Source organism: Klebsiella sp. K-Nf6 (assembly GCF_002806655.1).
Lineage (GTDB): Bacteria > Pseudomonadota > Gammaproteobacteria > Enterobacterales > Enterobacteriaceae > Klebsiella > Klebsiella variicola.
The window spans coordinates 793,930-850,717 of record NZ_PIBN01000001.1 but is presented as its reverse complement, the minus strand read 5'-3'; the positions used below and the strand labels follow the sequence as shown (position 1 = coordinate 850,717).

Here is a 56,788-nt window from a genome sequence, read left to right as displayed (position 1 = left end):
GCTTCTTCGGCAAGACCGCTCAGCATCCTGCTACGCTGTTGGTAATCGCTCAGGGTTTGGGTAAACAGATCTTCCAGCGAGGTACACTCGGGATTACAGGCGTGGTCGGGATTCACTATCGGCCAGCTGCCGGCTTTTTTCAGATAATCAAACACGCGCATGGTGAGGGTGATGCTGCTTTGCGCGCGGGTGCGCAAAAATGTTGCGGCGCCGTCGAACCGATGCCGGGCGCACCACTCGCTTAAATTCAGGTAAACGTTAGAGGCGTGAAACTCAAGGTTCATTTGGGTGTTTAGCTTTTGTGCCATTCCTGGAACTGCCATAAAAATATCCTTATTAACCTGGAAGGGGTTACTGATGCGTGTCAACGGATCCTGCGGATAACCGCAAGATAAAATAGTGACACGCTGCACTGTTGCAGAATAATAAAACTCTACACATTCCATATGGTCGGGTAATTTTTCCCGTTTGCCGACGATTTAAGAATACTCGCTGAATGGAATTAAGAAAACTCTCAAGTGCGGTAATTTACGTTTTGTTACACCATTATTTGTGAGTAGCGTCAGGATTGAGATTATGCGCCGTTGGCGGGGCTTGCTGGCATCGGGCTAGTGATAAGTTATAGATATTTGACTACGAAATTTTTCTTAGAACAGAGCGAAATAACTTATTTCAACAGTAATGTTTCAGGCTAATGAAAATTATTTTTATTTTTTGTTGCAGGCTTTTTTTGAAGAGGAATATATTTTTTTCAATTCGGAATAAATTACGCAAAAGATCCGTTTTTTCGCGATATTAAGTGGGCCACGTAGCCCAGCCGTGTGAGGCTGCTTGTCACAGGAAAAAGTGAAAACGCGATCGGCCTTCACGACGCCGTCAACCTCCGGTGATAACAGCGTTGTAACCCTCCGTTAAACACCCTCTGACATCACAAGGATAAGTCTGCTGGTGGTATAGATGATCCTGCTATATGTCGCTAAAATTGTATGACAATTATGTCTTTTTTTATGTCATTTTTTGCTAAATGTATGTACGCAATTACTGTAATTCCGCGATGTGATAATGCTCTCGTATGGAGAAATAATTTCCGGGTATTACTACTCTAACAACGGCAGTGGGGAATGCGATTTTTCTAATGCCTTGTTTTGATGCCGATAAAATTGTTAATTCCGATTTTTCCCTACATGAAAGCGAATTAAAGCTGGAGTTTACCATGCACAAATTTACTAAAGCGCTGGCGGCCATTGGTCTCGCTGCGGTTATGTCACAATCAGCTATGGCGGAAAATTTAAAACTGGGTTTTCTGGTGAAACAACCGGAAGAGCCATGGTTCCAGACTGAGTGGAAATTTGCTGATAAAGCAGGAAAAGATTTAGGGTTTGACGTCATTAAGATTGCGGTTCCGGATGGTGAGAAAACCCTCAACGCGATCGATAGCCTGGCGGCCAGCGGCGCGAAAGGTTTTGTCATCTGTACCCCCGATCCCAAGCTCGGGTCGGCGATTGTCGCCAAAGCGCGCGGCTATGACATGAAGGTCATTACCGTCGATGACCAGTTCGTCAACGCCAAAGGTAAACCGATGGAGAGCGTGCCGCTGGTGATGATGGCGGCCAGCGAAATCGGCGCCCGCCAGGGGCAGGAGCTGTATAAAGAGATGCAGAAACGCGGCTGGGATGTCAAAGACACTGCGGTAATGGCTATCACCGCCGATGAGCTGGACACCGCCCGTCGTCGCACCACCGGCTCCATTGATGCCCTGAAGGCAGCCGGCTTCCCGGACGCGCAAATCTACCGCGTGCCGACAAAATCTAACGATATCCCGGGGGCGTTTGACGCCGGTAACTCAATGCTGGTCCAGCACCCGCAGGTGAAACACTGGCTGATCGTTGGGATGAACGATAACACCGTGCTCGGCGGCGTGCGTGCCACTGAAGGCCAGGGCTTTAAAGCACCGGATGTGATTGGCATCGGCATCAACGGTGTGGATGCGGTCAACGAACTGTCGAAGGCGCAACCGACCGGCTTCTATGGTTCCCTGCTGCCAAGCCCGGATATTCATGGCTATAAAACCAGCGAAATGCTCTACAACTGGGTCACCAAAGGCGTTGAACCGCCGAAGTTTACGGCGGTGACCGATGTGGTGCTGATTACCCGCGATAACTTCAAAGAAGAGCTGGCGAAAAAAGGGCTGTAACAGCCCGGTTGAACTGGCCCCCGCCGCGGCGGGGGCTGAGTGCTGAAGAGCGGAGTCGTTATGCAACAGTCTACCCCTTATCTCTCATTTCGCGGCATCACCATGACGTTCCCTGGCGTAAAGGCCTTGTCCGATATCAGTTTTGACTGCTACCCAGGACAGATCCACGCGCTGATGGGCGAAAATGGCGCAGGCAAATCGACGCTGCTGAAAATTCTCAGCGGTAACTACATCCCGACCGCCGGTCACCTGCAGATCGGCGGCCAGCAGATGGCGTTCAGCAATACCATGGCGGCGCTGAACGCTGGCGTGGCGATTATCTACCAGGAGCTGCATCTGATCCCGGAGATGACCGTCGCCGAAAATATCTATCTTGGCCAGCTGCCGCACAGAGGCGGTATCGTCAACCGATCGTTGCTCAATTATGAGGCCCGCCTGCAGCTGGAGCATCTGGGGCTGGATATCGACCCGGAGACGCCGCTGAAATATCTCTCCATTGGCCAGTGGCAGATGGTGGAGATTGCCAAAGCGCTGGCGCGCAACGCCAAGATCATCGCGTTCGATGAACCGACCAGTTCGCTCTCCGCCCGCGAGATAGACAACCTGTTTCGCGTTATCCGCGAACTGCGGGAGGAGGGGCGGGTCATCATCTATGTTTCGCACCGGATGGAAGAAATTTTCGCCCTCAGCGATGCCATCACCGTCTTTAAGGATGGCCGCTATGTTTGCACCTTTGACGATATGCCGAGCGTCAGTCATGACGCGCTGGTCCAGGCAATGGTGGGACGCAATCTGGGGGATATTTACGGCTGGAAGCCTCGCCCCTATGGCGAAGAGCGGCTGCGCCTGGAGGAGGTCAAAGCGCCGGGCGTGCGTACGCCGGTCAGCCTCTCGGTACGCAGTGGTGAAATTGTCGGCCTGTTCGGGCTGGTGGGCGCCGGTCGCAGCGAACTGATGAAAGGCTTATTTGGCGGGACGCGGATCACCGGCGGTCAGGTGTATATCGATGGCCAGCCCGTCGACATTCGTAAACCGGCCCAGGCCATTCGGGCCGGCATGATGCTGTGCCCGGAAGATCGCAAGGCGGAGGGGATTATTCCGGTTCACTCCGTGCGCGACAACATCAATATCAGCGCCCGGCGCAAGCATATTCACGCTGGCTGCCTGATCAACAACGCCTGGGAGGCGGACAACGCCGATCAGCATATCCAGTCGCTGAACATTAAAACGCCGGGCCCGGAACAGCTGATCATGAACCTGTCTGGCGGTAACCAGCAGAAAGCGATCCTTGGCCGCTGGCTGTCGGAAGAGATGAAGGTGATCCTGCTCGATGAGCCCACCCGCGGCATCGACGTCGGCGCCAAACATGAAATTTACAACGTGATATATGGCCTCGCCGCCTCAGGTGTTGCCGTGGTGTTTGCCTCCAGCGACCTGCCGGAAGTGCTGGGCGTCGCTGACCGCATCGTGGTGATGCGCGAAGGACAAATCGCCGGCGAACTGCTGCATGAAGAAGCCAATGAACAGCAGGCGTTAAGCCTTGCGATGCCAAAAGTGAGTCAGGCTGTCGCCTGAGTAAGGAGTAAATGATGTCATCAGTGACTACGTCCGGCGCTACCCGCTCTGCCTTTAGCTTTGCCCGCATTTGGGATCAGTTTGGCATGCTGGTGGTGTTTGCTGTGCTGTTTATCGGCTGCGTTATTTTTGTGCCCAACTTTGCCTCATTCGTCAATATGAAGGGGCTGGGGCTGGCGATCTCGATGTCCGGGATGGTGGCTTGCGGCATGCTCTTCTGCCTGGCCTCCGGCGATTTTGACCTGTCGGTGGCGTCGGTTATCGCCTGCGCCGGGGTGACCACCGCGGTGGTGATTAATCTCAGCGAAAGCCTGTGGCTGGGGATTGCCGCCGGCCTGCTGCTGGGCGCGGTCAGTGGCCTGGTCAACGGCTTTGTCATTGCGCGCCTGAAGATTAACGCCCTGATCACCACCCTCGCGACGATGCAAATCGTCCGGGGCCTGGCCTACATTATCTCCGACGGTAAAGCGGTGGGGATCGAAGATGAGCGTTTCTTCACCCTCGGCTATGCCAACTGGTTTGGTCTGCCGGCGCCAATCTGGCTGACGGTCGCCTGCCTGGTGGTTTTCGGATTATTACTAAACAAAACCACCTTTGGTCGTAATACGCTGGCTATTGGCGGCAATGAAGAGGCGGCGCGCCTGGCCGGGGTCCCGGTGGTGCGCACCAAGATTATTATCTTTGTTCTCTCCGGTCTGGTATCGGCCGCCGCGGGGATCATTCTGGCGTCGCGGATGACCAGCGGCCAGCCGATGACCTCGATTGGCTATGAGCTGATTGTTATTTCAGCCTGCGTGCTGGGCGGGGTATCGCTGAAGGGCGGGATCGGCAAGATCTCCTACGTGGTCGCCGGGATCCTGATCCTCGGGACCGTGGAGAACGCGATGAACCTGCTGAACATCTCGCCATTCTCACAATACGTCGTGCGCGGTGTGATCCTGCTGGCGGCGGTGATCTTTGACCGCTACAAACAAAAAGCCAAACGTGCGGCCTGATTTTAGGCCGAACTTTTAAGTCTACAGAGTAATTACCGCCAGCGCCCGTTTCGCTGGCGGTAATTATCAAAAATGGCGAGGTTGGTCACACTGTCTATACTTACATGGCTAACATATAATTAACAACCAGCTTCGGCTGGCCATGATAAGGAGGAAACAGGGTGGATAACCAGATATCTGTACCGCCTGCGCTAACCGGAAACTACGCTTTTTTCTTTGACCTCGACGGTACTCTTGCCGATATCCAACCGCACCCCGATCAGGTGGTGATACCCGACAACACGCTGCAGGCGCTCAACGCGCTGGCCCAGCAGCAGGGTGGGGCGGTGGCATTGATTTCAGGGCGCTCAATGGCTGAACTTGACGCGCTAACCCATCCCTGGCGGCTACCGCTGGCCGGTGTTCACGGGGCAGAACGCCGTGATATCAATGGTAAAACCTATATCGTATCTCTGCCGTCGGCGCTGCGCGATGAAATCGCGGCTGAACTGACCTCGGCGCTGCAGGCGCTTCCCGGCTGCGAGCTGGAGAGTAAAGAGATGGCCTTCGCGCTGCACTACCGTCAGGCTCCGCAGCAGCAGAGCGCGGTGCTGGAGCTGGCTCAGCGCATCGTTCAGCGCTACCCGCTGCTGGCACTGCAGCTGGGCAAGTGCGTGGTGGAGATTAAACCCCGCGGAGTGAACAAAGGGGAGGCGATCAGCGCCTTCATGCAGGAGGCGCCGTTTGCCGGTCGCGAACCGGTTTTTGTCGGCGATGATTTGACCGACGAGGCGGGATTCAGCGTGGTTAATCAACTGCAGGGGATGTCGGTAAAAGTCGGCGCAGGGGAAACTCAGGCGCACTGGCGGTTGGCGGATGCCGCCGCTGTAAGGACGTGGGTGCAACATCTGGCGTATGACGCGCAAATCGAAAGGAGGGATGACCATGAGTCGTTTAGTCGTAGTCTCTAACCGTATCGCCTTACCGGACGATAAAAAATCGAGTGCTGGCGGTCTGGCCGTCGGCATCCTGGGGGCACTGAAAGCGGCGGGGGGTCTGTGGTTTGGCTGGAGCGGCGAAATTGGCGATGACCAGCAGCCGCTGAAGCAGGTCTCCCGCGGAAATATCTCCTGGGCGTCGTTCAACCTGAATGAACGGGACCATGATGAATATTACAACCAGTTTTCCAACGCCGTGCTGTGGCCGGCCTTCCACTATCGTCTTGACCTGGTCAGCTTCCAGCGCGAAGCCTGGGAGGGGTATCTGCGGGTTAACGCGATGTTGGCGGACAAGCTTCTGCCGCTGATCGAGCCAGACGATACGCTGTGGATCCATGATTACCATCTGCTGCCTTTCGCCAGTGAACTGCGTAAGCGCGGAGTGAACAACCGGATCGGCTTCTTTTTGCATATTCCATTCCCGACGCCGGAGATTTTTAACGCGCTACCGCCACATGCCGAGCTGCTGGAGCAACTGTGCGATTACGATCTGCTGGGCTTCCAGACCGAAAGCGACAGAACCGCCTTTCTTGACAGCATTGCCATGCAGACCCGACTCTCCGATCTCGGGGACAAACGCTATCAGGCATGGGGTAAGGCGTTCAGTACCGAGGTTTATCCGATTGGGATCGATCCGGACGAAATTACGCGCAACGCCAAAGGCCCGCTGCCGCCGAAGCTGGCCCAGCTGAAGAATGAGCTGAAAAATGTGAAGAATATTTTCTCCGTGGAGCGCCTTGACTACTCGAAAGGATTGCCGGAGCGATTCCTTGCCTATGAGACGCTGCTTGAGAAGTACCCTCAGCATCATGGCAAGATCCGTTATACCCAGATTGCGCCCACTTCCCGTGGCGATGTGCAGGCCTATCAGGATATCCGTCACCAGCTGGAAACGGCATCCGGACGCATCAATGGCCAGTTTGGCCAGCTTGGCTGGACCCCGCTCTACTACCTGAACCAGCATTTTGACCGTAAGCTGCTGATGAAGGTCTTCCGCTACTCTGACGTCGGGCTGGTGACGCCGCTGCGTGATGGCATGAACCTGGTGGCGAAAGAGTATGTCGCGGCGCAGGATCCGGATAACCCCGGGGTGCTGGTCCTGTCGCAGTTTGCCGGGGCGGCGCAGGAGCTGACCAGCGCGCTGATCGTCAACCCTTACGATCGCGATGAGGTGGCCACCGCGCTGGATCGTGCTCTCAGCATGCCGCTGGCGGAACGTATCGCCCGTCATTCGGCGATGCTGGAGGTGATCAGAGAGAATGATATTCATAACTGGCAGGCGCGCTTTGTCGACGATCTGCAGCATATTTCGCCGCGCAGCGAGGAGAGCCGCCTGCGGGGGAAGATAGCCACCTTCCCTAAACTGGCCTAGTTCAGGAAAAGGGCTAACCGGCGTTAGCCCTTTTCAAGGGAAACCAGCAGGACATCGACGCCGCTACTGCCGACGATATTTTTCGCCGAGCAGGTGGCGCGCGAGAAAAGCGAGTGGTTGTGATTGCCGCAGATCACCAGATCGACCTTGTGCGACTGGCAAAAGTCTTTGACATGGTGACCCAGTTCGCCGCAGGCGATGGTCATTTTTTCTATCGGGTAGTCCGCCTGACGTGCCAGCTCATTGAGAAACTCCCGCGTTTCTTCCTGCATCAGCTCACGCAGATTTTCCATCATCGGTGCGGCGAACTGGTTATACATCTCCGGGTCCGTGGCGAAGGTGATAAAGCTCACTTTCGCGTTAACGGGGCGGGCAATCGACACCGCTTTTTTAATTAATATCTGACTCTCCGGCGTTGGCGCGACGGCAACCAGCAGATGTGTATAAGGCATCAGGCCTCCTTGAGATACGCGGAATAACCCTTTCTTCCATTCTTTACTCCTGTTTCCCCAGCGGCGCAAGGGCTGCTCCCGTGATTTGCGACGCTCTTCGCCAGTCCGTGTTTTCTCCACAAGATCACATAAATGAACCCATCTTTTTATTTAAAAGAAATGCTGTTTTATAAATGAGTGAAGTGGAGGCATCGTCTCTTTGTCCTTTTGCCACCGGCGGTTGTTCCGTGGCAAAAACACAAAGGTAACGTCGTTTCACTGCTTTTAGTGTAGCCAGGTACCCACTCCCTTCCGGTGGCAAATCCGGAACGATTGTCGGCGTTCTTTTAATAAAAGACACAGGATCACGGCGATGAAAACACGAAAAATTGGACTGGCTAACTACCTGGCCTACGGCGCGGGCGATTTCCTCGGCGCCGGCACGACGGCGCTAACCGCCGCATGGCTGCTCTACTTTTACACCACCTTCTGCGGACTCTCCCCAATAGAGGCCACGCTTATATTTGCTTCTGCCCGCGTGCTGGATGCGGTGGTGAGCCCGCTGATGGGCTTTCTCACCGATAACTTCGGCACCACCTGGCTCGGCAAGCGCTTCGGCCGCAGAAAATTCTTTATTCTGCTCGGTATCCCGTGCGTATTCAGCTATTCAGCGATGTGGGTCGGCGAGATGGGCTTCTGGTACTACCTCGTCACCTATCTGCTGTTTGATATGGTTTACACCATGATTCTGGTGCCCTACGAAACGCTGGTGCCGGAGATGACCGATGATTTTAAACAGAAAACCAAATTTTCCGGCGCACGCATCTCGATGGCGCAAATGTCGGCGATTTTAGCCTCCTTTCTGCCGGGGATCCTCCTCACCTGGCTCGGTAAAGACAATGCCAGTTCATTCTTTTATGCCAGTCTGGTGTTCTCGATCCTGTGCGCGGTGATGCTGACCTTCGTCTGGTGCTTCACGTGGGAACGGCCGCGTGAGGCGTGGTCAGAGGCGGCGCTGCGGGCGGAAGCGGAAAAACAAAACTTAACCCTCGCCCAGAGCCTCAATCGCCTGGTGATTGAGCTAAGCTCCACGCTGCGGATAAAAATTTTCCGCCAGCACCTCGGCATGTATCTGGGGGGCTATATCGCCCAGGACGTCTTCAATGCCGTGTTTACCTATTACGTGGTCTTTGTCCTGATGCAGGAAGCCTCTGTCGCCTCGAATCTGCTGGGGACGATGGCCATCTTCCAGTTTATCGCGGTGATCGCCATGATCCCGCTGTGCATTCGCTTTGGCCCCGCGCCGTCCTACCGCATGGTGGTGGTCCTGTTTGGCCTGAGCTCGCTCTCGTATGCGCTGCTCTATTACGCCGGACTGAGCGACGTCTATTCCTTATTGCTGCTCATCTCTGCTGTCGCCGGACTGGGACGCGGCGGGATTAATTACGTGCCGTGGAATACCTATACCTATATTGCCGACGTCGACGAGGCGATCACCGGCCAGCGCCGCGAAGGGATTTTTGCCGGCATCATGACGCTGACTCGCAAAGCCTCGCAGGCGGGGGCGGTCATGCTGGTGGGCATCATCATGCAACTGTCGGGGTTTGTTTCCGGGCAAAAAATACAACCGCCAGGCGTGAGCCATACCATTTTACTGATCCTCAGCGTCGGCACCCTGGTGGTGTTAGCCTGCGGCTTCCTCGTCTCGCTACGCTTCAAGCTCAACCTGCACACCCATAGCATCCTGCGCAGTGAAACCCTCAGAATGCGCGATCTCGGCTGTGCCCAGCCGGAACAGACCCGTGCGGAACACCGCGCGGTGGTCGAGATGCTGGCGGGGATGCCTTACGACTGCCTGTGGGGCAATAACAATATTGGCTATCTGAATCGTCATAAACCTGCTGCCCCGGGGCTCACCCAGGGCGGCGCTTTGAATTCGACATACACCCGAGGTTAACAACATGAAAGTTTGGCCGGTCAAACATAGCCCATTACTGTGTCAGCCTGAGCGTTTTATCGCCCGCAGCGAACTGCAGGCACTGATCCGCAACGTGACGCAAAACCTGGTGAATATTAAGGATGAGAGCGGGCAATTTTTACTGCGCCTGGATGACGGGCGCGTGATCGATACCAAAGGCTGGGCCGGCTGGGAGTGGACCCACGGCGTTGGGCTGTACGGCATCTATCAGTATTACCAGCAAACCGGCGATATCGAGATGTGCGATATCATCGATCGCTGGTTTGCCGACCGCTTCGCCGAGGGGGCAACGACCAAAAACGTCAATACGATGGCCCCGTTTCTGACCCTGGCTTACCGCTTTGAAGAGACCGGCCGTATGGCATATCTGCCGTGGCTCGAGAGCTGGGCGGAGTGGGCGATGCATGAGATGCCGCGAACGGAGCAGGGCGGCATGCAGCACATGACCCTGGCGGAGGAGAACCATCAGCAAATGTGGGATGACACGCTGATGATGACCGTGTTGCCGTTAGCCAAAATTGGCAAGCTGCTTAATCGCCCGCAGTATGTGGAGGAGGCGACCTATCAGTTCCTGCTCCATGTGCAGAACCTGATGGACCGGGAGACCGGGCTGTGGTTTCACGGCTGGAGCTATGAGGGGCGGCACAACTTTGCCCGAGCGCGCTGGGCGCGGGGCAACAGCTGGCTCACCATGGTGATCCCGGATTTTCTGGAGCTGGTGGATCTCCCCGAGGGGAACGCGGTACGGCGTTATCTGATGACGGTACTCGACGCACAGATTGCCGCCTTAGCAAAATGCCAGGACGACAGCGGCCTGTGGCATACCCTGCTGGACGATCCGCACTCTTATCTTGAGGCCTCCGCGACCGCCGGCTTTGCCTACGGCATTCTCAAAGCGGTGCGCAAGCGTTACGTCGGGCAGCACTATGCCGGGGTGGCTGAAAAAGCGATTCGCGGGATTGTGCAGAATATTTCGCCGCAGGGGGAGTTGCTGCAGACCTCGTTTGGCACCGGAATGGGGTCAGACCTTGATTTTTATCGCCAGATCCCGCTTACCTCGATGCCCTATGGCCAGGCGATGGCGATCCTTTGTCTGACCGAGTATCTGCGTAAATATTTCTGAGCAGAGCGCCCCGCTGGCGGGGCGCCGAATAAAACTAACCCGGCTTTCGCCGGGTTACTGGTTACATACGCTCTACGGTTTCGATACCCAGAGTATCGAGACCCAGCTTGAGGGTTTTCGCTGTCAGCAGCGCCAGCTTCAGGCGGCTGTTGCGGATCTCCTCGCTTTCCGCGCTGAGGATCGGGCAGTGCTCGTAGAAGCCGGAGAACAGCCCCGCCAGATCGTACAGGTAGGCGCACATCACGTGCGGCGTCCCTTCGCGAGCGACCACGGAGAGGGTCTCTTCAAACTGCAGCAGGCGCGCGGCCAACTGGGCTTCGCGATCTTCGGCGATGACCACCGGCGCATCGTTCATCGCGTTTTCGTCGATGCCGGCTTTACGGAAGACGGAGAGCACGCGGGTATAGGCATACTGCATATACGGCGCGGTGTTGCCTTCGAACGCCAGCATATTATCCCAGTCAAAAACGTAATCGGTGGTGCGGTTTTTCGACAGATCGGCATATTTCACCGCGCCGATACCGACCACTTTCGCCAGATTTTCCAGCTCGTCAGCCGACATGTCCGGGTTCTTCTCCGCGACCAGGCGACGGGCGCGCTCCAGCGCTTCGTCCAGCAGATCGGCCAGCTTCACGGTACCGCCGGCGCGGGTTTTAAACGGCTTGCCGTCTTTCCCCAGCATCATACCGAACATATGGTGCTCCAGCGGCACAGAGTCCGGCACGTAGCCTGCTTTACGCACGATGGTCCACGCCTGCATCAGGTGCTGGTGCTGACGGGAGTCGATGTAATAGAGCACGCGGTCGGCGTGCAGCGTTTCATAGCGATACTTCGCGCAGGCGATATCGGTGGTGGTATAGAGGTAGCCGCCATCCTTTTTCTGGATGATGACGCCCATCGGTTCGCCTTCCTTGTTTTTGTACTCATCAAGGAACACCACGGTGGCGCCTTCGCTCTCGACGGCCAGCCCTTTGGCTTTCAGATCGGCGACGATCCCCGGCAGCATCGGGTTATACAGGCTTTCACCCATCACGTCATCGCGGGTCAGCGTCACATTCAGGCGATCGTAGGTGATTTGGTTTTGCGACATGGTGATGTCGACCAGCTTACGCCACATCTGCAGGAAGTACTGATCGCCGCCCTGCAGTTTAACCACGTAGCTACGTGCGCGCTCGGCAAAGGCTTCGTCTTCATCGTAGTGCTTTTTCGCTTCGCGATAGAAACCTTCGAGGTCGGCCAGGGCCATTTCACCGGCGTTTTCCTGCTGCTGTTTTTCCAGATACGCGATCAGCATGCCAAACTGGGTGCCCCAGTCGCCGACGTGGTTGGCGCGGATCACCTTATGACCCAGGAACTCCAGGGTACGGACTGAAGCATCACCAATGATGGTCGAACGCAGATGGCCGACGTGCATCTCTTTCGCCACGTTGGGGGCCGAGTAGTCGACGACGATAGTCTGCGCCTGCGGTTTCGTGACGCCCAGGCGCTCAGACTGCAGCGCGCGGTTGACGTTGTCCGCCAGAAACGCGGGATCGAGGAAAATATTGATAAAGCCCGGCCCGGCGATTTCAACCTTATTGGCAATGCCGTTGAGGTCAAGATGAGACAGTACCTGCTCTGCAAGTTGTCGCGGCGCCATGCCCAGTTTTTTGGCGACAGCCATCACGCCGTTGGCCTGATAGTCACCGAACTGAACTTTTGCTGACTGGCGGACCTGAGGTTCGCAATCGGCAGGCGCGCCTGCCGCGATCAGGGCCTGGCTGACTTTTTCTGAGAGAAGAGCCTGAATATTCACCGGAATACCTTACGTGTAATGCGCCTGCCCCCGAGGGAGGCGGCGCCATAATGTGGACAAATTAGGGCGGGAGTATACTGCATTTGTCCCCGTCCGTCAGCATTGCGCGCGGCGCGGCGGCGTGCGCAATCCATCGCCGTTCGGTTGCCCGTCAGCAGGGCGGCGGTTGGTCCGCAGGCCGAAACACGGTAAATTACCTTTTCATTACTGACGAGCATCATTGACGAGTAAACCCATGGCAAACTGGCAGCAAATTGAACAACTGGCCGATATTACGGCTGATCTCCCGCGATTTTCCGATGCGCTTCAGCGCTTCACTGCGCGACTGGGGCTGGAGATAGCCGGACTTGATGCCGACCATATCTCCCTGCGCTGTCATCAGAATACCACGGCGGAACGCTGGCGCCGCGGTCTGGAACAGTGCGGAACCCTGCTGTCGGAGAATATGATCAACGGCCGGCCCATTTGCCTGTTCAAACTGGCGGAGCCGGTCTGCGTGGCGCACTGGCGCTTCCATATCATTGAGCTGCCGTGGCCGGGTGAAAAGCGTTATCCCCATGAAGGCTGGGAGCATATTGAAATTGTCCTGCCTGGCGATCCGGCAACCTTAAATGCCCGTGCTCTGGCGCTGCTGGCCGATGACGGACTCAGCCAGCCGGGGATCGTCGTCAAAACCAGTTCGCCGAAAGGGCAGCATGAGCGTCTGCCGAACCCCACTCTGGCGGTGACCGACGGTAGCGTGACGGTGAAATTTCATCCGTGGTCTATTGAACAAATCGTCGCCAGCGAGCAAGCTGATACATAACAGTGTGAAGCGGCGCGGCGTCTGTGGCGCGAAATCGTGACATGCTTGAAGGATGGTCTGGATCAGGGAGAGGGAAATGGCGGTACTGGAAGTCTGTTGCTATAGCGCGGCGTGCGCCCGGGAGGCTGAGCGCTGCGGTGCCGATCGCATCGAGCTCTGCGCCGCGCCGCAGGAAGGGGGATTAACGCCCTCTTATGGGGTGCTGGTCTCGGTCCACGAGGCGATGACCATTCCGGTGCATCCGATTATTCGCCCCCGCGGTGGCGATTTCTGCTACACCGAGGCGGAGTTCGCCTCGATGCTTGCCGATGTTCAGATGGTACGTGAGCTGGGGTTCCCTGGTCTGGTGACCGGTGTGCTGGATGCTGATGGCCATGTGGATATTCCGCGGATGAAAAAAATAATGGCCGCGGCCGGGCCGCTGGCGGTGACCTTTCATCGCGCGTTCGATCTGTGTGCCGACCCGCGTCAGGCCTGGAATACACTGGGTGAGCTGGGGATTAAACGTATCCTGACTTCCGGTCAGCAACCCTCAGCGGAGAAAGGTATTTCATTAATTACGGAACTTATTGCCGCAGGGGATACTCCAATCATTATGGCCGGTGCGGGAGTCCGCGCCGCGAACCTGCCGCTGTTTCTGCAGGCGGGGGTGAAAGAGGTTCATAGCTCTGCAGGCCAGTGGTTGCCATCGGAAATGCGCTTTCGTCATCCAGGCGTTTCGATGTCAGCCGATCCTGATGCGGACGAATACAGGCGCTACGCCGTTAATGGCGAAGCGGTGGCGGAGATGAAAAGGATTATCTCCGCCTGGAGAAGTTAAACGGTTTTTTGCTGCACATCATGTCGCCCAATATGATGATTGCCCGTACCAGGCCCCTGCCCATTAAACAGGGGCCTTTTTTTATCTCGCTTTTTTCGCCAGCGACTGCTGCGTTTCCGGTTTGGTGGCGATAATCACCGCGCGCAGCGGAGCCGGATAGCCTTCCACGGTTTTGCGCTGATCCTGCGGGTCGAGGAAATCGGCCAGTGATTCACTGGTCATCCATTCGGTGCGCCGCTGCTCCTCAGTCGAGGTGACGCAGGCATCGACGATGCGCACATCGATAAACCCGCACTTCTCCAGCCACATTTTCAGGGCCGCCGCCGAGGGGATAAAATAGACGTTGCGCATCTGCGCATAGCGTTCGCCCGGAACCAGCACCGTATTTTCATCCCCTTCGACCACCAGCGTCTCCAGCACCAGCTCGCCTCCCGGCGCTAGCTGATCTTTCAACTGCCACAGGTGGTCCAGCGGCGAGCGGCGATGGTAAAGCACGCCCATCGAGAACACGGTGTCAAAAGCTTCCAGCGCCGGCAGCTGTTCGATACCCAGCGGCAGCAGATGCGCCCGCTGATCGTTACCGAGCAGCTTACGGACCGCTTCAAACTGGCACAGGAACAGCTGGGTGGGATCGATGCCGACCGCCAGATGTGCGCCGGCGCCGATCATTCGCCACATGTGATAGCCGCTGCCGCAGCCCACATCGAGGATAGTCCGCCCGGTGAGATCGGACAGGTGCGGCAGGACACGCTCCCACTTCCAGTCAGAGCGCCATTCGGTATCAATGTTAATGCCGTACAGCGAATAAGGCCCTTTGCGCCATGGCATCAGGTTTTTTAGCAGATTTTCTACCCGCAGCTGATGGCCTTCGCTAAGCGGCGTTTCGCTCTCGGCGGTGACGCTGTGCAGGAGGTCCAGACGCCAGGGCGTTAATTCAGGGAGAAACTCAACGGCACGCTCCCATTCGCGAAACTTGCCGTGCAGGGCTTCGCGCTGCCAGGCGGCTACCTGAGCTGGCAAGGTTTCCAGCCAGTGAGACAGCGGGCTTTTGGCGATCAGCTGATAGAAATTACTGAAGTCGATCATGCCTGCTCCCCGGATTTTACTGCCACCAGCGAGCCAAAGTTAAAGCACTGGAACCATAGTTCGGCATGTTCAAACCCAGCCTGACGCAGGCGGGCTTTATGGGTTTCCACGGAGTCCGTCAGCATCACGTTTTCCAGCATGCTGCGTTTCTGGCTGATCTCCAGCTCGCTGTAGCCGTTCGCGCGTTTAAAATCATGATGCATATTGAACAGCAGCTCGCCGACGTGGGCGTCTTCGAAGCTGAATTTCTCCGAGAGCACCAGCGCGCCGCCGGGGTTGAGCCCCTGATAGACTTTATTCAGGATCGCCTGGCGATCGCCTGGCTCGAGGAACTGAATGGTAAAGTTCAGGATAACCAGCGAGGCGTTTTCAATGGCCACCGCACGGATATCCCCTTCAATCACCTCGACCGGCGTCGGGGCTTTATAGGCGTCAATATGACGGCGGCAGCGTTCCACCATCGCCGGGGAGTTATCGATGGCGATAATGCGACATCCTGGATGGCTAATACTGCGGCGCACGGAAAGGGTGGCGGCGCCCAGCGAACAGCCAAGATCGTAAACCTGGGTGTTGGGCTGAACGAAGCGCTCGGCCAGCATGCCGATCATCGAGATGATATTGGAATAGCCGGGCACAGAACGCTGGATCATATCGGGGAAGACTTCAGCAACCCGTTCATCAAAGGTCCAGTCGCCGAGGCTGGCAATCGGCGCGGAAAAAAGCGTATCGCGGTGAGACATAACGTTAAACCCGAAAAAACGAAAACGGCGTATTGTGCGCTAACGGAGGGAGAAAACCAACTCCCAGGGCATATACCAGAGATTGGCCAGCACCATCAGCAACAACGCGCACCAGGTCGCGCTCATGCCGGAGCGGCGCCAGTGGTAGACGCGGTGATGAAAACCCCAGGAGTGCATCAGTCGCCCGACAATCAATAAAATGCCGCAAACGTGCACCATCCAGGTCTGGGCGCCATTCATCTCCATAAATAGCAGCAAAATGAGGCCAATCGGCACATATTCGACGGCATTACCGTGAACGCGGATGGCAACCTGCAGCTCGCTAAAGCCGCCGTCACCGTAGCCCACATGGTACTGGGTGCGTAAACGCACCACGTCGAAAGAAAACTTCACTAACAATAACGCACCTAAAACGGCATACAGCGCGCTGACCATACGAAAACTCCCTTTAACTCTGGCAGATGGCTCCGATTATGATAGCAGGATATCAGAAAAGGGAGGATTGCTGCGGAATCGACGGCGCATTTCCTGCCGCCGGCAGGGCGGTGTGCAGATCGCTCCACAGCGTATCCACCAGTGTTGGCGCGTAAGCAATGTCAGGGGTATGCAGGAACAGCCACGGGGTGCCAGACTGATGCCACTTCGGCAGGGTCTGCAGCCAGACGCGAAACAGTTCCCGGTTGTGGGCCATGTCGTCACCGCCGATAAAGCGCACCATCGGCTGCCGGGCGGTCATCACCGCATGTACCGGCACTTTGGGTTTCTTTTTCTGCGCGTCGATCATTGCCGGGCTGGTGGCCGCGGCGCTGTGGACCGGGCGGCTGTCGAGGATCACGCGGTTAACGTTGCGCTCGTGCAGCCCTCGATTGAGCTGCTGTTCCGCTTCGCCTTTGGCGAAGAATTCGGGGTGACGAACCTCGACGCCGTAGGTGAAATCCGTCGGCAGCCCGTCGAGAAATTGCCATAACGCGGGGAGATCGCGAGGACCGAAGGTCGCCGGCAGCTGCAGCCAGTACTGGCCGATGCGCGAGGCCAGCGGCGCCAGGCGGGCAAAAAATTCACTGCTTAACTCGTCGCAATGACGCAGGGCGGCCTGGTGCGAGATGGTGGCCGGGAATTTGAAGCAGAAGCGGAAGTCATCGTGGGTCTGTTCATACCAGCGGGTGACTATCTCCGGCTTCGGCAGCGCATACAGGGTAGTGTTGCCCTCCACGCAGTTAAAGTGGCGGGCGTACTCTTCAAGGCTGGTGATGCCAAGGCGCACCCATTTCGGGTGCGACCACTGGGGAAGCCCAATATAAATCATAGCGCGGCGAGGATCTCCTCGGTGCTGCGCACCCGACCGATGCGCGGGAAAATATGCGTCATGCTGCCCTGATGCTGCTCGGCGGAGGCGGCGCTGCAGGCATCTTCAGCGATGACCAGGTTAAAACCCAGCTCCCAGGCGTTGCGGGCGGTGGATTCGACGCCGATATTGGTGGAGATGCCGCAGAGAATAATGGTGTCGATACCGCGGCGGCGCAGCTGAAGCTCAAGGTCGGTGCCATAGAACGCGCCCCACTGGCGTTTGGTCACTTCGATATCGCTCTCCTGCTTACCGAGCGTGGCCGGGTAGGTCCACCAGTTTTCAGGCAGCGTATGCGCCCCGGCCTGAGCGTCGACAGGCTGTTTCAGCGCTTCAGCGAAATCGGCCGACCAGCCGACGCGGACCATGATGACCGGTGAACCCTGTTGTCGACACTGGTCTGCCAGGCGAGCGGCACGCGCCACCACCTCGTCAGCCCGATGTGGTCCGCCGGCGAAAGGCAGAATGCCTTCCTGCAGATCGATCACCACCAGCGCCGTTTTTTTTGCATTGAGTTCTAACATGGTATCCCCGTATCTTGTTCTGTTGTCAGGCGGCTACAATACCTGCGCGGCTTCTGCAAAAGGGTAACAAATATTGTTAATTTATGTGAGTGTAGACGTTAAGCGCGCAGCAAAGCAGCGTACATCGTGCGTCGGACTTATCGAACGACAGAATTTCCAGTATAATAGCCGCCTTTTTTCATTCAGTTGTGACATCAGCTAAAGCTGCGACCTCGTCGCCTGCAGGGCAGACGACAATCCGCCGACGGCTAAGTTAAGGGATATCTCATGCGTACAGAATATTGCGGACAGCTTCGACAGTCCCACGTTGGGCAGCAGGTGACTCTGTGTGGTTGGGTCAACCGCCGTCGCGATCTCGGTAGCCTCATTTTTATCGACATGCGCGACCGCGAAGGCATCGTTCAGGTGTTTTTCGACCCGGATCGTGCGGATGCGTTGAAATTAGCCTCTGAACTGCGTAATGAGTTCTGCATTCAGGTCACTGGCACCGTCCGCGCGCGTGAAGAGAAAAACATCAACGCGGACATGGCCACCGGCGCCATCGAAGTGCTGGCCTCCGATCTGACGATCATTAACCGCTCAGAATCGCTGCCGCTGGACTCCAATCACGTCAACACCGAAGAAGCGCGTCTGAAATACCGCTACCTCGACCTGCGTCGTCCGGAAATGGCGCAGCGTCTGAAAACCCGCGCGAAAATCACCAGCTTTGTGCGTCGCTTTATGGATGACCATGGCTTCCTCGACATCGAAACCCCGATGTTGACTAAAGCCACCCCGGAAGGCGCTCGCGATTACCTCGTGCCTTCCCGCGTGCATAAAGGCAAATTCTACGCGCTGCCGCAGTCCCCGCAGCTGTTCAAACAGCTGCTGATGATGTCCGGGTTCGATCGCTATTATCAGATCGTTAAATGCTTCCGCGATGAAGACCTGCGTGCCGACCGTCAGCCTGAATTTACCCAGATCGACGTGGAAACCTCCTTTATGACCGCGCCGCAGGTGCGTGAGATCATGGAAGCGATGGTGCGTCAGCTGTGGCTGGAAATTAAAGGCGTCGACCTGGGCGATTTCCCGATCATGACCTTCGCCGAAGCCGAACGTCGTTACGGCTCCGATAAACCAGATCTGCGTAACCCGATGGAGCTGGTGGACGTCGCCGACCTGCTGAAGTCCGTGGAGTTCGCGGTCTTTGCCGGCCCGGCCAACGATCCGAAAGGACGTGTGGCGGCGCTGCGCGTCCCGGGCGGTGCCTCTCTGACCCGCAAGCTGATTGACGAATACGGCAACTTTGTGAAGATCTACGGCGCGAAGGGGCTGGCCTATATTAAAGTGACCGAGCGTGCGAAAGGCATGGACGGGATCAACAGCCCGGTGGCGAAGTTCCTGACCGCTGAGATCGTGGAAGCCATCCTCGAGCGCACCGGCGCGCAGGACGGCGATATGATCTTCTTCGGCGCCGACAACAAGAAAGTGGTGGCTGACGCGCTGGGCGCGCTGCGTCTGAAGCTCGGTAAAGACCTGAGCCTGACTGACGAAAGCAAATGGGCGCCGCTGTGGGTGATCGACTTCCCGATGTTCGAAGACGACGGCGAAGGCGGCCTGACGGCGATGCACCATCCGTTCACCTCGCCAAAAGATATGACGGCGGACGAGCTGAAAGCCGCGCCGGAAGAGGCTGTAGCCAACGCCTACGATATGGTCATTAATGGGTATGAAGTCGGCGGCGGTTCTGTGCGTATCCACCGCGGCGACATGCAGCAAACTGTATTTGGCATCCTGGGCATTAACGAGCAAGAGCAGCGTGAAAAATTCGGCTTCCTTCTGGATGCGCTGAAATACGGTACGCCGCCGCATGCGGGCCTGGCGTTCGGTCTTGACCGCCTGACTATGCTGCTGACCGGTACCGATAACATCCGCGACGTTATCGCCTTCCCGAAAACCACCGCGGCGGCCTGTCTGATGACCGAAGCGCCAAGCTTCGCGAATCCTGCCTCACTTGGTGAACTGGGTATTCAGGTTGTGGAGAAAGAGACAAAAGCGTCTCTGGAGAACAAGTAATATGTCATTTAAGCTGCCCGTTTCGGTGCTGGTGGTGATTTACGCCAAAGATACGAAACGGGTGCTGATGTTACAGCGGCGCGACGATCCCGCGTTCTGGCAGTCGGTGACCGGCAGCCTAGAAGCAGGAGAGACCGCGCTGCAGGCCGCCGCGCGTGAAGTAAAGGAAGAGGTCGCCATTGATGTTGCCTGCGAGCAACTGACCTTAATTGACTGTCAGCGCACGGTGGAGTTCGAGATATTTTCTCATTTGCGTCATCGCTATGCGCCGGGTGTAGAGCGCAATACAGAATTCTGGTTCTGTCTTGCGCTGCCTCATGAGCGGGAGATTACCTTCACCGAACATCTGGCCTACCGCTGGGTCAGCGCGACGGAAGCCGCTGCGCTGACCAAGTCGTGGAGCAACCGGCAGGCGATTGAAGAATTTGTAATTAACGCCGCCTGAAAGGGCGCGCTTTTTGGAGAGTTTTTTATGGCAGGTCATAGTAAATGGGCCAACACCAAACACCGCAAAGCGGCACAGGATGCTAAACGCGGTAAAATCTTTACGAAAATCATTCGCGAGCTGGTGACTGCGGCGCGTCTGGGCGGCGGCGACGCGGCTTCCAACCCGCGTCTGCGTGCAGCCGTTGATAAAGCGTTGTCTAACAACATGACGCGCGACACCCTGAACCGCGCCATCGCGCGCGGCGTCGGCGGTGATGAAGACGCGAACATGGAAACCATCATTTACGAAGGCTATGGCCCTGGCGGTACCGCGGTAATGGTGGAATGTCTGTCCGACAACCGTAACCGTACCGTTGCGGAAGTGCGTCACGCCTTCACCAAAACCGGTGGTAACCTCGGTACCGACGGCTCCGTGTCCTATCTGTTCAGTAAGAAAGGCGTCATCTCCTTCGAGAAAGGCGATGAAGACACCATCATGGAAGCGGCGCTGGAAGCCGGCGCAGAAGACGTGGTGACCTATGACGACGGCGCCATCGACGTCTACACCGCGTGGGAAGAGATGGGCGCCGTGCGCGACGCGCTGGAAGCCGCTGGCCTGAAAGCCGACGCTGCCGAAGTCTCGATGATCCCGTCCACCAAAGCGGATATGGATGCCGAGACGGCGCCGAAGCTGCTGCGTCTGATCGATATGCTCGAAGACTGCGACGACGTGCAGGAAGTGTACCATAACGGCGAGATCTCCGACGAGGTCGCAGCCACCCTGTGATGCAGTCGCATCCACGGTTAACTGGAGGCGCGTGATGGCTATTATTCTCGGCATTGACCCGGGGTCGCGCGTCACCGGTTATGGCGTGATCCGTCAGGTCGGACGGCAGTTGAGCTACCTTGGCAGCGGATGCATCCGCACCAAAGTGGACGATCTGCCGTCGCGGCTGAAGCTGATTTACGCTGGGGTGACGGAGATCATCACCCAGTTCCAGCCCGACTATTTCGCCATTGAGCAGGTCTTTATGGCGAAGAACGCCGATTCGGCGTTAAAGCTCGGCCAGGCGCGGGGAGTGGCGATTGTTGCAGCGACCAATCAGTCGCTGCCGGTGTTTGAATACGCCGCCCGCCAGGTCAAGCAGACCGTTGTCGGGATCGGCAGTGCCGAAAAGAGCCAGGTCCAGCACATGGTGCGTACCTTGCTCAAGCTGCCTGCCAATCCGCAGGCGGATGCGGCGGATGCGCTGGCGATTGCCATCACCCACTGCCATGTTAGCCAGAATGCCGCTCAGATTAGTGAGACCCGGCTCAATCTGGCGCGAGGGCGCTTACGATAATCGCAAATCAGGCTGGATATCTATCCAGCCTTTTTTTATGATACCGCCAGATACTTAGACCATAACGCAGGAGCCCCATGTGATAGGCAGACTCAGAGGCATCATTCTCGAAAAACAACCCCCGCTGGTGTTGCTGGAAACAGCGGGCGTCGGCTATGAAGTGCATATGCCAATGACCTGCTTCTATGAGCTGCCGGAGGCCGGTCAGGAGGCGATAGTCTTTACCCACTTTGTGGTGCGTGAAGATGCCCAGCTGCTGTATGGTTTTAACAACAAACAGGAACGTACGCTGTTTAAAGAGCTGATTAAAACCAACGGCGTGGGGCCAAAGCTGGCGCTGGCGATCCTCTCCGGCATGTCGGCGCAGCAGTTCGTCAACGCCGTTGAGAGGGAAGAAGTCGCCTCGCTGGTGAAGCTGCCGGGGATTGGCAAAAAAACCGCTGAACGCCTGATCGTCGAGATGAAAGACCGCTTCAAAGGGCTGCACGGCGACCTGTTCACTCCGGCGGCCGATCTGGTGCTGACTTCACCGGCAGGCCCGACGGCAGATGATGCCGAACAGGAAGCGGTTGCCGCGCTGGTCGCGCTGGGCTATAAACCGCAGGAGGCCAGCCGGATGGTAAGCAAGATCGCGCGTCCGGACGCCAATAGTGAAACGCTAATCCGCGAAGCGCTGCGCGCCGCGTTGTGAGGTAAGGGATGATTGAAGCAGACCGGCTGATCTCGGCAGACAGCAGCGGCGCAGAAGAGGCCGTTGACCGCGCCATCCGCCCAAAATTGCTGGCAGAGTATGTCGGCCAGCCGCAGGTGCGCTCGCAGATGGAGATCTTTATCCAGGCGGCGAAACTGCGCGGCGACGCCCTCGATCACCTGCTGATTTTTGGCCCGCCTGGGTTGGGGAAAACCACCCTGGCGAACATTGTCGCCAATGAGATGGGGGTGAATCTGCGCACCACCTCCGGCCCGGTGCTGGAGAAAGCAGGCGATCTCGCCGCGATGCTCACCAACCTCGAACCGCACGACGTGCTGTTTATCGATGAGATCCATCGCCTCTCGCCGGTGGTGGAAGAGGTGCTCTACCCGGCGATGGAAGACTATCAGCTGGATATTATGATTGGCGAAGGTCCGGCGGCGCGCTCCATCAAAATCGATCTGCCGCCGTTTACCCTGATCGGCGCCACCACCCGGGCCGGTTCATTGACCTCGCCGCTGCGCGACCGCTTTGGCATCGTGCAGCGTCTGGAGTTCTATCAGATACCCGATCTACAGCATATTGTCAGCCGCAGCGCCCGCCATATGGGGCTGGAGATGAGCGACGAAGGCGCGCTGGAAGTGGCCCGTCGTTCACGCGGCACGCCGCGTATCGCCAACCGTCTGCTACGTCGGGTGCGCGACTTCGCGGAAGTGCGCCATGACGGCACCATCTCTGCCGACATTGCCGCCCAGGCGCTGGATATGCTGAATGTCGATGCGGAAGGGTTCGACTATATGGACCGCAAACTGCTGCTGGCGGTGATAGATAAATTCTTTGGTGGGCCGGTGGGGCTGGATAACCTTGCCGCCGCGATCGGCGAAGAGCGGGAAACCATTGAAGATGTGCTGGAGCCTTATTTAATTCAGCAGGGTTTTCTGCAGCGTACGCCGCGGGGAAGAATGGCGACGGTGCGCGCCTGGAATCATTTCGGCATTACGCCGCCGGAAATGCCATAGTGCGTTGCGGCAGAGCAGTGCGTGTGGAGGCCCGGTCAACAGCATGACCGGGCTTTTTCATTTTCAGCTGGCGGCTTTTTTCGTCATGCTGAGGATAAACAGCGCGGCGGCGCACAGCACCACCGATGGCCCTGCGGGGGTATCGTAGAAGGCCGATAGGGTTAGCCCCCCGGTGACCGCCAACATGCCCACGCCAACTGCCACGGCGGCCATCTGCTCCGGCGTGCGGGCAAAACGGCGGGCGGTGGCTGCCGGGATAATCAGCAGGGAAGTGATGATCAGCGCGCCGACGAACTTCATCGCCACGCCGATAGTCAGGGCGGTGACCAGCATCAACAGCAACTTCACGCGCTGCAGCTTCACGCCATCGACAAACGCCAGATCCGGACTGATGGTCATCGCCAGCAGAGGTCGCCACTGCCAGAGCAGGATACCAATCACAATCACTACGCCAATGGCGATGGCAATCAAATCCTGCGGCGTCACTGCCAGCAGATCGCCGAACAGGTATGCCATCAGATCTACGCGGACGTTAGACATCAGACTGACCACCACCAGCCCCAGCGACAGTGCGCTGTGCGCCATGATGCCCAGCAGGGTATCGATCGCCAGATGGGGGCGTTTCTCCAGCCACACCAGCCCGCCGGCCAGCAGCAGGGTCACGGCGATCACCGCATAAAACGGATTGATGTTAAGCAGTAAGCCGAAAGCGACGCCGAGCAGCGACGCATGCGCCAGCGTATCGCCAAAATAGGACATGCGGCGCCAAACCACAAAGGAGCCCAGCGGACCGGCGGCGCAGGCCAGCATCATCCCGGCAAGCCAGCCAGGTAACAGAAGTTCAATCATTAGCGGCTGTTTCCCCGACGCAGTACAATTCGCCCCTGAAGGTCGTGGCGGTGATTATGGTGGTGGCGGTAAATCCCCAGCTGTTCCGCGCCGCGCGGGCCGAACATGGAGATAAACTCCGGATGCATGGAGACCACCTCCGGCGCGCCGGAGCAGCAGATATGCTGGTTCAGGCACAGGACTTCGTCGGTTTTGGCCATCACCAGATGCAGGTCGTGCGATACCATCAGCACTGCGCAGTCCAGTTCATGGCGCAACTGGTCGATAAGATCGTAAAGCGCCACCTGGCCATTGACGTCAACCCCCTGGGTCGGTTCATCCAGCACCAGCAGCTGTGGGCGGTTGAGCAGGGCGCGGGCCAGCAGTACGCGCTGGGTTTCGCCGCCGGAGAGTTTTTGCATCGGCGCGTCGATCAGATGCCCGGCCTGCACACGTTTCAGTGCCGGCAGGATGTCGTCTTTGCGGGTACCCGGGCGTAAACGCAGGAAGCGGCTGACGGTCAGCGGCAGTGTGGCGTCAAGATGCAGCTTCTGCGGCACATAGCCGATCCGCAGGCGTTCTTCCCGCTTGATGACACCTTCTGTCGGTGCTACCAGCCCCAGAACCACCCGCACAAGGGTCGATTTACCGGCGCCGTTCGGGCCCAGTAGCGTTAATATTTTGCCTGGCGTGAGTACCAGCGAGATGTCAGACAGCACGCGGCGTTGGCCAAAGGCCACCGACACATTTTCCAGCGTAACAAGGTTTGTCATAGTAATTTAGGGTTGCACAAGCTAGTGAATGTTATAATATCACATCACATTCACTCGTTTCGATGACTAGACGCATTATGTTACATAAAAATACGCTTCTTTGCGCTGGACTTAGCGCTGTTTTTTTGTTCGCGCAGGTTCCGCTGGCCAGCGCCGCCGTAGTGACTTCCATGAAACCGCTGGGCTTTATTGCAGCCGCTATCGCCGATGGGGTGACAGATACTCAGGTGCTATTGCCCGACGGCGCCTCAGAGCATGACTATTCACTGCGGCCTTCTGATGTAAAACGCTTACAGAACGCAGACTTAGTGGTATGGATTGGTCCGGAAATGGAAGCCTTTATGGATAAGTCGACGCAAAGCATTGCGGCGAATAAAAAGGTGACCATCGCGGAGCTGGATGGGGTGAAGCCGCTGCTGATGACCGGCGCTGACGACGATGACGATCATCATGGTCATGACCACGGCGCAGCAGAAAAAAGTGACGGCGATCACCATCACGGTATTTACAATATGCATCTGTGGTTATCCCCAGAGATAGCGCGGCTTTCGGCGGTTGCAATCCACGATAAATTATTGGAACTTATGCCGCAGAGTCGAGCCAAACTCGACAGCAACCTGCAGCAGTTCGAGGCCGCGCTGGCGGCAACTGACAAGCAGGTTAGCAATGAGCTGGCACCGCTGAAAGGGAAGGGCTATTTCGTTTTTCATGACGCCTACGGTTACTTTGAAAAACACTACGGTTTGACCTCACTGGGGCACTTTACCGTCAACCCTGAAATACAGCCTGGTGCGCAGCGTTTACACGAAATCAGAACACAACTGGTTGAGCAGAAGGCCACGTGCGTTTTTGCTGAGCCACAGTTCAGGCCAGCGGTTATCGAAGCTGTTGCCCGGGGCACTTCTGTGCGCATGGGAACCCTGGATCCGCTGGGTACTGGAATTACGTTGGGTAAAGCGAGTTACCCACAATTCCTGACCCAGCTGGCGAATCAGTATTCGAGCTGCCTGAAAGGAGATTAACGAGGAAGTGAATACGTGCAACAGATAGCCCGCGCTGTCACTCAGGCATTCAACAATCTGCCACGACCTCATCGCGTCATGTTGGGGTCGCTTAGCGTTCTTACCTTAGCGGTCGCCGTCTGGCGACCCTACATTTACCACCCGGAATCCGCCCCCATCGTCAGAACCATTGAACTGGAAAAAAGCGAGATCCGTTCCCTGCTGCCGGAAGCCTCCGAGCCGATCGACCAGGCCCCGCAGGAAGAAGAAGCCATTCCTCAGGATGAGCTCGACGAGAAGGCCGATACCGATGCCGGCGGTCACGAATATGTGGTGTCGACCGGCGATACGCTCAGCAGCATCCTGAACCAGTACGGTATCGATATGGGTGATATCGCCCAGCTTTCCTCCGCCGATAAAGAGCTGCGTAATCTGAAGATTGGCCAGCAGCTCTCCTGGACTCTGACCGCGGACGGCGATCTGCAGAGTCTGACCTGGGAGATGTCCCGCCGCGAAACCCGCACTTATACCCGTGTGGACAACGGTTTTAAAATGAGCAGCGAGCTGCAGAAAGGCGACTGGGTCAACAATGTACTGAAGGGCACCGTCGGCGCCAGCTTTGTCTCCAGCGCACGCGACGCCGGGCTGACCAGTACCGAAATCAGCGCGGTGATCAAGGCCATGCAGTGGCAGATGGATTTCCGTAAGCTGAAAAAAGGCGACGAGTTCTCGGTATTGATGTCGCGTGAAATGCTCGACGGTAAGCGCGAGCAAAGTCAGCTGCTGGGCGTGCGTTTGCGCTCCGATGGTAAAGACTACTTTGCTATCCGTGCCGAAGACGGCAAATTCTACGATCGTAACGGGACGGGGCTGGCGAAAGGCTTTATGCGCTTCCCAACGGCGCGTCAGTTCCGCGTCTCCTCTAACTTTAACCCGCGTCGTCTGAACCCGGTCACCGGGCGCGTCGCGCCGCACCGTGGCGTCGATTTCGCGATGCCGCAGGGGACGCCGGTGCTGGCAGTCGGCGATGGCGAAGTGGTGGTGGCCAAGCGCAGCGGCGCTGCCGGGTATTATGTTGCTATCCGCCATGGTCGCACCTATACCACCCGCTATATGCACTTGCGTAAGCTGCTGGTGAAACCGGGGCAGAAAGTGAAGCGCGGCGATCGTATCGCGCTGTCGGGGAATACCGGCCGCTCTACCGGACCGCATCTGCACTACGAAGTGTGGATCAACCAGCAGGCGGTCAACCCGCTGACGGCTAAGCTGCCGCGTACCGAAGGGCTGAGCGGTTCCGACCGTACCGATTACCTGGCGCAGGTCAAAGAGGTCGTCCCGCAGCTGCGGTTTGACTAACTACCGGTCAGTGGAAAGCCGGTGCCCCAGGGCGCCGGCTTTTTCTTTTGTAGGTTACCCAACGTCTCGCTACACTATCCCATTATCTTGATTAAGCAGTCGACCTGCGGATTGGGCATGGAAACGAAAAAAAATAATATTGAGTTTATCCCTAAGTTTGAGAAATCCTTTTTACTGCCGCGCTACTGGGGCGCGTGGCTGGGCGTCTTTGCCTTCGCTGGCATCGCGCTGACGCCGCCTTCCTTTCGCGATCCGATCCTCGGCAAACTCGGCCGCTTCGTAGGGCGTTTGGCGAAAAGCTCGCGGCGCCGGGCGCAGATTAATTTGCTGTACTGTTTTCCGGAAAAAAGCGAGCACGAACGGGAAGCGATCATCGACGCCATGTATGCCTCGGCGCCGCAGGCGATGGTGATGATGGCCGAGCTGGGCCTGCGCGATCCGCAGAAAATCCTTGCCCGCGTCGACTGGCAGGGGAAAGAGATCATCGACGAGATGCAGCGTAATAACGAGAAAGTGATTTTCCTCGTTCCGCATGCCTGGGGCGTGGATATCCCGGCGATGCTGATGGCCTCCGGTGGGCAGAAGATGGCGGCGATGTTCCACAACCAGGGTAACCCGGTCTTTGATTACGTGTGGAATACCGTGCGCCGTCGTTTTGGCGGGCGTATGCACGCGCGCAACGATGGGATCAAACCGTTTATTCAGTCGGTGCGCCAGGGCTACTGGGGCTACTATCTGCCCGACCAGGATCACGGCGCTGAGCACAGTGAATTTGTGGATTTCTTTGCCACCTACAAGGCGACGCTGCCCGCGATTGGCCGTTTAATGAAGGTATGCCGCGCCCGCGTCGTACCGCTGTTCCCGGTCTATGATGGCCAAACGCATCGCCTGACGGTGCTGGTCCGCCCGCCGATGGACGATCTGCTGGACGCTGACGATACGACGATCGCCCGGCGGATGAACGAAGAAGTGGAAGTGTTTGTTAAGCCGCACACCGAGCAGTACACCTGGATCCTGAAGCTGCTGAAAACGCGCAAACCGGGTGAAATCGAGCCTTATAAACGCAAAGAGCTGTTCCCAAAGAAGTAGTCTAAAAGAGAGCCAGTGGGCGTTCCCGGCTCACTGGCTATATTGCGTCAGTAACATCACGTTCTCGACGACAAGCCGGTAGCGATACTCCGGGCGGCCAGTGATACCGTAGTGATTGGTCGTGAAGAGCACGTTTATCTGCTCCAGCCAAATCAGGTATTTGCGGCATGACACCCTGGATATCTGCAGCGCCGCCGCCAGCTCGTTGGTCGAAAAATCGCGCGCCTGATGGGCGTCAATCCACTGGCACACGAGGCGAAGGGTTTGTGGAGTCAGCCCTTTCGGCAAGCGGCGGGCGCTTTCCTGTTGCGGGATCCCGCGACGCAGCAGGGTGTCGATATCCGCCTGGGCGTAACAGGATTTCGCCTGCTTCACCTCACGCTTGTTGCGCCATGTCTGCAGGGCTTCCTCAAAGCGCGGAAACTGAAACGGTTTAATCAGGTAATCCACCACCCCATAGTGCAGCGCCGTTTGTAGCGTGAGCGCATCGGCGGCAGATGTCATCATGATGACGTCAATATTCCGCGCATCTGCGCGAAGCGAGGGCAGCAGGTCAAGGCCATTCTCCTGTTGCATATAGACATCCAGTAGCAGCAGATCGACCTGCGCCAGATGGCTCAGCATCGCTTTGGCGCCGCCGATCGTCGCCGCCACCCCGCAGCAGTGAAAATCAGCCACCCGGCTGATAAACAGCCGGTTCAGTTCGGCTACCATGGGATCATCATCGACGATCAGCACATTGAACATGCGTGGTTCCCCGGTGTGGCGGGAAGCCAGCCGGCTTCCCGCAAGATGAGTTGAGGAATGGCGATCAGAATGACGATCGTTTATAGGCGGTGTAGCGCGCTCGCCAGAAGGTTTTATCGATATTCGCCGCCAGCTGTGCCTCGTCAATCTGCGGCGCGACGCCGTCCCGCTGCGCGGCGCGAGCAACCTCTGCGGCAATAGCCCGGGAAATCATTTCAATCTCTTCAACCGGCGGCAGTAAAGCACCGGTTTCACGGGTCGCCAAAGGCGAGTGGGCTGCGAGGGTTTTACTGCAGGTGATCAGCATCGCTTCGGTGACGCGCTGCGCTTTACTGGCGAGGATCCCCAGCCCCAGACCGGGGAAAATATAGGCGTTGTTGCACTGAGCGATATCGTAGGTTTTGCCGTCGTAGAAGACGAGTTCGAACGGGCTACCGGTGGCGATCAGCGCGCTTCCCCGGGTCCACTCCAGCAAATCCTTCGGCTGGGCCTCGGCCCGGGAGGTGGGGTTAGACAGCGGCATAATAATCGGACGCGGGCAGTGCCGATGCATCTCTTTCACAATCTCCTCGCTAAACAACCCCGGCTGGCCTGACACGCCAATCAGTACGGTAGGGTGGACGTTGCGTACGACATCCATCAGCGACAGCTGGGCGGACTCGGTATCCCAGTGGGCAATACTGGCTCGCGGCGTGACGAGGTTGCGTTGAAAATCGAGCAGATTGGGCATCTCATCCGTCAGCAGGCCAAAGCGGTCAACCATAAAGATGCGGCGGCGCGCTTCCTCCTCCGAGAGACCATCATCCACCATCAGCGCAATGATTTTTTCCGCAATGCCGCATCCGGCCGAACCGCCACCGAGGAAAACTACCCGCTGGTCGCGGATCGGCGTCCCGGCCGCGGCCGCGGCGGCGATCAGCGTCCCTGAGGTCACGGCGGCGGTACCCTGGATATCATCGTTAAAACAGCACAGCTGGTGACGATAGCGGTTGAGCAGTCGCGTGGCATTCTTTTGGGCAAAATCTTCAAACTGAAGTAATACATTCGGCCAACGTTGCTGAATGGCATGGACAAACATGTCCATAAACTCAAGGTACTGCTCGTCGCTGATGCGCGGATGGCGCCAGCCCATATACAGTGGATCCTCCAGATGCTGCGGGTTATTGGTACCCACATCTAACATAATGGGCAGCGTGGATGCCGGGTGAATACCCCCGCAGGCGGTATATAACGAGAGTTTACCAATGGGGATCCCCATGCCACCAATCCCCTGGTCGCCCAGCCCCAGAATGCGCTCGCCATCGGTCACGACAATGACTTTGATATCATTGCGGGAAAACCCCTGCAGCATTTCGTCAATCTGGTGACGGTTAGGCCAGGAAATAAATAAACCGCGTCCCCGGCGATATATTTCTGAAAAATGTTCGCACGCTTCTCCCACCGTCGGGGTATAGATCACCGGCAACGTTTCTTTCATATGGCTGCGCAGCAGGTTATAGAATAATGTCTCGTTAGTATCCTGAATATTCCTGAGATAGATATGGCGTGAAATACTCTTTTTGAACTGGCAAAACTGGCCCCATGCGCGCTCGGTTTGTTCTTCAATGGTTTCAACATTATGGGGTAACAGTCCCTGAAGATTAAATGCTGTGCGTTCACTTTCGGTAAATGCAAGGCCTTTATTTAATAACGGATTTTCCAGCAGGACGGCACCGTTATAGGGAGTGTATAAGGTTTCTGTGGCTAACATTGGATGACTCCTGAATATCATAGTAAATAATGACCGGGATGCTTAAGGGTTTTCGTTCCGTGTTCACGAAATTAAATAAATCATAATGCCTTCGGTGACGACGCCGATGGCGGTACCCAGCAAAATAGAGGATGAGGCCGGCTCAATATAGGTATCGCTGCGCAGAGCAAACATCCCTGCGGCGATGGCGGAAGGCGTCGCGCCGATGATAATAACCTGTTGCATTAAGGTATGACTGAGCCCGAAGGCCAGTCCGGCCAGCGCCATCATTGCCGGTTGGATCAGATTTTTGATACTGATATTGGTACAGGTTTGAATATTGACCGTCGGGCGTTCGCCGTAAAACAGCAGCCCCAGGGCGAACAGTGACAGACCGCCGGCGATTTTACCCACCATTTCAATAGGCATACTGAGCATATGCGGCAACTGGACCCCTGCCAGGCTGAGCAACACGCCGGAAATCGGGATCCAGACGATGGGGTTTCTCACGGCTTTCAGCAGGTTTTGCAGGATCAGCTGTCCGGCATGAAGCTGGGGTTCATCCGCGCTTCCGTGCTTGTCTCCCATGCGAATCAGGATGATAGTCAGAGGGATCATCAATACGCTGGTCACCAGGTTTCCGATAAGCACGCCGAGAAAACCCTCCGGGCCTATTAGCACTGCCAGAACGGGCGCACCAAAGTAGGCCATATCGGGGAAGGCGCAAACCAGCGACTGAATCGCGCTGGTTTTAATATCATGACGGAAAACATAGCGTGAGATCAGCAGCGTGAGAAAATAGGATCCCATCAGGCCAATGACTAACACCGCCATAAAGGTGAAGTTTTTAATTTTATCGGGATTGGTATTTAACGCGCCGATAAAAAGATGGAACGGAAGCGCAAAGCGGATCACCACCGTGGCAAGAACGGAGGCATCCTCGCGCCGGGTATAGCCTAGTTTACCGCTAAGCCATCCCAGCAGCATGATAAATACCAATGGGAAAAGGGATTGTAAGAGTAGTGAAGGCATAAGATGTCCTGACATATTTTATTGGGTTGTTGTGTCGCCAATCTAGCGATCCCGTAATATTTAAAAGGTGATAGTCATCACAGTCGCCTGCCTTTAAATAATTTCGCCTCGGATACTTTACTTACAAATGGGTAAATCAGGGTTAAATCAGGGAGTTGCTTGAATGAGATGCAAATATTATCGATGATGCTAACTTTAGCTTTATGACGATAAATTAAATTACTTAAAATAAACTTTATGGTTTAGTCACAAAGCCGACAGCGGAAAACCGTTTGTCATTTTTTGTTTTAAACGCCTGTGCTACCGTTTTGAGTGTATTTTGTTGAGCCGGTGTTTAGTGCTATTTCGTTTATGTTGCTACGCAAATTTTAATATTGCGTTACTACCCTACGCTACCTCCTTATCATTCAGGTAAAAATATGGAAAATAATTCACTCAACCACCCGATAGATAAAACCCAACCGAACGGGCAATCGACACGACTTTTATCCAATATCGACGTTGGTGCCGTACCGTTAACGCTCTTTATTGGTATCGCTGCGATCGTCGCGCTCTCAGCGAGTGCGGGTCTGCTACCGAAAAATATGATTGGCGGACTGGCGGTCATTATGACCCTGGGATTCGCGCTGGCTAAGATTGGCCGCATGGTGCCAGTATTAAAAGACATTGGCGGGCCGGCTATCTTGTGCCTGATGATGCCCTCAGTGTTGGTCTACTTTGGCGTGTTTGAAGCTCATACGCTCGATACTGTGCACTTGCTGATGAAAGAGGCCAATCTCCTCTATTTCGTCATCGCCTGTCTGGTCGTCGGGAGTATTCTGGGAATGAATCGCACTATTCTGATCCAGGGGATGGTGCGTATGTTTGTCCCGTTGGTGGTGGGGACCGGGGCGGCAATATTAACCGGCCTGCTGGTGGGCAGCTTATTTGGCTACAGTATTTACCACACCTTCTTTTTTATTATCGTGCCAATTATCGGCGGCGGCATCGGCGAAGGGATCCTGCCTTTGTCGCTGGCTTATTCGGCCATTCTCGGGCAAACGCCTGATGTCTATGTTGCCCAGCTGGCGCCGGCCGCGGTGGTTGGGAATATTTTCGCCATTATCTGCGCTGGTTTTCTGGCGCGCATGGGCGCACGTCGTCCGGCGCTATCCGGCAATGGGATGCTGATCCGTAGCCATGACGATAATAGCGTCTTTGCGCAACATCAGAGTACCCAACCCACCGATTTTCAGCTCATGGGTGCCGGGTTGCTGATGATTTGCGCGTTTTTCATCGTCGGTGGTCTGCTGGAGAAGGTGGTGCATATTCCGGGGCCGGTGCTGATGATTCTGGCGGCCGTCTTCTGCAAATATACCAAAGTTATCCCGGCGGCGATGGAGCTGGGGGCGCATAGCTGCTACAAGTTTGTCTCCGCCGCGCTGGTGTGGCCGCTGATGATCGGCCTGGGCATGCTGTATGTGCCGCTGGAGAGCGTGGTCTCGGTGTTCTCCGTTGGCTACGTCGTGGTTTGCGGCTCCATCGTTATTGCCATGGCGCTGAGCGGTTTCTTTATCGCTGCTCGCCTGAATATGTATCCGGTGGAAGCCGCCATTGTGACCAGCTGCCATAGCGGCCTTGGAGGAACCGGAGATGTGGCCATCCTCTCGGCGTCAAACAGAATGGGGTTGATGCCGTTTGCCCAGATTGCGACGCGGATCGGCGGGGCGTCAACGGTGATCGCCGCGACGCTGTTGTTGAGCTGGATGGTGTAGTCTGCCAGATATTGAGCAAAAAAAACCTGCCAGCCGCATCGCTGGCAGGTCGACACCGAGGCTTACTCGACGGTGAGGATACGGGTGGTGTTGGTGCTGCCGATGGTGCTCATCACATCACCCTGGGTCACGACCACGAGGTCACCGGAGACGAGATAGCCTTTATCCCGCAGCAGATTGACGGCATCGTGCGCAGCGGCTACCCCGTCATTCTGGCTGTCGAAGAACACCGGGGTCACCCCGCGGTAGAGGGCGGTCAGGTTCAGGGTGCGCTCGTGGCGGGAAAGGGCGAAAATCGGCAGACCGGAACTGATGCGCGAGGTCATCAGCGCGGTGCGGCCCGATTCAGTCATGGTGATGATGGCCGTGATGCCTTTCAGGTGGTTGGCGGCATACATCGCCGACATGGCAATCGCTTCTTCCACGTTGTCGAACTGGACGTCCAGACGGTGTTTGGAGACGTTGAGGCTCGGGATTTTTTCGGCGCCCAGACACACGCGCGCCATTGCGGCCACGGTTTCTGACGGGTACTGACCGGCAGCGGTTTCCGCGGAGAGCATCACCGCATCGGTACCATCCAGCACGGCGTTGGCCACGTCCATCACTTCCGCGCGAGTCGGCATCGGGTTGGTGATCATCGACTCCATCATCTGGGTGGCGGTAATGACGGAACGGTTCAGCTGACGGGCACGACGAATCAGCGCTTTCTGGATACCCACCAGCTCTGGATCGCCGATTTCGACGCCGAGGTCGCCGCGCGCAACCATGACCACATCGGAGGCGAGGATCACGTCGTCCATCGCATCCTGATCGCAGACTGCTTCCGCACGCTCAACTTTGGCGACGATTTTTGCATCGCAGCCGGCATCGCGCGCCAGGCGACGGGCGTAGTTCAGGTCTTCGCCGCAGCGCGGGAAAGAGACCGCCAGGTAGTCGACGCCGATTTTGGCGGCGGTGACGATATCAGCTTTGTCTTTGTCGGTCAGCGCTTCGGCAGACAGGCCGCCGCCCAGCTTGTTGATCCCTTTGTTGTTAGATAACGGACCGCCGACGGTCACTTCAGTAAACACTTTCATCCCCTGAACTTCGAGGACTTTCAGCTGTACGCGACCATCGTCGAGCAGCAGGATATCGCCCGGCACGACGTCCGCCGGCAGGCCTTTGTAATCGATCCCGACTTTCTCTTTGTCGCCTTCACCTTTGCCGAGGTTAGCGTCGAGCAGGAATTTGTCGCCGATATTGAGGAAAATTTTGCCTTCTTTGAAGGTCGATACGCGAATTTTTGGTCCCTGGAGGTCGCCGAGGATAGCAACGTGACGGCCCAGTTTCGCCGCAATCTCACGCACTTTGTCGGCACGGAGCTGATGATCTTCCGGGGTGCCGTGAGAGAAGTTCATACGCACTACGTTTGCGCCCGCGGCGATAACTTTTTCCAGGTTGTTATCACGGTCAGTTGCTGGGCCTAAGGTAGTAACGATTTTGGTTCTGCGAAGCCTTCTGGACATGTAATACTCCGTTGACTGATACAACTTTGGTGTTGCGTGAACATGGATTCGGTAGCGCCAGCCTGCAACGTCGCACAGCCGGATCGTTATCGAAGGTGTAATGGGTTACTGCTTGTTATCAACTTTTATTGATTATCACTGGGTACGAACTGTTCTTTATCAAAACGCGATTCCTTCAGCGCTTCCTTGACCCTCTTCAAGTTATCTCTGAATTTTGCCCCCCGACGCAGCGTAAAACCCGTCGCCAGCACGTCGATGACGGTCAACTGGGCCAGACGGGAGACCATCGGCATATAGATGTCGGTATCTTCCGGCACATCGAGGGTGATGGCGAGCGTGGCTTCCCGGGCCAGGGGGGTGCCGGCGGAGGTGAGGGCGATCACCATGGCATCGTTTTCACGGGCCAGCTGCGCTAGCTCCACCAGGCTCTTGGTTCTTCCGGTATGTGAGATAATCACCACCACATCATCGTCATCGCAATTCATACAGCTCATGCGTTGCAGGACAATGTCGTCGGAATAGATGACCGGCACGTTAAAGCGGAAAAATTTGTTCATCGCATCATGGGCGACCGCCGCCGAGGAACCGAGGCCGAAAAAGGCGATTTTTTTGGCCTGAGTCAGCAGATCCACCGCGCGATTCACCGCCGACATGTCGAGAGAATGGTGGACCTGATCTAAACTCGCCATGGCCGATTCGAATATTTTTCCCGTGTATGACTCAACGCTGTCGTCTTCATCAACATTCCGGTTAACATAGAGCGTACCGTGCGCGAGGCTCTGGGCAAGGTGCAGTTTAAAATCAGGAAACCCGCGGGTTTCGAGGCTGCGGCAGAAGCGATTGACGGTCGGTTCGCTCACCCCGGCCTCAAGGGCGAGGGCGGCGATGCTCGAATGAATGGCCTGCGCGGGGGTGGCGAGGATCACTTCCGCCACTTTGCGTTCAGATTTGCTAAGGTGTTCCAGTCGGGACTGGATTTTTTCCAGCATGTTCATTAGTAACAGGGCGCTCATCAATGGAAACGATTTCATTAATGGGTGAAATCATCGGGCGTTTTAGCAAGAATATACCCCTCCGCAAGCGCAAGCGGTGAGGAATGACGTGAAATAATGTTGTTTTTTTTCATTACATGATCAGAGTCGTATTTTACTGACCTGAAACAGGTACAAACAACGAACAATATCAGCCAGATGCCCAAATCATCGCCGAATGTTTTCACCCTGTGCGGTTTTACCGCCGCAAACGAAGGGGAAGGCTTTCGGGAAATACGTAAACACAGTACAGTGCAGTGTAAGAAAATTACAAATATAGCCTGGCAGAAGCACCAGACTATCAACTGAGGAGAATGACATGGCGGTAACGCAAACGGCCCAGGCATGCGACCTGGTCATTTTCGGCGCGAAGGGCGACCTGGCGCGACGTAAATTGTTGCCTTCCCTGTATCAGCTTGAAAAAGCGGGCCAGATCCACGCCGACACCCGCATCATTGGCGTCGGCCGTGCCGATTGGGATAAAGCGGCTTACACCAAAGTCGTGCGCGAAGCGCTGGAAACCTTCATGAAGGAAAAAATTGATGAAGGTTTGTGGGATTCCCTGAGCGGACGCCTGGAGTTCTGTAATCTTGACGTTAATGACACCAGCGGCTTCACGCGTCTGGGTGAGATGCTGGATCAACAGAACCGTGTCACCATCAACTATTTCGCCATGCCGCCGAGCACCTTTGGCGCGATCTGCAAAGGTCTGGGCGAAGCGAAGCTCAATGCCAAGCCTGCGCGCGTGGTGATGGAAAAACCGCTGGGTACCTCGCTGGAAACCTCGCGTGAAATCAACGACCAGGTCGGCGAGTTTTTTGAAGAGTGCCAGGTCTACCGTATCGACCACTACCTCGGTAAAGAGACGGTCCTCAACCTGCTGGCGCTGCGCTTTGCCAACTCCCTGTTCGTCAATAACTGGGACTGCCGCACTATCGATCATGTCGAAATCACCGTCGCGGAAGAGGTGGGTATTGAAGGGCGCTGGGGTTACTTCGACCAGGCCGGGCAGATGCGCGACATGATCCAGAACCACCTGCTGCAGATCCTGTGCATGATTGCCATGTCGCCGCCGTCCGATCTCAGCGCCGACAGCATCCGTGATGAAAAGGTCAAGGTCCTGAAATCCCTGCGTCGCATTGATCGCTCCAACGTGCGTGAGAAAACCGTTCGCGGCCAGTACACCGCCGGCTTTGCCCAGGGCAAAAAAGTGCCGGGCTACCTGGAAGAAGAGGGCGCCAACAAAACCAGTAACACCGAAACCTTCGTGGCGATCCGCGTCGATATCGATAACTGGCGCTGGGCCGGCGTACCGTTCTATCTGCGCACCGGCAAACGTCTGCCGACCAAATGCTCTGAGGTAGTGGTTTACTTCAAAACCCCGGAGCTGAACTTGTTTAAAGAGACCTGGCAGGAGCTGCCGCAGAACAAGCTGACTATTCGTCTGCAGCCGGACGAAGGGGTGGATATCCAGGTGCTGAACAAAGTGCCGGGCCTCGACCATAAGCATAATCTGCAGATCACCAAGCTGGATCTGAGCTACTCCGAGACCTTTAATCAGACGCACCTGGCCGATGCTTATGAGCGTCTGTTGCTGGAGACCATGCGCGGTATCCAGGCGCTGTTTGTGCGCCGTGATGAAGTCGAAGAGGCGTGGAAATGGGTGGATTCCATCACCGAAGCCTGGGCTGCCGACCGCGATGCGCCGAAACCGTATCAGGCAGGGACCTGGGGACCGGTTGCGTCGGTGGCGATGATCACCCGTGACGGCCGTTCGTGGAACGAGTTCGAGTAAGCTCGCCGCCTAATCCGTCAGGGTTATTTTACCGGTAACATGATCTGACGCAGAAAGTCGCACGCTTTTTAATCTTTTAAGCCCCGTGAGGATTCACCCACGGGGCTTTTTTTATTACACTGCTTTCAGACATTTTGCCCCTGAGCGCTGGTGTTGGTGGCCTTTAGCACAAAAATACGTCATCACGCAGCGGCCGGACAGATACAAATTTGAGGAGCCTTTATGAATTCGACAATGTTACGGGTAACAAATCGCATTATCGAACGGTCGCGTGACACCCGCGCGGCTTACCTCGCAAGGATTAACCAGGCCAAAACCGACACCGTGCATCGTGCGCAACTGGCCTGCGGCAATCTGGCTCACGGTTTCGCGGCCTGTCAGGCTGACGACAAAGCCTCTCTGAAAAGCATGTTGCGCAACAACATCGCCATCATCACCTCCTACAACGATATGTTGTCCGCTCACCAGCCCTATGAACACTATCCGGACATCATCCGTAAAGCGCTGCATAGCGCCAATGCGGTCGGCCAGGTGGCCGGCGGCGTGCCGGCAATGTGCGACGGCGTAACCCAGGGGCAGGACGGTATGGAGCTCTCATTGCTGAGCCGCGAAGTGATCGCCATGTCCGCCGCTATCGGCCTGTCGCATAACATGTTCGATGGCGCGCTATACCTCGGCGTGTGCGATAAAATTGTCCCCGGCCTGACCATGGCAGCGCTCTCTTTCGGCCATCTGCCGTCGGTCTTTATTCCGTCCGGTCCAATGGCCAGCGGCCTGGCTAATAAAGAGAAGGTCCGCATTCGCCAGCTGTACGCGGAAGGTAAAGTGGATCGTATGGCGCTGCTGGAGTCCGAAGCCGCCTCTTATCACGCGCCGGGAACCTGTACTTTCTACGGCACGGCGAACACCAACCAGATGGTGGTCGAGTTTATGGGCATGCAACTGCCGGGATCGTCCTTCGTTCATCCGGATGCCCCGCTGCGGGACGCGCTGACCGCCGCTGCCGCACGCCAGGTCACCCGCATGACCGGCAATGGCAACGAGTGGATGCCGCTGGGGAAAATGTTCGACGAAAAAGTGGTAGTCAACGGCATCGTGGCGCTGCTGGCGACCGGTGGCTCCACCAACCATACCATGCACCTGGTGGCGATGGCCCGCGCGGCGGGGATCATCATTAACTGGGACGATTTCTCCGACCTGTCAGACGTGGTGCCGCTGCTGGCGCGCCTCTATCCCAACGGCCCGGCGGATATCAACCACTTCCAGGCGGCGGGCGGCGTTCCGGTACTGGTGCGCGAGCTGCTGAAAGGCGGCCTGCTGCATGAGGATGTTCACACCGTCGCCGGCTTTGGTCTGTCGCGTTACACCCTGGAGCCGTGGCTCAACAACGGCGAGCTGGACTGGCGTGAAGGGGCGACAGCGCCGCTTGACGATCAGGTCATCGCGACCTTCGAGAAACCGTTCTCCCGCCACGGCGGCACGAAAGTGCTGAGCGGCAACCTGGGACGCGCAGTGATGAAAACGTCGGCGGTCCCGGTAGAGAACCAGGTGATTGAAGCGCCGGCGGTGGTGTTCGAGAGCCAACACGACGTATTGCCGGCCTTTGAAGCGGGCCTGCTGGATAAAGATTGTGTGGTGGTGGTCCGTCATCAGGGGCCAAAAGCGAACGGGATGCCAGAATTACATAAACTTATGCCGCCACTTGGTGTATTATTGGACCGCCGTTTCAAAATAGCGCTGGTGACCGATGGCCGACTCTCTGGCGCCTCCGGTAAAGTCCCGTCAGCTATCCATGTCACGCCTGAAGCGTATGACGGTGGTTTGCTGGCCAAAGTGCGCGATGGCGATGTGATTCGCGTGAACGGACAGACGGGAGAACTGACGCTGCTGGTGGACGATGCCGAACTGGCGGCGCGTCAGCCGCATATCCCTGACCTCAGCGCGTCGCGCGTGGGAACCGGTCGGGAGATGTTTGGGGCGCTGCGTGAGAAGCTCTCTGGCGCGGAGCAGGGCGCAACCTGCATCACTTTTTAAGACGATTTTATTTCTAGATCTGGCGAGAGAAAATCCTGATGAAAAACTGGAAAACAACAGCAGAAGCAATCCTCACCTCCGGTCCGGTTGTCCCGGTTATCGTAGTGAAAAAGCTGGAGCATGCGGTACCGATGGCGAAAGCGCTGGTCGCAGGCGGCGTGCGCGTGCTGGAAGTCACCCTGCGCACCGAGTGCGCCCTGGAAGCGATCCGCGCGATTGCTAAAGAAGTGCCGGACGCGATTGTCGGCGCGGGCACGGTCACCAACGTCGAGCAGCTGAAAGCGGTAACGGAAGCTGGCGCGCAGTTCGCTATCAGCCCGGGGCTGACTGAATCCCTGCTGAAAGCAGCGACCGAAGACGGCACCATTCCGCTGATCCCGGGGATCAGCACGGTGTCTGAGCTGATGCTGGGTATGCAGTATGGTCTGAAAGAGTTTAAATTCTTCCCGGCGGAAGCCAACGGCGGCGTGAAAGCCCTGCAGGCGATTGCGGGTCCGTTCGGCCACATTCGTTTCTGCCCGACCGGCGGTATCTCTCCGGCCAACTACCGTGACTACCTGGCGCTGAACAGCGTGCTGTGCATCGGCGGTTCCTGGCTGGTGCCAGCCGACGCGCTGGAGGCCGGCGACTACGATCGCATTACCACCCTGGCGCGTGAAGCGGTGGAAGGCGCGAAGTAAACCGCGCCTTAAGGTCGACAACCCGGTCAGCGGCAACGCGACCGGGTTTTTTTGTCTCTATCCTTCGACGATGACCGCCGCGGCGGCAGTTTTAGCCCGTGCCACGGCCTCTTCGACTGAATCGGCAACGGCGAGGGTTACCCCCAGGCGGCGGGTACCGTCAATCTCGGGCTTGCCGAACAAACGTAGCTGCAGGCCAGCCCCGACGGCCGATTGCAACTGGCCAAAGCTGACGTTCTGGCTGGTCAGCTGCGGAAGGATCACCGCGGAAGCGGCCGGACCATACTGGCGGATAGCGCCGACGGGCAGTCCAAGGAAGGCGCGAACGTGCAGGGCGAATTCCGAGAGATCCTGCGAGATCAGCGTCACCATGCCGGTGTCATGTGGGCGCGGGGAGACTTCGCTAAAGATCACCTCGTCGCCGCAAACGAACAGTTCCACGCCAAACAGGCCATGACCGCCCAGCGCCAGCACCACCTTGCGGGCGATGGCCTGGGCACGTTCGAGGGCCAGGTCGCTCATCTGCTGCGGTTGCCAGGACTCACGGTAATCGCCGTCTTCCTGGCGATGGCCAACCGGGGCGCAGAAATGCACGCCATCGACGGCGCTGACGGTGAGCAGGGTGATTTCAAAGTCGAAATTCACCACCCCCTCGACGATCACCCGCCCGGCGCCGGCGCGGCCGCCCTGCTGCGCATAGCGCCAGGCTTCGCTGAGCTGGTCAGCCGAGCGGATAAAACTCTGGCCTTTGCCGGAGGAGCTCATCACCGGTTTGACGATGCATGGCAAACCGATCTCGGCAACGGCCGCACGGAAGCCTTCTTCGCTGTCGGCGAAGCGATAGCTGGAGGTGGGGAGCTGCAGCTCTTCTGCCGCCAGGCGGCGAATGCCTTCGCGGTTCATGGTGAGCTTTGCCGCCCGCGCCGTGGGGACCACTTTCTGCCCGGCCTGTTCCAGTTCAACCAGGGTATCGGTAGCAATAGCTTCGATCTCCGGCACGATGTAATCGGGTTTTTCCTGTTCAATCAGGGCGCGCAGGCTCTCGCCGTGCAGCATATTGATGACGTGGGCGCGGTGGGCGACCTGCATCGCCGGGGCATCGGGGTAGCGGTCGACGGCGATAGTTTCAATGCCCAGACGCTGACATTCAATGGCGACTTCTTTGCCCAGCTCGCCGGAACCTAACAGCATTACTTTGGTGGCTGCCGGGCGCAGCGCGGTGCCTAATACAGTCATAACTCTCTTCCGCAGTAAAAAAAGATGCCGCCGATTATAAACGAAAACGTTTGCGTCTGTCTTTACGCGCGTGAGTTGAGTCCGGAGAGGAAATTTGATATACTGTATAAAAATACAGTATTGAGAGGCTGCAGCATGGCGGTTGAAATTAAATATGTTGTGATCCGCGAAGGTGAGGAAAAAATGTCTTTTGCCAGCAAAAAAGAGGCCGACGCTTACGACAAAATGCTCGATCTGGCAGAGGTGCTGAATGACTGGCTGGTAGCATCGCCGCTGGAGATGGATGACGCCCAGCGTGACACCATGGCGATGTGGCTGGCAGAGCGAAAAGAGGCGCTGCAGCATATCCTGCGCGTCGGCCGACTGCCGGAGCAGGATGCGTCCGCGCACGACTCACCCGCGCCGTCGGCGGCAGAAGAGGCTTCTCCGGCGGATGACGACGTTGCACCGGCTGCCAAAGCGCGTAAGGCGAAAGTGGCCTGACTTGCGGCAGCCAGCTATGGCCTGGCTGGCTAGCTGGGTAGAGATTTGTCTGCCGCGCCGACCTTTGCGCATCTTTAGCCAGGTCTAACATTTCCTGACATCGCGTCGTTTAGGCTGATAGCAGTGTTTTATCACCTGAGAGGAAAACCATGGCTAACTGGCTTAATCAACTGCAGTCGCTGCTCGGGCAGCAGGGCGCGTCACCGACAGGCGAGTCGTCAAAAGGGAGCGCACTGCTGCCTGGTGCGATTGGCGGGCTGGCCGGGTTGCTGGTGGCCAGTAAATCCTCACGCAAACTGCTGGCGAAATACGGCACCAGCGCGCTGCTGGCAGGCGGTGGGGCGGTGGCGGGTACGGTGTTATGGAACAAGTATCAGCAGAAGATGCGCGCTCAAAATGCGCCTGCGTCCGAGGCGAGCACGCCGGCTGTCGTGCCGGCGGACGTTGATCCGCGCAGCGTGCGGCTGATTACCGCGCTGGTTTTTGCCGCCAAGAGCGATGGTCATATTGATGACCACGAGCGGGCCAATATTGAAGCCCAGCTGCGGGCGGCCAATATTGACGTTCAGGCACGGGTGCTGATCGACCAGGCGCTGGCCCATCCGCTGGATCCTCAGCGTCTGGCGGAGGGCATCGTTGATCCGCAGGAGGCACTGGAGATCTACTACGTCAGCTGCGCGGTCATTGATATCGACCACTTTATGGAACGCAGTTATCTGAACGCGCTGGGAGACGCGCTGTCACTGCCAAAGGATGTCCGGGCCGATATAGAACAGGATATCCAGTCACAAAAACAAGCGCTAAGCGTCTAAATTATCACGTTTCGCTTGCATCGCCCGCGTCTTTTGCCACCCTTATAGACACGTCATCATTCAGGCGCCGCCGTGTGGCCTGAATGCTCTTGTGTCACGATAAAGCAGCAGAAGACCAACATGCCACCAAAAGCCAAACGGATCCCTCACGCCATGACCTTGCATGGCGATACACGCATTGATAACTATTACTGGCTGCGCGACGATGAGCGCGCGCAACCTGACGTGCTGGACTATCTGCACGCGGAGAACGCCTACGGCAAGCGGGTGATGGATTCGCAGCTCAGCCTGCAGGAACGTCTGCTGAAAGAAATTATCGACCGCATTCCGCAACGGGAAGTCTCCGCCCCTTACAGTAAAAACGGTTTTCGCTACCGCCAGGTTTACGAGCCGGGCTGTGAATACGCCATCTATCAGCGCCAGTCGGTGCTCAAAGAGGAGTGGGATGAGTGGGAGATCCTGCTTGACGGCAACCAGCGGGCGGCGAAGAGTGAGTTCTACACCCTTGGCGGACTGGGCGTCGCGCCGAATAACCAATTGATGGCGGTGGCGGAGGATTATCTTTCCCGCCGCCAGTATGGCCTGCGCTTCTGCAACCTTAGCAGCGGTGAGTGGTACCCGGAGATCCTGGAAAATGTCACCTCCGGCTTTGCCTGGAGTAATGATTCCCGCTTTGTGTGGTACGTGCGTAAACATCCCACCACGCTGCTGCCTTATCAGGTCTGGCGCCACACGGTGGGTACTGCGGCGCAGAGTGATGTGCTGGTGTATGAAGAAAAAGATGAGACCTTCTACGTCAGCGTACATAAGACCACTTCCCAGCAGTTCGTGGTGATTTATCTCTCCAGCGCCACCACCAGTGAAGCATTACTGCTCAACGCCGAACTCCCTGACGCTGAGCCGGTCTGCTTCCTGCCGCGGCGGAAAGATCACGAATACAGCCTCGATCACTATCAGCACGCGTTCTATCTGCGATCCAACCGGGAGGGGAAGAATTTTGGCCTCTACCGTACCGTGCTGCGCGATGAAGATCAGTGGACCACGCTGATCCCGCCGCGTCACGACGTGATGCTCGAAGGATTTACGCTGTTTACCGACTGGCTGGTCGTCGAGGAGCGCCAGCGCGGCCTGACCAGCCTGCGGCAAATTAACCGCAAGACCCGGGAAGTGGTAGGGATCGCCTTTGACGATCCGGCCTATGTCACCTGGCTTGCCTATAATCCGGAACCCGAAACGTCGCGCCTGCGTTACGGGTATTCCTCCATGACCACGCCGGACACCCTGTTTGAACTGGATATGGATACCGGCGAACGGCGGGTTATCAAGCAGCAGGAAGTGAAGGGGCTGGACACGAGCTGCTACCAGAGCGAACACCTGTGGGTGACCGCCCGCGATGGCGTCGAGGTTCCGGTATCGCTGGTCTACCATCGCGACCATTTCCGCAAAGGGAGCAATCCGCTGCTGGTCTATGGCTATGGCTCATATGGCGAGAGTATCGATGCCGATTTCAGCGCCAGCCGGCTGAGTATGCTCAACCGGGGCTTTGTCTACGCCATTGCCCACGTCCGCGGCGGGGGCGAGCTGGGGCAGCAGTGGTATGAGGACGGCAAATTTCTGAGTAAGAAAAATACCTTCAATGACTATCTGGACGTCTGCGACGCGCTACTGGCCCAGGGGTACGGCGATCCGCAGCTCTGCTATGGCATGGGGGGCAGCGCCGGCGGGATGCTGATGGGCGTGGCCGTTAACGAACGTCCTGAGCTGTTTCATGGCGTGATAGCCCAGGTGCCGTTCGTCGACGTGGTGACCACCATGCTGGATGAATCTATTCCATTGACTACCGGGGAGTTTGAAGAGTGGGGAAACCCACAGGATGAAACCTATTACCACTACATGAAAAGCTACAGCCCCTACGACGGCGTCCGGGCGCAGGCTTATCCGCATATGCTGGTGACCACCGGGCTGCACGATTCTCAGGTGCAATACTGGGAGCCGGCAAAATGGGTGGCCAAACTGCGGGAACTGAAAACCGACGATAACCTGCTGCTGCTCTGCACCGATATGGATTCCGGCCATGGCGGCAAATCCGGGCGCTTTAAAAGCTATGAGGGAGTGGCGCTGGAGTATGCCTTTTTCATTGCCCTGGCGCAGGGGACACTGCCGGGGAAAGCGGCAGTGTGATGACTATTCCCCGAGGTAATGTTTGAGGGTCAGGCGCAGTTCGGGGCTCATGCGGTCGAGATTGTTGAATAACCAGCGCAGGTAGCCGGGGTCGTTTTCAGCAATTTCGGCCACCGCTTTACCCCGGTATTTGCCGAAGGTAAAGGTGGTGAGCAGCGACGGGCGGCCGGTGATATCGGCCATTTCGTCAGGCGTCCAGCCGGAAACGTTGATGATATCCAGCAGCAGCGCGGCGGTGATATAGCAGTCATACAGCGCGCGGTGGTGATGCAGCCCCGGCGGGGTCGCCACATTCAGCTTACGTGATTTATATAACCCCATATTGCTGTATTTGATCCCCGGCCACAGGCGGCGGGCCAGCTTCATGGTACAAATCCACTCGCCGCTCATCTCCGGTAACACCCGGCGGTCAAAGCTGGCGTTGTGCGCGACATACCAGGGACTGCCCAGATAGTGCGGAATAATCTCCTCAATCCACGGCTTATCAGCGACCATCTCTTCCGTTATACGGTGGATAGCCATCGCCTGCGGCGTGATGGGACGGTCAGGACGCACCAGATGGCTCATCGGGTTAGTGATTTGCCCATCGACAATGTCGACCGAGGCGATTTCGACGATGCCCCCCTGCAGGCCGCAGGTTTCGGTATCAATGACGCGCAACATGGCTCGCTCCAGAGCAAAACAACAAGCGTAAAGGAATTGGGTGGCCTTGCCAACCGACGGGGAGCAGGCGGGCGCGCATTATTTCTGCTTCGGCTCCCAGGGCAGTCGGGAAAGCGAAACAGACGCCAGCCGGTGGGCGATCAGTCGTTCGCGGAACCAGTCGCGCAGATGGGCGGGCTGCTCACGCTCGACCAAATCAGCGACCACCGGCATGTTGTATCGCTCCTTAAAGGCGACGCCGGCGGCGGCGAGATCGACGTTGACCTTATCCATCTCAGCTTGCGAAATTTTGGCCAGATTTCTTTCCATTATTAACTCCAGTGTGCTGGTAAACCCGGTCGAGGCGCTGACGCTTAGCTCGACTCTGCCATTATACAGGGTTATTCTCTGTCCTACAGACATAACAAAAGGGAATGACGAATATGCGACTCCTCGCTGGACGCGCGTTGCGCCTCTCGGTTGCGTTTGCCGGTATGTTAACCGCGGCAGGCGCCTTCGCCCACGCTCACCTGCAACAGCAGATCCCCGCCGCGGGTGCACAGCTGATCGCGCCCCCTCAGACGCTGACGCTCAGTTTCTCCGAAGGGATCGAACCGGCCTTCAGCGGCGTGGTCGTCACCGGTCCGCAGCAGCACGCGGTAGCCACCGGAAAACTGACCCGCAGCGCTGACAACCCCTCTCAGGTCACCTTACCCCTGGCGGAAACGTTGCCTCCGGGGGAGTACACCGTAGCATGGCATGTGGTCTCGGTTGACGGCCATAAAACCAAAGGGCAATACACTTTTAGCGTGAAGTGATCGATGTTGACCGGGCTCTATATCACGCTGCGTTTTGGGCACTTTATCACCCTGATGTTGGCTTTTGGCTGCGTGCTGTATGGCGCCTGGTGGGCGCCAGTACCGCTGAGGCGCGTGCTGATGCACCGCTTTTATCCGCTGTTGCGCCCCCTGATGTTGATCGGCGCGCTCTCAACCGTGGCGCTGTATCTGGTGCAGGGGGGGATGATGGGCGATGGCTGGGCGGATGTCTGGCAGCCCGCCGTCTGGCAGGCGGTAGCGGGTACCCGCTTCGGTGGGGTGTGGATCTGGCAGATCCTGCTGGCGTTGTCCGCCCTCACCGTGGTGTGGATCCGTCCTCATCACGGCGCCAGGCAACTGATGGCCCTGCTGGCAGCCCAGCTGTTGCTTTCCGCCGGGGTAGGACATGCCGCCATGCACGATGGCTTACTCGGCGCCCTGCAGCGGACTAATCATGCCGTCCACCTCTTCTGCGTCGCCAGCTGGTTCGGCGGCCTGTTGCCCTTCATCTACTGCCTGCGTCTGGCGCAGGGGCGCTGGCGTCAGGCTGCAATCTATACCATGGCGCGCTTTTCGCGTTACGGACATCTGGCAGTGGCCGGCACCCTTGCCAGCGGCATAGTCAATGCGCTGTTGATCCAGGGGGCGGTGATCGGAACCTCGCCCTGGGGGCGCATGCTGTTGATCAAATGTGCGCTGGTCGCCGGGATGGTGGTAATTGCCTTAGTGAACAGGTATGTTCTGGTACCGCGCATGTCGGCAAGCGGTTCGCGGGCGGAAAGCCTGATCCTGCGGACCACGCAGGCTGAGATAGGGCTGGGCGCGCTGGCGCTGCTGGCCGTCAGTCTGTTTGCCACCTGGGAACCTTATTGAATTAACTGGCAAAATCATGAAAAAAATTGTTCTGACCATGTTGTTACTGGCAAGCTCCGGGGCTGCTCTGGCGGCGCCGCAAATTATCACCGTGAGCCGCTTTGAAGTGGGGAAGGAGAGTTGGGCGTTCAACCGTGAAGAGGTGATGTTGACCTGCCGTCCGGGTAACGCGCTTTACGCCATCAACCCAAGTACGCTGGTCCAGTATCCGCTCAATGACGTCGCGGAACAGCAGGTTAAAGCCGGCAAGACGACCGCGCAGCCGATCTCCGTGATCCAGATCGACGATCCGCAGCATCCGGGACAAAAAATGAGCCTCGCGCCATTTATCGAGCGAGCGCAGAAGCTCTGCTAGCGTTCCGCGTTATCTTACTGTAATAGCATAAAAAAAACCGCCCTTGCCGGATAACGGCAGTGGCGGTTTTTTACTGGCTGACAGCCGTTTACCAGGAATTACACGACCACATTGGCCGCGGACTGGAAAAGCTGACGCGTTAAACTATTCTTATAGTGCAAGGCGACTTAGCCTGCATTAATGCCAACTTTTAGCGCACGGCTCTCTCCCAAGAGCCATTTCCCTGGACCGAATACAGGAATCGTATTCGGTCTCTTTTTATCTGTCACTTTCTGCTTTCGCAATAGCCAGCGACATCATGTCAGTCAAACCCCAGGCTGGCCTCTGGATGTCCCGTTATAGCACACCGTTTTTAGCATACACAATCCATTTACACACAAATCGCATCCTGAGGAAGGGTTGCGTCGGGAAGGAGAGATCTGAAACTGGGGTGGAAAGAGAAAAGAAAAAACCTGCACCTAACCAGGCCCGGCGTGCAGGTTAACAGGCGGGCCAACATCGGAAGTCTGCTAGTATACATATTTGTATGATAAATAAAATGAGCAAAGTCTAATAGATTTGGCAATTCATGCGATTAGCGATCGTCGAACGACCGTATCGCTAAAAATAATAAGCGAATGCGCCGCTATGTACAGCGGCTGAAATTATTCAGGAACGCTAAAGGTGGGGTATATCTTACTTTCGAGATAGCAGAGCAAAAGCCAAATTTCATCGCTAAAAATAAACCATACGCAGCCCAGCAGAATGACCGCAAGAATAATTAGCAGGAAAATTTCGGTTTTACTCATCATGCCAACCACTATCCAATGGCGCCTGGGGCCATGATAGTAGCGAAATAAGTACCGAATAAGCAAACGCCGCGTGTCAGCGCGGCGTTACCGGCAGCGAAATTTACGTGCCATGGCGCGGTTGCGTCAGGATGTCCACCTGCTCAGCCAGCTGATCCAGCAGCTGGAACCGACGCCGGTATTCGGCCCGTTTTTTGCTGGCGATACTCTCCAGTGATTTTCGTTCCAGACGCTGCGGCAGCCGCCAGCGCCACGCGCTTTCCGGCTTACCATCGATGGACTGCCAGAACTCGTCGTAGCTGGCGTGGAAATGGCGGCCCTTGCTCAGGCGATAGCGCAGGGCACGGAACACATGGCCATTATCGCTGACGCCATAAATCGACTCGATAGCGCTGCGAGCAGCCAGCAGCCAGATGAACTCCAGCAGCAGGCGCTTCGGGAACAGGCCGAAGCAGGCGCGAGTGGCCTGCTTAATCACCTCATGGGAAACGTGGCGCCGTGGCCCCTGCAGGCCGCCGATGACCAGTTGCCAGGCTTCACCGTCCCAGGTCACGCTAAAGGTTGCGCTGGCCAACAGGGTGTGATCGCCGTCGCGTAGCCATAATGTGGTTTCGCCCTCGCGCTCAGCCTTCCCGGCTGAGGAGGCGGAGAGAGTGAACGGGCTGTCGTCTTTTCCGTTCAGCGTCAGCAGCGGGACCTCGCTCACCGCGGTCATGGCATGCGCCAGCAGCGACCCCTGCAGGGTATCGATGTAGCGATAATGACTTATTACCGCCATCGCCCGCTGCCAGGCGTTAAGATCGCGCGTCAGGTACTGACGGTGCACTTTCCCCGGCAAGGTCGCCTGTGCGGCCAGAAGCTGGTTAAAATCATCGCGGGCGCTAAGCGCCTCAAGCATCGCTTTGGTGGGGCTATAAAATAACGCCGTACGCAGCAGAAATTTAAGGCGAAAATTTTTCTGCCGCCAGATAGGTGCAGGTATTAGTCTGCCCATCACCAGATCGGCAATAAGATGCGAGCGCGGCGCAAGTACGCTGGTTGAATGCAGGCTATTGTCTGTCACGATAAACACCTCGTTGTTATTTCCTCCTATTTTAAAGCGAGCCTCTGATAAGCTTAATCCTCTGGCCGACTATATTTCCCGTTTGTTTAAAATCGATTGAGGTGTAAATAAAAATCACCGGGGATCCGGCGCAATTACCTATAATTACAGCAGAGAGGTAATTATATGTATCAACGTATTAATGGTAGCGACTGGCGTAATATCTGGCTGATGGGCGATCTGCATGGTTGCTTTGCGCTACTGATGGGCCGACTGCGCCAGTTGCGCTTTGATCCCTGGGCCGATCTGCTGATCTCCGTTGGCGATCTGATCGATCGCGGTCCGCAGAGCGCTGACTGCCTCGGCCTGCTGCGCTGCCGCTGGTTCAGGGCGGTGCGTGGGAATCATGAACAGATGGCGCTGGAGGCGCTGGAGAGCGGGGATATGGCACTCTGGCAGATGAACGGCGGCGACTGGTATGTCCGGGGCACCGCGCAGCAGCGGGCCGAAGCCGACCGGTTGTTAGCGCGTTGCCAGCGGCTACCGTTGATTATTGAAGTTGCGTGTGCAGATGCCCGGCATGTTATCGCCCATGCCGATTATCCGGCGTCAGTCTATCGCTGGCAGCAGCCGGTGGATCCCCAGCGGGTATTATGGAGCCGCCATCGCCTGAGCGAACATCTGGCGGGACGTCATGGCGCCATCGCCGGAGCAGACCATTTTTGGTTTGGTCATACGCCGCTTCGCGCGCCTTACGAACGCGATAATCAACACTATATTGATACGGGCGCTGTGTTTGGCGGGGCGCTGACGCTGGTGGCGCTGCAGTCGGCAGGTTAAAAGTCGCTGTATTCGCTGGCGGGTTGCCAGAAGCCGTCAATAAAATCTTCTATCGGATAGCAGCCGCCGTGGCGGATCCGCTGATCCTCCATCGCCACTAAGCACTGCGTTTCCTGGCGGTAGACGTCAACCACAATGTCCTCACAGCCGCCATCCAGATAGCAAATAAACAACACCAAGGCAAACATCCTGGCCTCATGTTCGGGTTCACATACTATTTAGTGTAGGGGATGACAGCGGGACGGGGAAATAAATAACCCGTCTCTGGCGACGGGTTCATTTGAGTCAGGCAAGGCGCATGACCCAGGCATCAGACTGGCGGTCGTAATGTTTACGGTAGAGAACGGAATGTTCGCCATTGAGAATGGCGGGCACGCTGGTATCGGCATCCCAGGCGTCAAGCTGCATACATAAATCTGGATCGGATTTGCAGGGAATACTTAACGTTCGCTCTCCCTGATGTTCACCGTGCAGTTCGGCATCGTCTATCTCAAACGCGCCGATGCGGACATTGGTTTTACTCATCGCTTCACCCCATTTTTCAGCTGAGTTGTGGTACGACCAGTTGAGGTCGTCATTTTTCAGCGTAGTCAATGGGGTGAAAATCGCCAGTCAAAAAATGCGTATTATTTGCACGACGTCACACCTTGCCGGCAAAAAGTTTCCCATCGCGCACCAGTTCACGCGGGTAGCTGTTCTTCAGGCGGGAGCCGACGCGCTTGGCCAGGCCCAGCGGGACACCCTGGAAGGTCACGATGGCTTCATCCTGCTGCGGCGCGGTCTGCGGATAGACGTCGCGTCCGCGATACCACTCCTCCGCTTCCTCCTGCGTCAGCTCGAAGGCGCGCTGCGGCGCGGCAAAGGCGATAACCGCCTCATGCTGCCAGCGGTAACCCTTGTTGTGCACCTCCGCCAGGCGTACGCCGATGCGTGAAAAACGCACCTGGCCAAACAGGGGCTCCATAGCCTGCGGGAACAGCCATAGCTCTTTATCCCGCTGCCACAGCGTATGGCCCGCGTCCCACTCGAGGCCAACAGCGTTGGCGGCGGCGGTTACCGCGGCGGCTTCCCGGCCCTTCAGCGGAACAAACGGGAATTTGCCGACCTTATAGCCTGGCGCCGGGAGCGGCTCGATCGCCGCAGTCTTGCGCAGACGAGCAACGAAGAAGCCTTCGCAATCGTAGATCTGCGGGAACACGTGCAGAAACCCTTCAGCGGTTAAGGCATCGGCCGCGCCGGAAAACAGATCTCCCAGCGGCAGGATCTCCACCGCCTGCGGATAACGGGACAGCAGCCACTGAACGACCGCCTGATTTTCCTCGCGATTCAGGGTGCAGGTCGAATACACCAGCGTCCCGCCAGGACGCAGGGCATGGAAGGCGCTGTCGATAAGTTCGCGCTGGGTGGTGGCAATGTCGAGGTTGCTCTCCGGCGACCAGTTTTTCAGCGCGTCAGCATCTTTACGCACCACGCCTTCGCCCGAACAGGGAGCATCAAGCAGGATGGCGTCGAAAGCTTCAGGTAGCGCCGCGCCGAAAACCCGGCCGTCGAAGTGGGTCAGGGCGACGTTACTGATGCCGCAGCGGCTGATGTTGGCATGCAGCACCTTCACCCGGCTGGCGGAGAACTCATTGGCCAGGATACCGCCCGCGTTACCCATTCGGGCGGCGATCTGGGTGGTCTTTGACCCCGGCGCGGCCGCAACGTCCATCACTCGTTCAGGCTGCGGGTTATCCGCGAACAGGGCGGCGACCGGTAGCATGGAGCTTGCTTCCTGAATATAGAACAGCCCGCTGAGATGTTCGGCGGTACTGCCCAGCGGCAGCGCATCGTCGTTGTCCCGCTCGATCCAGAATCCCTCTTCGCACCAGGGGACCGGCGTCAGCTGCCAGCCATAGGGGGCGACCAGAGAGAGGAAATCATCAACGCTAATCTTCAGCGTGTTGACGCGAATACTGCGGCGTAGCGGGCGCTGGCAGGCGGCGATAAAGTCGTCGAAGGAGAGGTGCGCGGGCATTGCCGCACGCATTTGAGCGAGAAACGCTTCAGGGAAATAGACAGTATTTTCAGCCACAGGCAGCGCACCACAGAAAAAAAGGGTGCGCAGTTTAGCACAAACGCCCCGGTGCAGGACACCGGGGCGTGCGGTTGGTTATCTTCCCGCCCTCGGCGTTGGCCGGGGCGGGAGAAGGGGTCGTGAGGGTTACTGCGGCAGGGCGGTGCCCCATTCCCGCCACTCTTTCGGCTCGCTCTCCTGCAGCAGGAAGTGCTTGCCATCCTGAGCCTTTGGCGCCAGCGGCGTACCCGGCGGCGTGGCAAACGCGATCCCGCCGCGGATAAACTGATTGAAGGTTCCGGTTTTCACCACGCCGCCAATCAGGCCGAAGTCGAGGCTGTAACCTGAGGCCAGCCAGAACACCGAGTTATTGCGTACCAGATACTGGTAGCGCTTACTGATACGCAGTTTCACCATCACCCGATCGGACATCGACCCCAGCGACAGGCCGGTGACTGTCCCCACTTCAAGGCCGCGGAACAGGACCGGCGTACCGATGCCAAGCGACCCCGCCTCCGGCGCTTCCACCACAATGTTCAGGCCGTCGATATAGCGTGAGTCGCTGATCGTCGTATCCTGGATCTCAAAGTCGCGGCGCGCCGGGCCGCGTCCGGGCTCAACGTTGATATACGACTGGAACAGGGTGTCCAGATGCTCGACGCCCGCGGCGGAGATTTGCGGGGTGATCACCGAGAAGCGGGTCCCGGCCCGGGCGAAGGTGCCGACGTATTCCGGGTAGAGCACCGCTTTCGCCTGCACTTCGTTTTTGGCGGTGATCAGCTCCAGGGACTGGATCTGACCGATATCGATGCCGAGATAACGAATCGGCATCCCGGCCGCCATCTTCCCGGCGTCAAACGCGTGTAGGGTGATCTGGCCGCCCACGGCGCGTGCCGCCGTTTCAGAAGCATAAAGGATACGTTTGTTATTCAGCCGCGCGTTGGCGCTACTGCCGTTGAGGTTATCGAAACTGATCGCGCCTTTAATGGCGCGCGCCAGCGGCGAGGCCTGGACGGTGAGCCCGTTGCCGTCAAGTTTGACCTTCGCACCCCCTTCGGCCCAGAAGACGCTGTTGTTGGTCAGCAGGTAGCGGTACTCCGGCTTGATATGCAGATCGATATCGAACGCGTCGCTGCGCGGTTTGACGGAGATAATTTCGCCGACGGCGAATTTACGATACAGCACGACCGAGCCGGCCTGAACGTCAGGCAGGGTCTCCGCTGAGAGGCTTAAGGTGGTGGTCGGCACTTCACTCAGGCTGTTTTCCTGGGCCTTTTCGAGGTTGGCGTACAGCGGGTAGCTGCTCTGCATTTCGCCTTTTTCTCCCGGAATGACCCGGATCCCGCCATTGACCCACTCGCTGGCGCTGGCCCCCAGCACCTGCACGCCATCGAGTCCGACTTTGACATCCAGACGGCTGTTAACCACAAACTTGCTGTCGCCGCGAATGAGATCGCGGTATTCCGGGGCAATGGCGACCTGGAAGGTGACACCTTTAGCCGTCAGTTTGCGCTCCAGCACCTGGCCGACTTTTACCCCGTGCAGCACCAGCGGCTGGCCGCCGTCAATCCCGTAACTTTCCGGCGCGGAGAGCGTGACGGTGGCGACGTTGGGTTCCTCCAGCAATGCTTTATCTGCTGGCATGACGGAGAAGTGATTGCGCGGCTCGCCTTCCCCGGGTACCAGTTCAAAGGTATTGCCGGTGAGCAGGGCGCTGACGCTGGGGTTGTCGAGGGAGATCTTCGGCTTCTTCATCTGAATCAGCGTTTTCTCACGCAGCAGCGTCACCACGCTCGGGTCGACGGTCATCTCGCCGGTCACCTTGCCGCCGGGGTTAAGATTCAGCTTACTTAACTGGCCCACTTCCAGCCCCTGATACATCAGCGGCGTCGAGCCTGCTTTCAGCCCATCGCCGTCGGGCAGGTCGAGGGTGACCAGCACACCACGCTGGCTATGCGCCAGATCTTCGTACAGATGATAGTCATCGTTTTGCGCCGCAACCTGCGAATCGGCGGGGGAGTCAAAGGCGATAGCGCCGTTCACCAGTGCAGAAAGGTTCTCCAGCTGCACTTTTGCCCCACTCAGGCCGACGTCGGCTTTGATCCCGGAGACGTTCCAGAAGCGGCTGCCTTTTTTCACCAGGTTGGTAAACCGGCGTTCGATCAGGACATCGATGGTGACTCCCTGATTATTGGCATTCAGGGTGAAGTCATACACGCGACCGACCGGGATCTTGCGGAAATAGACCAGCGAGCCGCTGCTCAGGGAGCCAAGGTCAGGGGCCTGCAGGTGGATCATCAGCTCGCCGTTGTTGATGCGGTATTTCGGCTGAGTGTCGAGGGCCACGAAGTGATCTTCGGGATCGCCTTTGCCTGGCATCATGCCGATGTAGTTCCCGCCCACCAGCGCATCCAGCCCGGAGACCCCGGCCAGAGAGGCTTTCGGCGTGACCAGCCAGAACTGGGTCTCTTTACGCAGTGCATCTTTCATATCGCGTTTGATGCTGGCGGAAACCTCAATTTTACTCAGGTCTTTACTGAGGCTAATATCCTGGACGGTACCGACTTCCACCCCCTGATAGCGGATAGGCGTCCGCCCCGGGACGATGCCGTTAGCGGACTGGAAATCGATGGTAATCGTCGATCCGCGGTCGTCAAAGCTGGTCCAGATGAGCCAGGCGGCAATCAGCAGCGCGATGACCGGCAACAGCCAGAATGGCGAGATACGGCGTTTAGTTTTTATTCTGGCTTCAGTCTGCGAAGCGGGCGATTCCTGACTCATGTGCGTCCCAAAGTAAGCGGCTGTCCAGCCATTCAACTGCAAGAATAGTTAAAATTACTGCACCGCCGAAGTAAACCGCCGCCGGCCCCATGGTGAAGGCGAGGAGCTGATCGCGATTTATTAGCGACATGGTGAGTGAGATAACAAACAGATCCAACATCGACCAGCGGCCAATCCAGGTTATCAGCCGCAGCAGCAGGATGCGGGTGCGCAACCCCTGCTCACACTTGAATTGTATGCTGACCAGGAGGGTAAATAACACTATAACTTTGGTGAATGGCACCAAAATACTGGCGATAAACACCACCCCTGCGATGGCGATATTGCTGTTGGCAAGGGAGATTATCCCGGAGAGGATCGTATCGTCCTGGCGCGCACCATTGACATAGATGATCGAGATCGGCAGCAGGTTGGCCGGTAAGAGGAAAATCATCGAAGCGACCAGCGCCGCCCAGCTGCGCTGCAGGCTCTGGGGCCGGCGATGATGCAGCGGGGTGTGGCAGCGTCGGCAGCGGCCACGCGCGTCGCGGTAGCCGGTGTAGTGGCAACTGGTGCACACCTGCAGATTATTATCGGCGCGGGTCGCCGGCCGTTCAGGATAGAAACGCTCCCACAGCTCTTCGACGTTCATGTGAATAAGCGTCAGGATGCTCAGCAGCGTTAGCGAGATAAACGCCACCAGGCCGATGCCGGGCTGCAGGAAGGCGTAATCCTGCACCTTGATGGAGGCGACGCCAATACCCACCAGATAGATATCCAGCATCACCCACTCTTTGAGCTTGCCGAGCATCAGCAGCACCGGGCGCAGGTTCATCCCCAGCACGTTGCCCAGCCAAAGATAGCTAATCGAGACCACCAGCAGCACCGGGGCGACCACCGCGCAAAACAGCACCATGGCGGCGGTAAGCGGGTCACCCTGTGCGGTCATCTGCCAGATCCCCTGCAGGACGTTGGCGTCGATGCGTACGCCCAGCAGATGCAGGCGCAGCAGAGGTTCAGACCAGGCAAAAGGCATGAGCAGCAGCATCGCAACGGCCATGCTGCCCAGACGCGTCAGCGACCAGTCGCGCCCATCACGCACCTTCGCGTTACAGCGTGGACACCAGGCGCTTTGGTAGCGTTTAAGCACCGGTAAGCGAAAGAGCATGTCACACTGCGTACAGCGCTGATAATGCGCATAGGGAAGCGGCGTGCTGACGGCATGCACGACCATCTTCTTCGCAGGTTTGATCG

The 56,788-nt window shown here is 57.2% G+C and carries 55 protein-coding genes (2 of these 55 running past the window's edge); 30 read left to right on the top strand and 25 right to left on the bottom strand.

All coding sequences use genetic code 11. From position 1 onward, the window contains the following. Window positions 1–323: the 5' portion of a non-heme ferritin-like protein gene (locus CWM61_RS04185; protein WP_100630736.1), read on the bottom strand. Its footprint begins 187 nt before the window's first position; the window shows 323 of its 510 coding nt (coding positions 1–323); the start codon lies at window positions 321–323; the stop codon falls past the left edge of the window. 890 nt (window positions 324–1,213) lie between these two features. On the opposite strand from CWM61_RS04185, the gene CWM61_RS04180 reads away from it, so the two are divergent. From CWM61_RS04180 to otsA, 5 genes are all read left to right on the top strand, one after another. After that, window positions 1,214–2,194, top strand: a complete 981-nt coding sequence (locus CWM61_RS04180) for an arabinose ABC transporter substrate-binding protein (protein ID WP_002911518.1) — start codon at window positions 1,214–1,216, stop codon at window positions 2,192–2,194. 60 nt (window positions 2,195–2,254) lie between these two features. Next, complete coding sequence (araG, locus tag CWM61_RS04175; RefSeq protein WP_074385443.1) at window positions 2,255–3,769, top strand: L-arabinose ABC transporter ATP-binding protein AraG; 1,515 nt, start codon at window positions 2,255–2,257, stop codon at window positions 3,767–3,769. A 14-nt stretch (window positions 3,770–3,783) separates the two neighbouring features. Continuing rightward, window positions 3,784–4,764 (top strand): L-arabinose ABC transporter permease AraH, encoded by a 981-nt coding sequence (gene araH, locus CWM61_RS04170; RefSeq protein WP_004203438.1) that lies wholly within the window; start codon window positions 3,784–3,786, stop codon window positions 4,762–4,764. Window positions 4,765–4,925: 161 nt separating this feature from the next. Beyond that, a complete protein-coding gene (gene otsB, locus CWM61_RS04165) occupies window positions 4,926–5,714 on the top strand; it encodes a trehalose-phosphatase (protein ID WP_061154081.1) in 789 nt (262 codons plus the stop codon). After that, window positions 5,689–7,113: an alpha,alpha-trehalose-phosphate synthase gene (gene otsA, locus CWM61_RS04160; protein ID WP_100630735.1), complete on the top strand. Its 1,425-nt coding sequence runs from the start codon at window positions 5,689–5,691 to the stop codon at window positions 7,111–7,113. The genes otsB and otsA overlap by 26 nt, the downstream gene beginning before the upstream one ends. Before the next feature lie 23 nt (window positions 7,114–7,136). Here the strand turns inward: otsA and uspC are convergent, their stop codons facing one another. Beyond that, a complete protein-coding gene (gene uspC, locus CWM61_RS04155; RefSeq protein ID WP_100630734.1) occupies window positions 7,137–7,565 on the bottom strand; it encodes a universal stress protein UspC in 429 nt (142 codons plus the stop codon). Window positions 7,566–7,917: 352 nt separating this feature from the next. Between uspC and CWM61_RS04150 the strand changes: the two genes are divergently transcribed. Beyond that, window positions 7,918–9,501, top strand: a complete 1,584-nt coding sequence (locus tag CWM61_RS04150; protein ID WP_100630733.1) for an MFS transporter — start codon at window positions 7,918–7,920, stop codon at window positions 9,499–9,501. A gap of 4 nt (window positions 9,502–9,505) precedes the next feature. Beyond that, window positions 9,506–10,645: a glycoside hydrolase family 105 protein gene (locus CWM61_RS04145; RefSeq protein WP_061154084.1), complete on the top strand. Its 1,140-nt coding sequence runs from the start codon at window positions 9,506–9,508 to the stop codon at window positions 10,643–10,645. 61 nt (window positions 10,646–10,706) lie between these two features. On the opposite strand, the gene argS is transcribed toward CWM61_RS04145, so the two are convergent. Further along, the gene (gene argS, locus CWM61_RS04140; protein WP_100630732.1) at window positions 10,707–12,440 is read right to left on the bottom strand and encodes an arginine--tRNA ligase; all 1,734 of its coding nucleotides are present in this window, start codon (window positions 12,438–12,440) and stop codon (window positions 10,707–10,709) included. Window positions 12,441–12,675: 235 nt separating this feature from the next. Between argS and CWM61_RS04135 the strand changes: the two genes are divergently transcribed. Then, the gene (locus CWM61_RS04135) at window positions 12,676–13,245 is read left to right on the top strand and encodes a VOC family protein (protein ID WP_008804239.1); all 570 of its coding nucleotides are present in this window, start codon (window positions 12,676–12,678) and stop codon (window positions 13,243–13,245) included. Window positions 13,246–13,321: 76 nt separating this feature from the next. Further along, on the top strand, window positions 13,322–14,065 hold the full coding sequence (gene cutC / locus CWM61_RS04130) for a copper homeostasis protein CutC (protein WP_074385445.1): 744 nt from the start codon (window positions 13,322–13,324) through the stop codon (window positions 14,063–14,065). 81 nt (window positions 14,066–14,146) lie between these two features. On the opposite strand, the gene cmoB is transcribed toward cutC, so the two are convergent. Genes cmoB through CWM61_RS04105 form a run of 5 tightly spaced genes read right to left on the bottom strand, consistent with a single transcriptional unit; the run spans window position 14,147 to window position 17,760 of the window. Next, window positions 14,147–15,151: a tRNA 5-methoxyuridine(34)/uridine 5-oxyacetic acid(34) synthase CmoB gene (gene cmoB / locus CWM61_RS04125; protein WP_100630731.1), complete on the bottom strand. Its 1,005-nt coding sequence runs from the start codon at window positions 15,149–15,151 to the stop codon at window positions 14,147–14,149. Continuing rightward, window positions 15,148–15,891 carry a carboxy-S-adenosyl-L-methionine synthase CmoA gene (gene cmoA, locus CWM61_RS04120; RefSeq protein ID WP_100630730.1) on the bottom strand — a complete coding sequence of 248 codons (744 nt, stop codon included), beginning with the start codon at window positions 15,889–15,891 and terminating at the stop codon, window positions 15,148–15,150. Before cmoA ends, cmoB begins: the two co-directional genes overlap by 4 nt. Before the next feature lie 39 nt (window positions 15,892–15,930). Further along, window positions 15,931–16,326 (bottom strand): MAPEG family protein, encoded by a 396-nt coding sequence (locus tag CWM61_RS04115; RefSeq protein WP_008804243.1) that lies wholly within the window; start codon window positions 16,324–16,326, stop codon window positions 15,931–15,933. A 52-nt stretch (window positions 16,327–16,378) separates the two neighbouring features. Further along, window positions 16,379–17,197 (bottom strand): DUF72 domain-containing protein, encoded by an 819-nt coding sequence (locus CWM61_RS04110; RefSeq protein ID WP_100630729.1) that lies wholly within the window; start codon window positions 17,195–17,197, stop codon window positions 16,379–16,381. After that, window positions 17,194–17,760 carry a hydrolase gene (locus tag CWM61_RS04105; RefSeq protein WP_100630728.1) on the bottom strand — a complete coding sequence of 189 codons (567 nt, stop codon included), beginning with the start codon at window positions 17,758–17,760 and terminating at the stop codon, window positions 17,194–17,196. Before CWM61_RS04105 ends, CWM61_RS04110 begins: the two co-directional genes overlap by 4 nt. Before the next feature lie 267 nt (window positions 17,761–18,027). Here CWM61_RS04105 and aspS point away from each other — a divergent pair, with 267 nt between their 5' ends. The 6 genes from aspS (at window position 18,028) to ruvB (ending at window position 23,294) form a co-directional block, all read left to right on the top strand. Then, the gene (gene aspS / locus CWM61_RS04100; protein ID WP_061154091.1) at window positions 18,028–19,815 is read left to right on the top strand and encodes an aspartate--tRNA ligase; all 1,788 of its coding nucleotides are present in this window, start codon (window positions 18,028–18,030) and stop codon (window positions 19,813–19,815) included. Between the two features lies 1 nt (window position 19,816). Next, a complete protein-coding gene (gene nudB, locus CWM61_RS04095; RefSeq protein ID WP_100630727.1) occupies window positions 19,817–20,260 on the top strand; it encodes a dihydroneopterin triphosphate diphosphatase in 444 nt (147 codons plus the stop codon). Between the two features lie 27 nt (window positions 20,261–20,287). Beyond that, window positions 20,288–21,028, top strand: a complete 741-nt coding sequence (locus CWM61_RS04090; protein ID WP_061154093.1) for a YebC/PmpR family DNA-binding transcriptional regulator — start codon at window positions 20,288–20,290, stop codon at window positions 21,026–21,028. A gap of 34 nt (window positions 21,029–21,062) precedes the next feature. Beyond that, window positions 21,063–21,584 carry a crossover junction endodeoxyribonuclease RuvC gene (gene ruvC / locus CWM61_RS04085; protein WP_061154094.1) on the top strand — a complete coding sequence of 174 codons (522 nt, stop codon included), beginning with the start codon at window positions 21,063–21,065 and terminating at the stop codon, window positions 21,582–21,584. Between the two features lie 79 nt (window positions 21,585–21,663). Next, the gene (ruvA, locus tag CWM61_RS04080) at window positions 21,664–22,275 is read left to right on the top strand and encodes a Holliday junction branch migration protein RuvA (protein WP_002911454.1); all 612 of its coding nucleotides are present in this window, start codon (window positions 21,664–21,666) and stop codon (window positions 22,273–22,275) included. 8 nt (window positions 22,276–22,283) lie between these two features. Next, window positions 22,284–23,294, top strand: a complete 1,011-nt coding sequence (gene ruvB, locus CWM61_RS04075; protein WP_074385449.1) for a Holliday junction branch migration DNA helicase RuvB — start codon at window positions 22,284–22,286, stop codon at window positions 23,292–23,294. 63 nt (window positions 23,295–23,357) lie between these two features. Here the strand turns inward: ruvB and znuB are convergent, their stop codons facing one another. Beyond that, window positions 23,358–24,143, bottom strand: coding sequence for a zinc ABC transporter permease subunit ZnuB (znuB, locus tag CWM61_RS04070; RefSeq protein ID WP_074385450.1), 786 nt, complete (start codon window positions 24,141–24,143; stop codon window positions 23,358–23,360). Next, window positions 24,143–24,862, bottom strand: a complete 720-nt coding sequence (znuC, locus tag CWM61_RS04065) for a zinc ABC transporter ATP-binding protein ZnuC (protein ID WP_233446057.1) — start codon at window positions 24,860–24,862, stop codon at window positions 24,143–24,145. Before znuC ends, znuB begins: the two co-directional genes overlap by 1 nt. A gap of 110 nt (window positions 24,863–24,972) precedes the next feature. Between znuC and znuA the strand changes: the two genes are divergently transcribed. The 3 genes from znuA (at window position 24,973) to lpxM (ending at window position 28,341) form a co-directional block, all read left to right on the top strand. After that, window positions 24,973–25,917: a zinc ABC transporter substrate-binding protein ZnuA gene (znuA, locus tag CWM61_RS04060; RefSeq protein WP_100630725.1), complete on the top strand. Its 945-nt coding sequence runs from the start codon at window positions 24,973–24,975 to the stop codon at window positions 25,915–25,917. Window positions 25,918–25,932: 15 nt separating this feature from the next. Continuing rightward, complete coding sequence (gene mepM, locus CWM61_RS04055) at window positions 25,933–27,252, top strand: murein DD-endopeptidase MepM (protein ID WP_061154098.1); 1,320 nt, start codon at window positions 25,933–25,935, stop codon at window positions 27,250–27,252. Between the two features lie 117 nt (window positions 27,253–27,369). Next, window positions 27,370–28,341 (top strand): lauroyl-Kdo(2)-lipid IV(A) myristoyltransferase, encoded by a 972-nt coding sequence (gene lpxM / locus CWM61_RS04050; RefSeq protein ID WP_008804253.1) that lies wholly within the window; start codon window positions 27,370–27,372, stop codon window positions 28,339–28,341. Window positions 28,342–28,371: 30 nt separating this feature from the next. Here the strand turns inward: lpxM and dcuR are convergent, their stop codons facing one another. The 3 genes from dcuR to CWM61_RS04035 form a co-directional block, all read right to left on the bottom strand. Continuing rightward, entirely contained in the window at window positions 28,372–29,088 is a 717-nt protein-coding gene (gene dcuR, locus CWM61_RS04045; RefSeq protein ID WP_100630724.1) for a two-component system response regulator DcuR, read from the bottom strand. A gap of 64 nt (window positions 29,089–29,152) precedes the next feature. Then, window positions 29,153–30,838, bottom strand: coding sequence for an NAD-dependent malic enzyme (locus CWM61_RS04040; protein WP_100630723.1), 1,686 nt, complete (start codon window positions 30,836–30,838; stop codon window positions 29,153–29,155). 63 nt (window positions 30,839–30,901) lie between these two features. Next, on the bottom strand, window positions 30,902–31,849 hold the full coding sequence (locus tag CWM61_RS04035) for an AEC family transporter (protein ID WP_061154102.1): 948 nt from the start codon (window positions 31,847–31,849) through the stop codon (window positions 30,902–30,904). A gap of 419 nt (window positions 31,850–32,268) precedes the next feature. Here CWM61_RS04035 and CWM61_RS04030 point away from each other — a divergent pair, with 419 nt between their 5' ends. Then, entirely contained in the window at window positions 32,269–33,603 is a 1,335-nt protein-coding gene (locus CWM61_RS04030) for a 2-hydroxycarboxylate transporter family protein (RefSeq protein ID WP_100630722.1), read from the top strand. A 62-nt stretch (window positions 33,604–33,665) separates the two neighbouring features. Here the strand turns inward: CWM61_RS04030 and pyk are convergent, their stop codons facing one another. Both pyk and CWM61_RS04020 read right to left on the bottom strand, forming a co-directional pair. After that, on the bottom strand, window positions 33,666–35,108 hold the full coding sequence (pyk, locus tag CWM61_RS04025; RefSeq protein WP_074385455.1) for a pyruvate kinase: 1,443 nt from the start codon (window positions 35,106–35,108) through the stop codon (window positions 33,666–33,668). A gap of 125 nt (window positions 35,109–35,233) precedes the next feature. After that, entirely contained in the window at window positions 35,234–36,139 is a 906-nt protein-coding gene (locus tag CWM61_RS04020; RefSeq protein ID WP_162677299.1) for a MurR/RpiR family transcriptional regulator, read from the bottom strand. A gap of 159 nt (window positions 36,140–36,298) precedes the next feature. On the opposite strand from CWM61_RS04020, the gene CWM61_RS04010 reads away from it, so the two are divergent. The 4 genes from CWM61_RS04010 (at window position 36,299) to CWM61_RS03995 (ending at window position 40,648) form a co-directional block, all read left to right on the top strand. Continuing rightward, window positions 36,299–36,448: a hypothetical protein gene (locus CWM61_RS04010; RefSeq protein WP_004145554.1), complete on the top strand. Its 150-nt coding sequence runs from the start codon at window positions 36,299–36,301 to the stop codon at window positions 36,446–36,448. Window positions 36,449–36,458: 10 nt separating this feature from the next. Then, window positions 36,459–37,934: a glucose-6-phosphate dehydrogenase gene (zwf, locus tag CWM61_RS04005; RefSeq protein WP_008804260.1), complete on the top strand. Its 1,476-nt coding sequence runs from the start codon at window positions 36,459–36,461 to the stop codon at window positions 37,932–37,934. Window positions 37,935–38,156: 222 nt separating this feature from the next. Continuing rightward, window positions 38,157–39,968 (top strand): phosphogluconate dehydratase, encoded by a 1,812-nt coding sequence (edd, locus tag CWM61_RS04000; RefSeq protein ID WP_008804261.1) that lies wholly within the window; start codon window positions 38,157–38,159, stop codon window positions 39,966–39,968. A gap of 38 nt (window positions 39,969–40,006) precedes the next feature. Beyond that, window positions 40,007–40,648, top strand: coding sequence for a bifunctional 4-hydroxy-2-oxoglutarate aldolase/2-dehydro-3-deoxy-phosphogluconate aldolase (locus tag CWM61_RS03995; protein ID WP_002911423.1), 642 nt, complete (start codon window positions 40,007–40,009; stop codon window positions 40,646–40,648). A 57-nt stretch (window positions 40,649–40,705) separates the two neighbouring features. Here the strand turns inward: CWM61_RS03995 and purT are convergent, their stop codons facing one another. Further along, entirely contained in the window at window positions 40,706–41,884 is a 1,179-nt protein-coding gene (gene purT, locus CWM61_RS03990; RefSeq protein WP_074385456.1) for a formate-dependent phosphoribosylglycinamide formyltransferase, read from the bottom strand. A gap of 135 nt (window positions 41,885–42,019) precedes the next feature. On the opposite strand from purT, the gene CWM61_RS03985 reads away from it, so the two are divergent. The 3 genes from CWM61_RS03985 (at window position 42,020) to ptrB (ending at window position 45,360) form a co-directional block, all read left to right on the top strand. Beyond that, window positions 42,020–42,367: a YebG family protein gene (locus tag CWM61_RS03985; protein ID WP_074385457.1), complete on the top strand. Its 348-nt coding sequence runs from the start codon at window positions 42,020–42,022 to the stop codon at window positions 42,365–42,367. A 149-nt stretch (window positions 42,368–42,516) separates the two neighbouring features. Further along, window positions 42,517–43,179: a tellurite resistance TerB family protein gene (locus tag CWM61_RS03980; protein WP_100630721.1), complete on the top strand. Its 663-nt coding sequence runs from the start codon at window positions 42,517–42,519 to the stop codon at window positions 43,177–43,179. A gap of 120 nt (window positions 43,180–43,299) precedes the next feature. Then, a complete protein-coding gene (ptrB, locus tag CWM61_RS03975; RefSeq protein ID WP_100630720.1) occupies window positions 43,300–45,360 on the top strand; it encodes an oligopeptidase B in 2,061 nt (686 codons plus the stop codon). A 3-nt stretch (window positions 45,361–45,363) separates the two neighbouring features. On the opposite strand, the gene exoX is transcribed toward ptrB, so the two are convergent. Continuing rightward, window positions 45,364–46,023 carry an exodeoxyribonuclease X gene (gene exoX, locus CWM61_RS03970; protein WP_074385460.1) on the bottom strand — a complete coding sequence of 220 codons (660 nt, stop codon included), beginning with the start codon at window positions 46,021–46,023 and terminating at the stop codon, window positions 45,364–45,366. A 78-nt stretch (window positions 46,024–46,101) separates the two neighbouring features. Next, window positions 46,102–46,332, bottom strand: a complete 231-nt coding sequence (locus CWM61_RS03965) for a DNA polymerase III subunit theta (RefSeq protein WP_012541260.1) — start codon at window positions 46,330–46,332, stop codon at window positions 46,102–46,104. Window positions 46,333–46,445: 113 nt separating this feature from the next. Here CWM61_RS03965 and yobA point away from each other — a divergent pair, with 113 nt between their 5' ends. The 3 genes from yobA to CWM61_RS03950 are packed head-to-tail and all read left to right on the top strand — an operon-like array spanning window position 46,446 to window position 48,048. Next, window positions 46,446–46,820, top strand: coding sequence for a CopC domain-containing protein YobA (yobA, locus tag CWM61_RS03960; protein ID WP_074385461.1), 375 nt, complete (start codon window positions 46,446–46,448; stop codon window positions 46,818–46,820). A 3-nt stretch (window positions 46,821–46,823) separates the two neighbouring features. Continuing rightward, window positions 46,824–47,693: a copper homeostasis membrane protein CopD gene (copD, locus tag CWM61_RS03955; RefSeq protein WP_074385462.1), complete on the top strand. Its 870-nt coding sequence runs from the start codon at window positions 46,824–46,826 to the stop codon at window positions 47,691–47,693. 16 nt (window positions 47,694–47,709) lie between these two features. Next, window positions 47,710–48,048, top strand: coding sequence for a YebY family protein (locus tag CWM61_RS03950; protein ID WP_008804271.1), 339 nt, complete (start codon window positions 47,710–47,712; stop codon window positions 48,046–48,048). Between the two features lie 644 nt (window positions 48,049–48,692). Here CWM61_RS03950 and CWM61_RS29035 read toward each other — a convergent pair. Both CWM61_RS29035 and CWM61_RS03940 read right to left on the bottom strand, forming a co-directional pair. Then, window positions 48,693–48,836 (bottom strand): Ecr family regulatory small membrane protein, encoded by a 144-nt coding sequence (locus CWM61_RS29035; protein ID WP_142667623.1) that lies wholly within the window; start codon window positions 48,834–48,836, stop codon window positions 48,693–48,695. Window positions 48,837–48,939: 103 nt separating this feature from the next. After that, window positions 48,940–49,908 carry a VirK/YbjX family protein gene (locus tag CWM61_RS03940; protein WP_165785239.1) on the bottom strand — a complete coding sequence of 323 codons (969 nt, stop codon included), beginning with the start codon at window positions 49,906–49,908 and terminating at the stop codon, window positions 48,940–48,942. A 156-nt stretch (window positions 49,909–50,064) separates the two neighbouring features. On the opposite strand from CWM61_RS03940, the gene pphA reads away from it, so the two are divergent. Then, window positions 50,065–50,718 (top strand): protein-serine/threonine phosphatase, encoded by a 654-nt coding sequence (gene pphA / locus CWM61_RS03935; RefSeq protein ID WP_074385463.1) that lies wholly within the window; start codon window positions 50,065–50,067, stop codon window positions 50,716–50,718. Here pphA and CWM61_RS03930 read toward each other — a convergent pair. The 5 genes from CWM61_RS03930 to yebS form a co-directional block, all read right to left on the bottom strand. Further along, window positions 50,715–50,906, bottom strand: a complete 192-nt coding sequence (locus tag CWM61_RS03930) for a YebW family protein (RefSeq protein WP_100630719.1) — start codon at window positions 50,904–50,906, stop codon at window positions 50,715–50,717. The two genes, pphA and CWM61_RS03930, sit on opposite strands and share 4 nt — an antisense overlap. 97 nt (window positions 50,907–51,003) lie before the next feature. Further along, window positions 51,004–51,243 carry a YebV family protein gene (locus tag CWM61_RS03925; protein WP_002911393.1) on the bottom strand — a complete coding sequence of 80 codons (240 nt, stop codon included), beginning with the start codon at window positions 51,241–51,243 and terminating at the stop codon, window positions 51,004–51,006. A gap of 115 nt (window positions 51,244–51,358) precedes the next feature. After that, complete coding sequence (rsmF, locus tag CWM61_RS03920; protein ID WP_074385464.1) at window positions 51,359–52,792, bottom strand: 16S rRNA (cytosine(1407)-C(5))-methyltransferase RsmF; 1,434 nt, start codon at window positions 52,790–52,792, stop codon at window positions 51,359–51,361. A 129-nt stretch (window positions 52,793–52,921) separates the two neighbouring features. Further along, entirely contained in the window at window positions 52,922–55,555 is a 2,634-nt protein-coding gene (locus tag CWM61_RS03915; protein WP_061154116.1) for a PqiB family protein, read from the bottom strand. Next, window positions 55,524–56,788, bottom strand: partial view of a membrane integrity lipid transport subunit YebS gene (gene yebS / locus CWM61_RS03910; protein WP_074385466.1) — the 3' portion only. Its footprint extends 19 nt past the window's final position; the window shows 1,265 of its 1,284 coding nt (coding positions 20–1,284); its start codon lies off the right edge, out of view; its stop codon occupies window positions 55,524–55,526. Before yebS ends, CWM61_RS03915 begins: the two co-directional genes overlap by 32 nt.

What these genes read in the sequence shown, in the direction of transcription:
- znuA (WP_100630725.1), top strand. Translation starts at nt 24,973, where the DNA reads ATGTTACATAAAAATACGCTTCTTTGCGCTGGACTTAGCGCTGTTTTT.
- CWM61_RS04090 (WP_061154093.1), top strand. Translation starts at nt 20,288, where the DNA reads ATGGCAGGTCATAGTAAATGGGCCAACACCAAACACCGCAAAGCGGCA.
- edd (WP_008804261.1), top strand. Translation starts at nt 38,157, where the DNA reads ATGAATTCGACAATGTTACGGGTAACAAATCGCATTATCGAACGGTCG.
- uspC (WP_100630734.1), bottom strand. Translation starts at nt 7,565, where the DNA reads ATGCCTTATACACATCTGCTGGTTGCCGTCGCGCCAACGCCGGAGAGT.
- yobA (WP_074385461.1), top strand. Translation starts at nt 46,446, where the DNA reads ATGCGACTCCTCGCTGGACGCGCGTTGCGCCTCTCGGTTGCGTTTGCC.
- cmoB (WP_100630731.1), bottom strand. Translation starts at nt 15,151, where the DNA reads ATGATCGACTTCAGTAATTTCTATCAGCTGATCGCCAAAAGCCCGCTG.
- araG (WP_074385443.1), top strand. Translation starts at nt 2,255, where the DNA reads ATGCAACAGTCTACCCCTTATCTCTCATTTCGCGGCATCACCATGACG.
- pyk (WP_074385455.1), bottom strand. Translation starts at nt 35,108, where the DNA reads ATGTCCAGAAGGCTTCGCAGAACCAAAATCGTTACTACCTTAGGCCCA.
- CWM61_RS29035 (WP_142667623.1), bottom strand. Translation starts at nt 48,836, where the DNA reads ATGAGTAAAACCGAAATTTTCCTGCTAATTATTCTTGCGGTCATTCTG.
- ruvC (WP_061154094.1), top strand. Translation starts at nt 21,063, where the DNA reads ATGGCTATTATTCTCGGCATTGACCCGGGGTCGCGCGTCACCGGTTAT.
- CWM61_RS04105 (WP_100630728.1), bottom strand. Translation starts at nt 17,760, where the DNA reads ATGTTAGAACTCAATGCAAAAAAAACGGCGCTGGTGGTGATCGATCTG.
- CWM61_RS04110 (WP_100630729.1), bottom strand. Translation starts at nt 17,197, where the DNA reads ATGATTTATATTGGGCTTCCCCAGTGGTCGCACCCGAAATGGGTGCGC.
- zwf (WP_008804260.1), top strand. Translation starts at nt 36,459, where the DNA reads ATGGCGGTAACGCAAACGGCCCAGGCATGCGACCTGGTCATTTTCGGC.
- aspS (WP_061154091.1), top strand. Translation starts at nt 18,028, where the DNA reads ATGCGTACAGAATATTGCGGACAGCTTCGACAGTCCCACGTTGGGCAG.
- cmoA (WP_100630730.1), bottom strand. Translation starts at nt 15,891, where the DNA reads ATGTCTCACCGCGATACGCTTTTTTCCGCGCCGATTGCCAGCCTCGGC.
- CWM61_RS04035 (WP_061154102.1), bottom strand. Translation starts at nt 31,849, where the DNA reads ATGCCTTCACTACTCTTACAATCCCTTTTCCCATTGGTATTTATCATG.
- copD (WP_074385462.1), top strand. Translation starts at nt 46,824, where the DNA reads ATGTTGACCGGGCTCTATATCACGCTGCGTTTTGGGCACTTTATCACC.
- CWM61_RS04115 (WP_008804243.1), bottom strand. Translation starts at nt 16,326, where the DNA reads ATGGTCAGCGCGCTGTATGCCGTTTTAGGTGCGTTATTGTTAGTGAAG.
- CWM61_RS03965 (WP_012541260.1), bottom strand. Translation starts at nt 46,332, where the DNA reads ATGGAAAGAAATCTGGCCAAAATTTCGCAAGCTGAGATGGATAAGGTC.
- nudB (WP_100630727.1), top strand. Translation starts at nt 19,817, where the DNA reads ATGTCATTTAAGCTGCCCGTTTCGGTGCTGGTGGTGATTTACGCCAAA.
- CWM61_RS03985 (WP_074385457.1), top strand. Translation starts at nt 42,020, where the DNA reads ATGGCGGTTGAAATTAAATATGTTGTGATCCGCGAAGGTGAGGAAAAA.
- ptrB (WP_100630720.1), top strand. Translation starts at nt 43,300, where the DNA reads ATGCCACCAAAAGCCAAACGGATCCCTCACGCCATGACCTTGCATGGC.
- CWM61_RS03950 (WP_008804271.1), top strand. Translation starts at nt 47,710, where the DNA reads ATGAAAAAAATTGTTCTGACCATGTTGTTACTGGCAAGCTCCGGGGCT.
- cutC (WP_074385445.1), top strand. Translation starts at nt 13,322, where the DNA reads ATGGCGGTACTGGAAGTCTGTTGCTATAGCGCGGCGTGCGCCCGGGAG.
- CWM61_RS03995 (WP_002911423.1), top strand. Translation starts at nt 40,007, where the DNA reads ATGAAAAACTGGAAAACAACAGCAGAAGCAATCCTCACCTCCGGTCCG.
- CWM61_RS04180 (WP_002911518.1), top strand. Translation starts at nt 1,214, where the DNA reads ATGCACAAATTTACTAAAGCGCTGGCGGCCATTGGTCTCGCTGCGGTT.
- exoX (WP_074385460.1), bottom strand. Translation starts at nt 46,023, where the DNA reads ATGTTGCGCGTCATTGATACCGAAACCTGCGGCCTGCAGGGGGGCATC.
- CWM61_RS03925 (WP_002911393.1), bottom strand. Translation starts at nt 51,243, where the DNA reads ATGAGTAAAACCAATGTCCGCATCGGCGCGTTTGAGATAGACGATGCC.
- pphA (WP_074385463.1), top strand. Translation starts at nt 50,065, where the DNA reads ATGTATCAACGTATTAATGGTAGCGACTGGCGTAATATCTGGCTGATG.
- araH (WP_004203438.1), top strand. Translation starts at nt 3,784, where the DNA reads ATGTCATCAGTGACTACGTCCGGCGCTACCCGCTCTGCCTTTAGCTTT.
- CWM61_RS04040 (WP_100630723.1), bottom strand. Translation starts at nt 30,838, where the DNA reads ATGTTAGCCACAGAAACCTTATACACTCCCTATAACGGTGCCGTCCTG.
- ruvB (WP_074385449.1), top strand. Translation starts at nt 22,284, where the DNA reads ATGATTGAAGCAGACCGGCTGATCTCGGCAGACAGCAGCGGCGCAGAA.
- lpxM (WP_008804253.1), top strand. Translation starts at nt 27,370, where the DNA reads ATGGAAACGAAAAAAAATAATATTGAGTTTATCCCTAAGTTTGAGAAA.
- purT (WP_074385456.1), bottom strand. Translation starts at nt 41,884, where the DNA reads ATGACTGTATTAGGCACCGCGCTGCGCCCGGCAGCCACCAAAGTAATG.
- CWM61_RS04020 (WP_162677299.1), bottom strand. Translation starts at nt 36,139, where the DNA reads ATGAAATCGTTTCCATTGATGAGCGCCCTGTTACTAATGAACATGCTG.
- dcuR (WP_100630724.1), bottom strand. Translation starts at nt 29,088, where the DNA reads ATGTTCAATGTGCTGATCGTCGATGATGATCCCATGGTAGCCGAACTG.
- znuB (WP_074385450.1), bottom strand. Translation starts at nt 24,143, where the DNA reads ATGATTGAACTTCTGTTACCTGGCTGGCTTGCCGGGATGATGCTGGCC.
- CWM61_RS03915 (WP_061154116.1), bottom strand. Translation starts at nt 55,555, where the DNA reads ATGAGTCAGGAATCGCCCGCTTCGCAGACTGAAGCCAGAATAAAAACT.
- otsA (WP_100630735.1), top strand. Translation starts at nt 5,689, where the DNA reads ATGAGTCGTTTAGTCGTAGTCTCTAACCGTATCGCCTTACCGGACGAT.
- CWM61_RS03980 (WP_100630721.1), top strand. Translation starts at nt 42,517, where the DNA reads ATGGCTAACTGGCTTAATCAACTGCAGTCGCTGCTCGGGCAGCAGGGC.
- CWM61_RS04150 (WP_100630733.1), top strand. Translation starts at nt 7,918, where the DNA reads ATGAAAACACGAAAAATTGGACTGGCTAACTACCTGGCCTACGGCGCG.
- CWM61_RS03930 (WP_100630719.1), bottom strand. Translation starts at nt 50,906, where the DNA reads ATGTTTGCCTTGGTGTTGTTTATTTGCTATCTGGATGGCGGCTGTGAG.
- CWM61_RS04145 (WP_061154084.1), top strand. Translation starts at nt 9,506, where the DNA reads ATGAAAGTTTGGCCGGTCAAACATAGCCCATTACTGTGTCAGCCTGAG.
- CWM61_RS04135 (WP_008804239.1), top strand. Translation starts at nt 12,676, where the DNA reads ATGGCAAACTGGCAGCAAATTGAACAACTGGCCGATATTACGGCTGAT.
- CWM61_RS04030 (WP_100630722.1), top strand. Translation starts at nt 32,269, where the DNA reads ATGGAAAATAATTCACTCAACCACCCGATAGATAAAACCCAACCGAAC.
- CWM61_RS04010 (WP_004145554.1), top strand. Translation starts at nt 36,299, where the DNA reads ATGCCCAAATCATCGCCGAATGTTTTCACCCTGTGCGGTTTTACCGCC.